This is a genomic window from Thiomicrospira sp., assembly GCF_014859555.1.
In the GTDB taxonomy this organism is placed as follows: Bacteria; Pseudomonadota; Gammaproteobacteria; order Thiomicrospirales; family Thiomicrospiraceae; genus Thiomicrospira.
Genome location: NZ_JACUTY010000004.1, coordinates 1 through 57,671, shown reverse-complemented (window position 1 = coordinate 57,671; position 57,671 = coordinate 1). Strand labels below are relative to the sequence as shown.

Below are 57,671 nucleotides of genomic sequence, written 5' to 3'. Positions count from 1 at the left end.
CAAGTCATCCGCCTGGAAACGTTTAAACTCATAATCCATTGAGGCATAACCGCGACTGGTCGACTTTAATCGATCAAAGAAATCCAACACCACTTCATTCAGCGGCATTTCAAAGCTGATCGAAACCTGATTACCCGCATAACTCATATTTTTTTGCACGCCACGTTTGTCAATACAAAGCTTCATTACCGCTCCGATATGTTCTTGCGGCACTAAAATATTGGCTTGAATAATGGGTTCACGAATCTCCTCTATCAAACTGACCTCTGGTAATTCGGACGGGTTATCAATTCTGAGAATTTCACCTTTTTTGGTCTTTAGCTCATAAATCACGGTAGGCGCGGTGCTAATCATATCCAAGTTATATTCACGCTCTAAGCGTTCTTGGACAATTTCCATATGCAGCATACCCAAGAAACCACAACGGAAACCAAAACCTAACGCCTCAGAGGTTTCGGGTTCAAAATGCAGTGCCGCATCATTCAAACGTAATTTACGCAGGGCTTCACGGAGGTTTTCGTAATCTTCTGAACTGATTGGAAACAAGCCGGCAAAAACACGAGGCTGTACTGGTTTAAAGCCTGGCATGCGATCTTTAGCTGGGTTTTTAGAATCAGTTAAGGTATCGCCCACTGGCGCACCGTCAATATCTTTAATACCGGCGACAACATAGCCTACTTCACCCGCACTCAGTGAGTCTCGTGATGTACGTTTTGGTGTGAAAATTCCGACATCACCTACTTCATGATCTTCCCCGGTCGACATCACACGCATTTTCATTTTTTTTGTTATTTTGCCATCTAACACACGCACTAACGAAACCACACCTAAATAACTGTCGAACCAGGAATCAATAATCAACGCTTTTAATGGGCCATCAAGATCACCAATTGGTGGGGGTACACGCGCCACAATTTGCTCTAAAGTTTCTTTAATACCGATACCGGCTTTGGCACTGGCGTTGATTGCATCGCCAGCTTCGATACCGATAATTTCTTCAATCTCGACTTTAACACGCTCAGGTTCGGCCGCCGGTAAATCGATTTTATTAAGCACCGGAATAACTTCCAGCCCTTGCTCAATCGCGGTATAACAGTTGGCCACGGTTTGAGCTTCAACGCCTTGTGAGGCGTCCACTACCAATAATGCACCTTCACATGCGGCCAACGAGCGCGATACTTCGTAAGAAAAGTCGACGTGCCCTGGCGTATCAATGAAATTTAGCTGATAGGTGTTGCCATCCTCTGACGGAAATTGCAAAGTTACACTCTGAGCTTTAATCGTAATGCCACGTTCACGTTCAATATCCATGGAATCTAAAACTTGCATTTCCATTTCACGGTCTGTCAACCCACCGCAAAGATGGATAAAACGATCAGCTATCGTCGATTTTCCGTGATCAATATGCGCAATAATTGAGAAATTACGAATATGTTTTATTGGTTGTGACATGCATACTCCAAAAACAGCCAGGTGTCGGATCAATTAATTTAAAAAAATTAACAAGAAAAAAGGGTGCATCCGCACCCTTTTAAAGATTGTATCGTGTTCTGAGTTAGTCCACTGAGTGACACTCGTGCCGCTCGACTTTAAAATTGCGTGTATTTTACGCTAATTCTAAAGCTCGTACCAGATAGATGCAGACTAATACAGCGGCAATTAACCCCAGATTGAATATGCTGGACTTAGCCAAATTAAGCTGGGGTTATTCGAGCGCCCCTATTCCATAACCAAAGCTAAAAAGATTGAACGCCCGCCTCGCACAACTCTGACAGGCAGTGATTGGCCTTTTTTAGCTTTAGACAAGACATCGTCCACATCTTTAACACTACGAATGGGCTGGAAGTTAATGCTGACCAATACATCCCCTTCTAAAATACCGTTTTTCTTAGCCAGACCATCGCCTACTTCAGCCACGCCTACACCGAAAGGTAAGTTCAAGCTTTTGAGATCTTCTGCGCTGATTTCTTCTAGCTGGGCATTTAAATGTGTACTGCGTGTCATGCTCGATTTCTGAGGTGCGCCCGCCGGACTCGATTCATCCAATACCGCCAAGGTGGTCTTTAATGCCATGCGTTTGCCTTGACGTAAAACCACGATCTCAACGGTTTTTCCAAGCGGCGTAATGCCAACCGCAGGCGGCAAATCGGTCGACTTTTCAATCACCGTGCCATTAAAGCTCAAAATAATATCACCTGATTCCAAGCCGGCTTTTTCAGCGGGTGTATCAGGATAAGCTTGGGCTACCAAGGCGCCCTGTGGCTTTTCCATGTTAAAAGAACGCGCTAAATCGCTGGTGACTTCTTGCACTTGCACGCCCAAGAACCCACGTTCCACTTTGCCAGTATTTCTTAACTGATCCACCACATTCATCGCGATTTCAATCGGAATCGCGAAGGATAAGCCCATAAAGCCACCGCTTCGGGTAAAGATTTGGGCATTAATTCCGACCACATCACCATTAAGGTTAATCAGTGGGCCACCCGAGTTACCCGGGTTAATCGCGACATCAGTTTGAATAAATGGCACGTAAGTATCATCCGGTAAACTACGACCTTTAGCACTCACGATACCCGCCGTTACGGTGTAATCCAGTCCGAAAGGCGCACCAATCGCCAACACCCATTCACCGACTTTTAAATCATCACTGCTACCGGTTCTTACCACAGGTAAGTTGTTGGCCGCCACCTTAAGCAAGGCAACATCGGTGCGCGGGTCGCTACCCACAATCTCAGCTTTATATTCCTGCCGATCATTTAATCTGACGGTTACCTGGTCGGCCTCCGCAATCACATGGTGATTGGTTAAAATATAACCGTCTTCACTGATGATAAAGCCCGAACCGACGGATTGAGAACGACGCTCGGGTGCGCGCTTACCCTGTTGCGGATCGATACCAAAAAAATGTCGTAAAAAATCATCTGGCAATCCTCTAAACTGAGGCGGCAAAGATTCACGGCCTCCTGAGGCTACTTCTGTTCGTGTTGTGCTGATATTGACCACAGCCTGATAATTCTGCTCCACCAGTTGAGTAAAATCGGGTAAGCCTGCTGGGGTAGCCACGCTTAATACTGGAATCGCTAATGCCATCCAAGCAAACCAACTAAGTGTTTGTTTTTTCATAACTTGCTCTCTTCTCCGTTAAACATTTTTGTTTAAAACAACACGAACCAATTTAGGCTGCAACGGTTGATGATAACGCTTTACCCACCACCAAGCGATGAATAAACCAAGTAAACTGCCGATAATGGTTGCTACATCACCGCCCGCCGGCCATAACCACAAGCCTAATAAAGCACCTATAAACAAGCCCACCAGTGGCAAACCATAAGCCATAAAGGCTTGACTAACCAAACCATGACCTTCAAGCGACAATTCAACCTGATCACCAGGCCTGGCTTTAATGTCATTAGGGAGCCTTAATAAGGGCTGGGTTCCCATTGAAAACAACCGAGCCAATGTACTGGTGCCACAGGTTTGTTCCGATTGACAGCCTCCGCAACCGGATTCTCGTTGGGTTCGGATATAAGCAAACGCCCCGGACACCTCTTCAACCTGACCATAAGCCAATAAGGTTTCACTCGAACTCATCCCATTCCTTTTCGCTTTTAAAGCGCTGTTATCAAGCCTAAATGTTAAAACAATATGCTACTATTAGTCGAATTATTCAAGGGTAGAGCGAGTTTTTTGTGTCAAACCATAATCTGAAGACCGATGTTTTAATCATCGGCAGCGGTATCGCCGGTTTATCCCTGGCCTTAAAGCTTGCACGCCATCTTAACGTCGTTGTATTAGCGAAATCTTCTCTATCTGAAGGCAGCACCATGTACGCCCAAGGTGGGATTGCGGCGGTACTGGACCCGTTTGATTCGGTTGAAGCACATATTAATGACACACTCAACGCGGGCGCAGGTTTGTGCGACCCTGAAGCGGTACGTTATGTAGCCGAAAACGCCTCTAAATCCATCGAAGAATTAATTGAATTTGGTGTGCCTTTTAGTCCCGCGGAAAACAATCTAGCCGACTATCCGTTTCATTTAACTCAAGAAGGCGGCCACAGCCATCGACGTGTAATTCATGCTGCGGATCATACTGGGCAGTCAGTTTTATCAACCTTGATCAAACAGGTTAAGCAACACCCCAACATCAAACTTTTACCCAATCACATGACCGTTAACCTAGTTACCAACGACGACAAAACCCGTTGTGTAGGGGCGTATATTTTAAACAAAAAAAGCCGAAACATTTATAGCGTTCAAGCGCCCTTTACGGTTTTGGCCACCGGTGGCGCAAGTAAAGCCTATCTTTACACCAGCAATCCTGACACCTCTACTGGTGATGGCATTGCGATGGCTTGGCGCGCGGGTTGTCGGGTGGGTAATATGGAGTTTAATCAGTTTCACCCGACCTGTTTATTTCACCCGAAAGATCGTTCGTTTTTAATCAGCGAAGCCGTGCGTGGTGAAGGCGGAATTTTACGTTTGCCCAATGGTGACGCGTTTATGGCGAAATACGATGAACGCGCCGATTTAGCCCCTCGCGACATAGTGGCAAGGGCGATTGACCAAGAAATGAAAATTCACGGTATTGACTGCGTGTTTTTAGATATTACACATAAATCTAAAGACTTTTTAAAACAGCACTTTCCTACTATCTATGGCCGCTGTAAAAAGCTGGGCATTGATATCACACAGGAACCGATTCCGGTAGTGCCGGCGGCTCATTACACTTGCGGCGGCATCGTCACTAATTTAAAAGGCGAAACGGATCTCGCGGGTTTATATGCCATTGGTGAAACCGCTTTTACCGGTTTACACGGCGCTAACCGATTAGCGAGTAATTCGTTATTAGAAGGTTTGGTGTTTGCCGAAGCCGCGCGTCAAAGCATTGAAGCCAGCGATATTAATAGCATTCCAATGCCAGAACAGATTCCTGATTGGGACAGCAGTCGAGTCAGTGAAGCCAGTGAAAGAGTTCTAGTCGCCCACGATTGGGACGAATTAAGGCGTGTGATGTGGGATTATGTTGGCATAGTTCGCACAGATAAACGCCTAAAACGCGCCGCACAACGCATTCGTAATTTGCAAAAAGAAATTGATGAATTTTATTACCAACACACGTTAGACAGCGATCTGCTTGAGCTGCGTAATTTAGCGCTGGTTTCGCAATTAATGGTCACCAGCGCGCAAAAACGCAAAGAAAGCCGCGGCTTGCATTACAACCTGGATTACCCCAAAACTAAAAGTCGTTCTAAACCCACTATTTTAAAACCCAAAAAACAAAAAACCCAAGCTAAATAGCTTGGGTGTAGTGGTTTTAACTTCGAATATTTTTAATCTAACGATCTTAGCCATTGCCCCGAATGGTATGCGCATCCGCCGCTTCAATATCTTCAATTAAGCCTTCACTTGCCAATTTATCAATATCAATCACAATCACCATGCGGCCTTTTTTAGGCATGCCACCTTCTTGCTGATCTTTTTGAGACGCGCTAGAGTTAAACACGGTGGTTAAGCCTAAAATGAATTGACTATCAATGGAAGCTGAAATATCTGGCGCTGGTTGTAGATTAGCCAAGTCAAATTGCTGTACATCTGAAACCGAATCCACCACTAAGCCCATGATACGTTCGCCTTGGTTGGTCAAAACATGTACCACGACAACGACGGTGGTGACATCATAAGACACCTTTAGCTTAAACTTTTCACGTAAATCAATAATCGGCACAATTGTGCCACGTAAATCGACGACGCCCTTTACATAGCTAGGTACATTTGGCAAAGGATCTGGGTTTTCCCAGCCGCGAATTTCTTGCACACGCAAAATTTCTACCGCGTATTCTTCTTTACCTAACTCAAAGGTTAAAAACTCTTTCTTGTTCGTGGTCACCAGTTACTCCCAGTGTTTACTTATTTTAGAAGCTAATATAGTCGCTAATATACTGGGCTACCCGAAAAATTTCAATCAGATTCCAACATGGGGCATTTAACCCCGCAACATACTAGGGTATGATTTGAGGCCCAAACCATCAGGATTCGAAAGGAATAACCGTCATGAATAGTTTATGGCACGATTTTTTGACAGAACAAAAAGCCCAGTTTGATGACACAGGTGCCGTCAGTCAGTTTGAATTTCCCGAATTAGAACGTGTACTGATCAAACATGGCCCAGTGATGACCAGCTTAGCCCATCAAGCCTTAATACGTGTATCTGGCGAAGAAGCACAAGCTTTTTTACAAGGCCAGTTAAGTAATGACATTAGCCAGGTAAATGAAGAAGCCGCGCAGTTTTCATCTTATAACGATCCACAAGGCCAAGTGTTGGCTTTATTTTTAATTTTTATGCACGATGGTGACTATTTCTTAAGTTTTGACGGCTCATTACGTGAACCGATTCTAAAACGTTTACAAATGTTTGTGATGCGCTCGAAAGTGACGTTAGAAGAAATATCTGACACTTGGGTGCGTTTTGGTTTTGCCGGTCAGTTTGCCGACCTAGATATTCAGCGTCGTTTAGACACTAAAATCAAAAAAGAATTTGTCTCCATGGCGTCTAAAGAGCCCGGCTTAGAATCGGTTCGGATTATCAAAGTGCCTGGCCCTTTTCACCGTTACGAATTATTTGCACCGGCTGAACAAGCGATTGAAGCTTGGACAAAACTGAGCGCAAACGGTGATGTAACCAACAGTTACGACTGGCGTTTGCTCAACATTGCTTCCGGTTTAGCTGAAGTCACCGCCGCCAACAGCGGTAAGCATATTGCGCAATTTCTTAATTTAGACAAAACCCAAGTGATCAACTTTAAAAAAGGTTGTTTTCCAGGGCAAGAAGTCATTGCACGTTTACATTATCGTGGCAAAGCGGCCAAACGTATGTTGCGTTTACACTTAGATGAAGTGTTGGATTTGAAGACTGGTGAGGTGCTAGAAGTCATCGACTCGAACGAAAAAATTCACAAACTAGATGTCGTGTTATCCAACCCGGATATCTTTGAAGGCACTTTATGTCTGGTCATCGGCAGTGTGCGTGCGCTGGAAAAAGTAGAAGGCAACCTACATACTTTAAACGGTGGACTGGTTAAAGTTGAACCTTTACCCTATTTAATCACCGACGAAGATTAATTTATTGACCACCAGGCCTGGTGCTTTTAATACCAGGCTAGGTTATATTCAAGGCTTGCCGCAAACTCTTTGGCAAAACCAATACTCGCTTAGCGCGTGTAATCGCGACATAAATTACATTTAAACCTTCCCGAAAACTCGGTTGCTTTGGATCCGGCCATTCAAAATCCGAGGCCAATACCACTTGGTCAAACCCTAAACCTTTTGCTTTATGCACCGTACTGATAAAGACATGCGCTTGCGCCGCATAAGGAAACGCGTGTTTGCCTAGTTGTTGAATTTTATTGAGGGTTTTTTCTTTATGGGTTTCGACGAATTTAATAATGGTTTTCCATTCGGATTTGTTCAGCTCCTCAGCCACCTCATTAAATTCTTGCCACGAACTGAACAGACTTAACTCTGGCGATCTGGGCGCTTTTCGATCGCCCTGATACAAGCCATAAGCTGAGGCAATTAAACGTGTAATCTGCTCTAGTCCGCCGTTAATACTATAGGGAATGCCGCGAGTTAGGCAAAATTCTGCGACCTCAAACACTTTTGCATTGGTTCGGCACATTACCGCATAAGGTTGATGTTTATCAAACCCTTGGTTAATCTGTTGATCCTGACCTAAACCGACAATTTTGCGGGTTTCCGAAACCTTTTGCAGCAACCGATTTGCCAGCTCTGAAATATGTTCGCCAAACCGAAATGAATGGGTTAAAGCATATTCTTTTAACGCCAAACCTTCCATGGTATTCACCGCATTTCGCCAAGCGTAAATTTCTTGATGCCGATCGCCGACTAGGATTTTCTGACAGGCCTGGTTGCGCATAATCGCCTGCAAAACTGGATTGGTATCTTGGGCTTCATCCAGCAAAATTACATCATAAGCCAGCTTTGGCTGACGCAATTGAAACGCTTTAAGGTAGGCATCGTGCGTCATTGCACAATCACAAGCCGAATCCAGCATGTTATCGGCGAGCTGCTGGGTTATATCAATGAGTTGCGCCACAAACAATGCCAGTTCTTGAGGACGCGCCGATTTTCCCCAGTGCATCACCGCTTCTGGAATATGGGTTTCCATCACTCGCAGATCGGCCGAGTTGAAATACTGAGCAAGGGTTTCACCAATCGCAATATTCACTTGAAAACGCGATCGACGAAACGGTCGCCAATGTTCCGGTTTACCCGAATGGGTTTCTAAGTCTTGATAGGGTAAAAACGCCCCGCCGCGTTGGAGTTTATCTTTATAACTTGGCTGAGACGCCATCATAAAACGATAAGCCAAACTGTGCGCCGTGCGACATTCGACCCAATTAGGAAACAGTTGACGTGCCTCATCCGCAATCGCTTTGTTAAACGCCAAGTACAAAATGCGCTTATAGGTCAGCTGCTCCGCCACCCCTTTAAGTGTGGTGGTTTTTGATGCGCCTGCAAACGCCGGTACTTTAAAGCTTTCGCCGCGTAAAGCGGCTTCAATAATCAACACCTGTTCAGGCGTCGCTTCATGTGCGCCAATTTGATAACCAGAGTTCATCCCAACATCGCATTTTATATAAGGCTGCCCATTATGCGAACCACCTGTTATAAACGCAAGGCTTAAACAAGATTAAAAACGCCTCATAGCCAAAACCAGGCCTGGTGCTTAAGAAACCACCGAAGCTTGGGGCTCTAGCCCCTTGTTATTTGGCCAACGTAAAGAGCCAATAACCATGCCAATAATCGCAGCAAAAAACCCAATGAAGTGCGCTGGCAAACTGTCTTCTAATGACGGTACTAACACCTCCAGCGCTAACCATACCAGTACACCCAGCGAAATCCCTAGATAGGCACCTGCTGAACTCGCACGCTTCCAGTAAAGCCCAGCCACCAACGGCACAAACGCCACTACCAAGGTAATTTTATAGGCGTTCTCCACCATTTTATGAATCGACGTTTCTTGCTCTAAAGACCAAAGCGTATAAATCGCCACCAATAACGCAAACGCAACCACCACTGCGCGTGTCATCATCAATAAATAACGATCACTTAACCCAGTGACAAAGCCTTTTAAGATGTTTTCAGAAATAATCACCGAGGGCGCTAACATGGTCGCCGATGCAGTGGACATAATCACCGATAAAAGCGCGCCATAAAAAATCACCTGGGCAAATAAAGGCAAATGTTGTTTAACCAGTTGCGGCAAAACCTGCTGGCTATCAATTTGCATAAATTGACTGACCAGATCTGGGTTTATCAAATAAGCTGAATAACCTAAAAAGATCGGCACCGCCGCAAACAATAAATACAGCACACCGCCGCCTACAGTGGCCCAAACAGCCACGTTTTCATTTTTTGCCGTGTTGGCCCGCTGAAACACATCTTGCTGGGCTAGCGACCCCAACCCCATGGTTAATAAGGCCGACATAAACGCCAACATCGCAATCGCATTAAAATCCGGTAAAAAGTTAAACTTATCGGCTTGGGCGGCATGTTCGATAACCGGCATTACCCCGCCAGTCATGCCTGACAAATACCAAGCAATAAACAATAAACCAAACACAATCACAATCATCTGCACAAAGGTGGTGACCGCTACCGACCACATGCCACCAAATAAGGTATATACCAAGACTACTGAAGTGCCTAATAGGATGCCATTAAACTGGCTGATATAGCCATCTGACAAGACATTAAACACAATACCTAACGCCATGATTTGGGCGGAAACCCAACCTAAATAAGAGATCGCAATCGCAACGGACGCAACCAGCTCGGTACGGCGGTCAAAACGTACTCGGTAGAAGTCGCCTAGCGTGAGTAAGTTCATTCGATAAAGCTTGCGGGCTAAAAATAAGCCAAACAAAATCAAACATAACGCCGCACCAAAAGGATCGGCGATCAACGAACCTAGGTCGCCCTCCAAAAACTCCGCCGGAATACCCAGCACGGTTTCAGCACCAAACCAGGTAGCGAATACCATCGCCATAACCACCCAAATCGGTAGACTTCGGCCCGCCGATACATAGTCAGCCATATTTTTAACTTTAGTGGCGGCATACAGGCCCAAACCTATCGAAACCAGTAAATATAAAAATGTAAAACTAATTAACATTAAAGGCGTCCTTCTTTAAAAAGATGACCTTGCGATGACCGCGCGTTTGCTTGGTAATAAAAAATCGAAATATAGCAGACAAAGCCTAAAACGAATAGCGCTTTTTAAATTCCGGGCATAAAAAAACCCTGTTAAGTAAACTTAACAGGGTTTCCATATATGGTGGGTCGTGTGCGACTCGAACGCACGACCAATTGGTTAAAAGCCAACTGCTCTACCAACTGAGCTAACGACCCTCGTTGATATGCGGCGTATTATACAGAGCTGGAGCGGCTTGGCAAGCCCTTTGATGATTTTTTTTAGTTTTTTTTAGCCATCTAATCTGACTGGCCAAACACGCAAACAAGCAGGTCAACATAAACCTATGAAACTTAATCGTTTATTAGAAGCTGAATAGAAAAATTAAGGCAAAAGGAATTTACAAATTTAACAATAATGAGTCGGATCAATCACACCCGCCTCAGCAAAACCTTGTTGGCGTAGACGACAAGAATCACATTGACCACAAGCGCGACCTTCATTATCGGCCTGATAACAAGACACCGTAAGTGAGTAATCCACTCCCAAATTCAAACCCATATGAATAATCTCGGCTTTGCTAAGACTCATCAGCGGTGTTTCAATTTTGATTAAGTGACCTTCAACCGCGGTTTTGGTGGCGAGATTAGCCATCTTCTCATACGCCGCGATATATTCAGGACGACAATCCGGGTAACCCGAATAATCAACCGAATTAACACCAATAAAAATGTGCTGGGCTTCGAGTACTTCAGCCAAACCAAGCGCATAAGACAGGAAAATCGTATTACGTGCCGGTACATAGGTGACCGGAATATCCGATCCTACCCCACTAACTGGCACATCAATCCGATTATCGGTTAAGGCTGAGCCGCCTATCGCCGCCATATTCATTTGCATAACTCGATGCGTTTTAGCCCCGTATTGAGCCGCCAGCCGTTCGGCAGCTTGCAACTCAACCTGGTGGCGCTGACCATAGTCAAAACTCAGTGTATGGCACTCAAAGCCTTGCGCATGAGCATGCGCCAATACAGTAACCGAGTCCAAACCACCGGACAATAATATAACGGCTCGCAGCTGACTCATTCTAACTACCCGTATTAAAGCGCTCTAAACGGCGCACCGCACTTTTAGCCGCGCGTGATTCTGGCGCCTGCTTAACCAGTGCTTCATAAAGTTTTTTAGCCTCGTCTAAACGATTAAGCCCCACCAAACTATCCGCGCCACGCAACATAGAGTCTTCGATTTTATTGCTATTGGTGTGTTGTTTCAAAACCGTATCAAATGCGGCGTAAGCTTTCGCAAATTCTTGTTTGATTAAATAGGCCTCCCCTAACCAATAATATCCATTACTGGTTAAGCTTGTATTGGGATGATCTTTTACGAATTGGCTTAATGCTTGAATGGATTCATCATATTTGCCCTCTCTTAACAAACCAAAGGCTTTATCATAAGCGTCTTTGGGATCGGTCTGTGATGACTCAGTGGCCACCACCGCTGGACGGCTCGCCTGAACGGAGCCAACAGCGGTCGCATCCACTTGCGGGGTTAGTTGCGGTGAAACCGCTTGTTTTGGGCGTGTTTCAAGTTCATTTAAGCGCCCGTCCATGTCCTCGTAGGTTTGATTTAATTTCGCTTCCAGGTTTTGTACCTGGCGTACTAAACGATCTACCTGATCATAAAGTGTCTGAATTTCACGTTGTTGATCGTTCATCCGCTGTGAATGTTGTAGTAATACCGGATTACTCGAGATACGTTCTAAACGTTCAATACGTTGCTCTAAAGTCTGAGCAAAGCTTGCCGAACTAAACACGACCAATCCGACGAAGGTCACCATTGAAAACTTGATTTTATGTTTAATCGTTTGCATTGTGATCACTTTAAACCTTAATTAAAACGCAATTCTACACGGCGGTTTTTATCCCAGGCCGCTTCATTATGACCCAACTCCGCCGGTTGTTCTTCACCGAAGCTAATCACCGTAATACGGTCGGTACTTACGCCATACAGCATCATCACTTCCGCCGCTGCTTTCGCTCGTTTTTCGCCAAGTGCTAAGTTATAGGATGGGCTGCCACGCTCGTCCGTATGGCCTTCTAATTTCAGCATTAACCTTGGGTTTTCAAGCATTTGATCAGCATAATGCTTCAATATTTTCGTGGATTTTTCATCAACTGAAAATTGATCATAACCAAAGTAAATCACGGGCGAAAAATCACGAATGGCTTCATCGTCTAATAAACCACCAATTTCTCCCTGAATAAGGGTTTCACCTTGCAAACCTTGGGTGTCACTTAAGGACAAGACCTCTACACCCTGTTCGGCTGCCTGTTTATTTCGATCCAATAAACCAGCTTCAGCCGTACGACGATCTTCAGCTGTAGAACCGTCAACTCCAGGCATCGTACTACAAGCGGTTAACGAGCCCAGCAACAATCCTGTCAGCACAATCTTAGTTAAGCGCATTTTCTACATCCTTTTTAAATACAAGTTCATTGAGTTTGATTATTTATTTGGTTGCACACGATAAGGACCCCAAGCCGGCTCCCTAACTTGTCCATCTGCCACACTTAGAATCTGAGAAGCCCGACCATCAACCGAAACAACGGCGAGTTGGCCTTTATTATCGCGGTTCATGGCATACACAATCATATCGCTATTAGGTGCAAAACTGGGCGACTCACCTAAAAATGCATCGGTGACAATATTAAATTCATTTGTATATAAATCTAATAAACCAATATTAAATCCATTATTAGAATGCACCATGGCTAAATAACGACCATTTGGCGAAACCTCTGGATTGGCATTGTAATTACCTTGAAATGAAATGCGCGATACATTGCCGGAATCCAACTCCATTTTAAATATCTGCGGTTGACCGCGACGATCAGAGTTGAAATAAATCGACTTGCCATCCACCGACCAAGCCGCTTCGGTTTCTATCGCCCAATGACGAGTCACTTTACGCAAAGCCTTGGTTTGCAAATTCATGATATAAATATCCGCATTGCCGTCTTTTGACAAGGTCATGGCTAGGCTTTTACCATCCGGTGACCAAGATGGCGCACTATTAATTCCTGGAAAATCCGCCACAACTTCTCTATTTGTGCCATCTAAGTTCTGTACCACAACATTTGAACGCCCAGTTTCAAACGATACATATGCCAGTTTAGTCCCATCTGGTGACCAACTGGGCGACATGATCGGCATCTTCGAACGTAATAATGGCTGAGGATTATGTCCATCAGAATCAGACACTTCCAAAGTGTAATTACGTTCTCCATCACGTATTTTCATTGTCACATAAGCTAAACGTGTATTAAAAGCGCCGGGAACACCGGTTAACTCAAGATAAATTTCATCTGACATTTGGTGTGCTACTTGGCGTAATTGCTGTCGAGGCACATCACGCCAACGTTTGCCTATAACCTGCTGGCGACGCAGTACATCAACCAAGCGCATCTCAACATCATAACGATCATTCGGGCGTGGTGTAACACTGCCCATAATCAAATGATCAATATCTTGTGATCGCCACTGTTCAAACACGATATTCTCAAGTTGCGCGGGTCTAGAGGGTAACGCGTTGTTGGCTAAAGGCGCAAAACGACCACTTCGGCGTAGGTTGTGACTCACAATACCGGAAATATCCTCCGGAACCGCTACCACCCCCTCTACCTGAAAAGGAATCACCGCGATAGGTAGTGCGTTTTCATAACCCTCACTAATTTCAATAACTAAATTGGCCTGCGCGGTACTTAACATTAGCCCCGATGTAAAGAACAACAAGGTTAGGATTTTACTTTTGACTTGAAATACTGGTTTCATAATTAACCTGGCTTACGTTTAGGGTTTAAAAACAAAGCGTATATTACGCTCAAACAATTCTTCTACAGGTGGCCTTGGTAAAGGTTGAGCACGCAGTACCGCACTTTCAGCCGCCTGTTTAAACTGGGGTGTGGCCTGTTCATTACAATTTTCTGTTCGGACACTCGATACATTTCCACTTGGCGTTTGGGTGATGACTAATTCACACTGTGCTTGCGGCGAAATATTCGCTGGCGTACGCCAGTTTTCACGTACTTTTGCCGAAATAGACGAAATATAGGTTTCACGTAAACTTAACATTTCGCGTTGACGTGCGGCTTCGCGCTGCTTAGAGGCCTCTTCTTCGGCCAAGCGTTTAACTAAGGATTCTTGTTCCAATTGCTCGCGCATTAAGCGCGCGGCAAGTGCTTCGGCTTCCAATTGGCGCTTTTGAGCCTCTTGTTGCTTAACCTCTTCGGTAATCGTTTGTTGACGTGCACGTTCTTTTGCGGCTTGCTCTTGCGCTTGACGTTGCAAGGCTTCCAGTTCTTTTAAACGTTTCTCTTCTGATTCACGTTGTTTTGCAGCCGCTTGCGCGATTTCACGTGCTTGTTTTTCAGCTTGTTGACGACGCTGCTCCGCTTCTAAAGCCGTCTTGCGCGCTTGCTCGGCTTGGCGCTGCGCTTCCGCAGTACGCTGACGTTCGGCTTCTTGGCGCTGACGTTCAATATCGGCTTGACGACGCGCCTCTTCTGCACGACGTGTTTCTGTTTCCTGGTCACGACGTAACTGGGTTAAACGCTGTTCGTTACGCTGTGCTTCAGCCGCTAAACGTTCCTGTTCTTTTCGACGCGCCTCTTGTTCAGCTTTGATTCGCTCAACCTGTGCTTGAACAACTTGTTGATCGACCGCAAACGTTTGCAAAGGCTGACGCTGAACGACTTCATCAATTTGGGATGGCCCATCGGACGACATATTAACCTTTATGGCATCGGCTTGTTTAAACCAGTCATTGGTAATCAATACCCCCAATGTCAAATGCAGTACCACCGCTAACGAAACAGCAATAGGGTGACGTTTAATGAATAAAATCATTTGCGTTCCTCTGGCTGGGTTATCAATGAAACATTCGGCACACCATTATTTTTAAGCACCACAAACAAATGCACAACTCGGCCATAAGGTGCTTCACGATCACCCTGCAAATACACAGGTAAGTGTTCATCAATTTGAGCTCGTGCCACCACTTCGGCCACCAAATCCCCAACTTCTGATTGAGTTAGCACCACCTCTGGTGCTTCACTGGTTTTATACTGCCCCTCTTTGGTAATCGTAATTACAAAAGGTGTCACTGGCTGAACGCTTTCAGCCGATGTTGTTACTTCTGGCGCTTGCGGCAACTCAACCGTCACCGCCTGCTGCACAATCGGTGCGGTGACCATAAAAATAATCAACAAAACCAGGGTGACATCAATATAAGGCACAACATTAATTTCGGCCATTAAGCGCCGTTTATCTCGTGCGGTTCGAAATCCTTGCTGCATAAAACCTACCCTTGTCCTTGTTGAGCTTTGTGATTCAAGTCATTGCGCATTTTATTTAGTCGACACATGCGCTTGGCGCTGCAAAATCGTTAAAAACTCATCGGCAAAACTTTCATAACGACTCAATAGTCTATCGACTTTATTGGTTAAGTTATTATAAAAAATAACCGCTGGTATAGCCGCAAACAAACCGATGCCTGTCGCTAATAACGCTTCGGCAATACCCGGCGCAACAACCGACAAAGTGGCGTTCGGCGTATCACCTAAGCCCTGAAAAGCATGCATTACACCAATAACCGTACCAAATAAACCAATATAGGGTGCAGAAGAACCAACGGTGGCTAAATAAGCTAGTCGATTTTCTAATCTATCAACTTCTTTATTGAACGCGATGCGCATCGTACGCTGCGAAGCCGATACCAAATCCGATGCTTCTTTTACACCTTGGTTTTTCAATCGTGCAAACTCTTGAAACCCGGCATCAAAAATCGCATTTAAACCTCGTGAATTGTCATCCCCATAACGCCCCATGTCGTTATACATGCGGCTAAGGTCTTCCGACTCCCAAAAATCTTCTTGAAATTGTTTAACTAGGGCATTCGCCTTATGTATCTCATAAGATTTGGCGATCGCTACTGACCAAGCCAAGAGCGACATAAATACCAATATCGCCATCACGGCCTGCACAATAGGGCTTGCCATTAACACTAAATCAAGCATCGACTGATCGTACATCTTATTATTCCTTTTCTGTGTAATCCAAACCCAAATGTTCGTATGCACGTTTGGTGGCAATACGTCCTCTCGGGGTTCTCATTAAAAATCCTTGTTGAACCAAAAACGGTTCGATGACATCTTCGATTGTGCCACGCTCCTCACCCACCGAAGTGGCCATACTGTCTATTCCGACTGGCCCACCATCAAAATGGCTAATGATCGTTTCGAGTAAACGGCGATCCATTTTATCAAGCCCTAATAGGTCAACTTCAAGCAAATTCAGAGCCGCATTTGCAATCTTTTTGTCGATCACACCACGGCCTTCAACCTGAGCGAAATCACGTACTCGACGTAATAAACGATTGGCAATACGTGGTGTGCCTCTTGAACGTTGTGCAACTTCACGCGCACCTTGTTCATCTGAGGCAATGCCTAAAATATTAGCCGATCGACTGACGATTTGGGTCAACTCGTCCACTGAATAAAATTCCAAACGCTGCACTATACCAAAACGATCCCGCAAGGGGGATGTCAATAAACCTGCACGCGTGGTCGCCCCCACTAAAGTAAAGGGTGGCAAATCAATCTTTACACTATGTGCAGCCGGACCTTCACCGATTAAAATATCCAACTGGAAGTCTTCCATTGCTGGATATAGGATTTCTTCGACAATCGGACTTAAGCGATGAATTTCATCCACAAACAACACATCATTGGGCTCTAAGCGTGTCAAAATTGCGGCCAAATCACCGGGTTTATCTAACACAGGACCCGACGTTTGGCGCAAGGTCGCCCCCATTTCTTGAGCCACAATATTCGCCAAAGTGGTTTTACCCAGGCCTGGTGGCCCGTAAAGCAATACATGATCTAAATGTTCCTGACGCATTTTAGCGGCATTCATAAACATATTTAACTGTTCGCGCACCGCCACTTGACCAATGTAGTCCTGCATAACCTGTGGGCGAATTTTGGGCAGCACGTATAAGTCATCATCCTGCTCCTGATTGCCGATTATGCGATCGGTTTCGATCATATTTTCACCTGTTGTAATGCGCGTTTAATCAACACTTCTAGACTCAGGCCTTCTTCATAAACACTTTGAATTAAGGATTCGGCTTGTGATTCTTTGTAGCCTAAGGATACCAGAGCCGATACCGCAGAATGTGAATATGATGTGACCAGGCCTGGTGATGACTTGCTAGTTGAATTAGTTTGAGGATTCGCCATTTGCCAACTTTTTAAACGATCTCGCATTTCGATAACTAAACGTTCGGCGGTTTTTTTGCCGATCCCCGGTACTTTTGACAAGGCGGCGGTGTCGGCGGCATTTACATGTGCGCAAAATTCATCAACGGCTTGACTAGATAAAATCCCCAGTGCCATTTTAGCGCCAATTCCACTGACTTTAATCAGCTCACGGAATAAAGCCCGCTCTTGCTCGGTTACAAACCCAAACAACAACATCGCGTCTTCACGTACATGCATATGGGTTAAAATTTGCACTTCGGAACCAATTTCTTTTAGCGCATAAAAGCTCGACATCGGCGCTTCAACTTCATAGCCTACACCGTTCACATCAATAACTAATAAAGGCGGCTGTTTAACCACCAATTGGCCGCGTAAAAACCCGATCATGCCTTGTACCTCATTGTCATTGGTGATTTTCTCACGTTTGGACGATTAACTAAAGTGGGTGCCTTTTGACAGGCTTTGTGGGTCAATGCCCAAACTTAAATAACGGTCATGACACAAGGCACAAGCCAGCGCATCCGCCGCATCTTCTTGCGGCACTTCGGTTAAGCGTAATAATTGCTTGACCATAAATTGCACCGCTTCTTTTCCCGCATGGCCTTGTCCTACGACGGTACTTTTAATCTGGGTCGGCGTATATTCAATTATGGGTATATTTTTAATCGCCGCCGCACACAAAATCACGCCACGAGCTTGGCCTAATTTAATCGCCGAGCTAGGGTTTTTGTGTACAAAGACTTTTTCGATCGCCATCATAGAGGGCTGATATTGATCAATCAATTGGCCAACCGATTCAAATATATTCTTTAAGCGTTCTGCGCCACTGAATTTTTCAACCCGGATCACACCGCTAACAACATAGGTGGGATGATATCGCCCGGATTCAATTAAACCAAACCCAGTTTTACGTGAGCCCGGATCAATGCCTAATATGCGCTGGGTGACTTTCAAGCGTGGTGCCTCACGTTTAGTCGGCCGCCATTAATTGCGCCATGACTTCGTCCGACAATTCCATATTGCTATAGACTCGCTGCACATCGTCTAAATCTTCAAGCATATCAATTAGCTCCATCACCTTTTGGGCATCATCAAAGTCTAAACTAACTTTGATATCAGACTCCATATGCACATCGGCTTCACTGGGTTGGTAGCCGGCTTTAACCAACTCATCGGTCACAGTATGAAAGTCTTCTGGCGGCGTAACAACATCAATACTGCTGTCATCATTAACAACCACATCATCCGCACCCGCCTCAATCGCGGCTTCCATTACGGAATTTTCATCTAAACCTGGCTCAAAACTAATCACGCCTTGTTTATTAAACATATAAGAAACCGAACCGTCTGTGCCCAAGTTGCCGCCTTTTTTACTAAAGGCATGACGCACTTCTGATACGGTACGATTCCGATTATCGGTCAAACAATCCACCATCACGGCAACCCCAGCTGGCGCATAACCTTCATAGCGAATTTCTTCATAATCGTCACCTTCTTGATTGCCTGCGCCACGCGCAATGGCTTTATCAATGGTGTCACGCTTCATGTTTTCGCGTAAGGCCTTATCAACCGCCGCACGCAAACGTGGATTATCTTCCGGGTAAGGCCCGCCGGCTTTCGCCGCCACTACTAGCTCACGAATCAGTTTAGTAAACACCTTGCCTTTTTTGGCATCTTGGCGTGCTTTGCGGTGTTTAATGTTTGCCCATTTACTATGTCCTGCCATGCTTTCCTCTTAAATTTTCTATTTAACCAAACCAATCTGACGTGAGTAGGCTAACATCCGATCCAAAGAACTTAACGCTTTCTGGCGGATCGATTCTTCTATCTCGATGGTTTGGTCGAGTTTTTCTAAGCTATCCGCCAAATTCTGTAGGCCGTTCATGGCCATCCACGGACAATGTGCACAACTGATGCACTGCGTGGTTTTTGAATCAGTCGGCGCCACAATTAATTTTTTATGCGGGGCGAGTTGGCGCATCTTATAAAAGATGCCGTGATCTGTGGCCACAATAAAGCTTTCATCCGGCAGGGTTTGCACGGCATTAATTAAAACCTTCGTTGAACCGACCACATCCGCCAAGGCGACCACGGCTTCGGATGACTCTGGATGCACCAATAGTTTGGCTTCGGGATGTTCGCGTTTTAATTGCTCAAGTTCAAACGCTTTAAACTCGTCGTGAACAATACAATGCCCCATCCAACGCAGCATTTCTATACCGGTTTCTTTTTCAATCCAGTTACCCAAATGCTGGTCTGGCGCCCAGATAATTTTTTCACCCTTGGCTTTTAAGTGGTTGACTATCTGCAACGCATTACCGGATGTTACCACCCAATCGGCTATCGCTTTTACCGCCACACTGGTATTGGCATACACCACTACCGTGTAATCAGGGTGTTGCGCGCAAAACGCGGCAAATTCATCCGCCGGACAACCCACATCTAAAGAGCAGGTTGCATTAAGGTCCGGCATGATTACGGTCTTTTCTGGGCTTAGCAGCTTGGCGGTTTCGCCCATAAAACGCACACCACACACCACCAATACATCCGCATCGGACTGCGCACCAAAATTAGCCATTTCCAACGAATCCGCCACTATGCCACCGGTTTCTTCAGCCAAAGCTTGAAGATCGGCATCGACATAATAGTGCGCCACAATCTGCGCATTACGCTGTTTCAAGAGCTTTTTGATGCGTGTAATTAATGCGGCTTTATCTTCCGCATTCAATACTTTTGCTGGTTGCGCATCCGCCGCCAACTCGTTTATACGAGACACAAGTTGGAGCGGAATTTCGTTTTGTAAGTGGCTCATAGGCGACTACTTTGGCGCGTCTGCGACCTTTTTATTTAAACGCAGGTTTAACTCACGTAACTGAGCCATATCCACCAGGCCTGGTGCTTCGGTTAGCAAACAAGCGGCTGATTGTGTTTTCGGGAAGGCGATCACGTCACGAATTGAGTCACGTTCAGCCATCAACATAATTAGACGATCCAAACCAAACGCCATACCGGCATGGGGTGGGCAACCATATTTCAGGGCGTTTAGTAAGAAACCAAATTTATCTTGCGCATCTTCGTCTGAAATACCCAACAATTTGAATACCGCCGCTTGCATTTTGGTTTCGTGAATACGCACCGAACCACCCCCAACTTCAATACCGTTGATCACCAAGTCGTAAGCACGTGCAATCATTTGACCTGGTGCTTGGCTGCTAAGGATTTCTTCTGTCGTCGCTTTTGGTTGAGTAAACGGATGGTGCATGGCGGCCACACGCGCGGTTTTTTCATCGACTTCAAACATCGGGAAATCAACCACCCAGACTGGTTTCCAGGCCTCGGTAAAGAGTTTGCGATCTTCGCCAATTTTGACACGTAACGCGCCTAAGGCTTCGTTCACTATCTTGGCTTTATCCGCCCCAAAGAACACGATATCGCCATCTTTGGCACCGACACGTTCAAGAATCTGCATCACTTGATCGGGGAAGAACTTCACAATTGGCGATTGCAAGCCATCAATTCCGGCGGACATATCGTTAATCTTAATGTAAGCCAACCCTTTCGCACCGTAAATGCCGACAAACTTGGTGTAATCGTCAATTTCTTTACGCGACATATCGCCCGCACCTGGCACACATAAAGCGGCAACGCGACCATTTGGATCTTTTGCTGGGCCAGCAAACACTTTAAAATCAATATCTTGCAATAAGTCCGCCACATCCACTAATTCTAGCGGAATACGTAAGTCTGGGCGGTCAATGCCGTATTTTTTAACCGCGTCGGCATAAGTCATACGCGGAAAGTCATAATCAAAATCGACCCCAATTCCGTCTTTAAAGATGGTTTTGGTTAGCCCTTCCATCATGCCCATTACATCGGCCTCAGACATAAATGAAGTTTCAATATCGAGCTGGGTAAACTCAGGCTGGCGATCCGCACGCAAATCTTCGTCACGGAAACAACGTGTAATTTGGTAATAACGATCAAAGCCCGACATCATCAACAATTGTTTAAACAACTGCGGCGACTGAGGCAAAGCAAAAAACTTGTTTTCGTGGGTACGGCTTGGCACCAAATAATCACGCGCACCTTCTGGTGTCGACTTGGTCAAAATCGGTGTTTCGATATCAATAAAACCGTTATTATCCAAATAGTTACGCATTGATCGCGTGACTTTATAGCGCAGCATTAAGGTTTTTTGCATTTCATCACGACGTAGGTCGATATAACGATACTTTAAACGCACTTCTTCGCTAACTTGCTTGTCGTCTAACTGGAAAGGAATCGGCTCGGCCATGCTCAAAACGTCTAGGTCTTTCGCCAACATTTCAACCATACCGGTTGGTAAGTTAGGATTGGTTGTGCCTTCTGGGCGCTCACGGATACGGCCGGTAATAGTCAACACACATTCGGCACGCAAATGTTCCGCTTTAGCAAAAATTTCAGCCGTATCTGGATCAACCACCACTTGCAACATACCTTCACGATCACGCAAATCAATAAAGATTACACCACCGTGGTCACGACGACGGTGAACCCATCCCGCGACGCTAACCGTTTCACCAATTAAAGCTTCTGTAACTTGACCACAGTAGTGTGTACGCATTATTTTTCCTTTCTCATTCAACATAATGGGCATCAACGCTTGGCAAAATGCAGCGCCAACCCCCTTTTAAAATTATTCTTAATTGTTCGATTTATTTTCTAATAACCGGATCTATATTATTTGTTGTAGTGTATGGATCTTGAGCCATAATCGCCTTGATTGTTGGCTCGGTAGTTATCGGAGGCCAAGGCGGCACCACAACCCCACCGGAAATCACCATTTTTAACGCATCATCTACCGACATATCAAGCTCAACGACTTCATGTAAAGACGCGATTATAAAAAAACCAGAAGTCGGGTTAGGTGTCGTAGGCACAAACAAGTTTATAGTCGCAACCACACCAGTTTTAACCTGGGCTTCACCTCGACTTTTACTGGTCTGAAACGCCAAAGTCCATAAACCCGGGCGCGGATACTGAATCAAATACACTTTTTGAAAGGTTTGATCCCCCGAACCAAATAAGGCTTCGGCAATTTGTTTAACCGCACTATATATGGAACGAACCAATGGGATTTTGGATAAAAAGCGCTCCCACCAACTGACGATTCGATGGCCTAAAATATTCGCGACCAACATCCCTGTCAGTAAAATAATACTCACCGACACGACAATGCCAAACCCCGGGATATCAAAACCCAACAGCACATCCGGTTGGTATTTAGCAGGCAGCAATAACAGGCTACGATCAAATAGACCAATTAAGAAACGCAAGGCCTCAAAGGTGATCCATAAGGGAAGTAAAACTAAAAGGCCTGCAACAAAATAGCGCTTCAATAACCCCATAACCACCCCACAAAATTAAGCTCCACATTATACCTGAAACGAAACGCCATGCGACACCAATCCTTGTGAGATTATTCAAACAATTGCTAGCGATTAAAGCCGTTTTCATGTTAATTTGTTGCGAATTCAGCTGACCTTGAAAACGATTAGGACTTTAATCATGCCAACCCCAATCATGCCCCCGCAAACCATTTTAATAACCGGTTGCTCAAGCGGCATTGGTCACCACAGTGCTCATGCCCTACAAAACTTGGGTTATCGGATAATTGCTTGTGTGCGCCAAGCCCAAGATCTAGAGCGTTTACGCGAAGAAGGCCTACATGTAATTCAACTGGATCTAGCCGACCCAGCCTCTGTTGAACAGGCTTGGACTGAAGTGCTTGAGATCAGCAATGGCCAGATTGATGCTTTATTTAACAATGCGGCATTTGGCTTACCCGGTGCAGTTGAAGACTTAAGCCGTGCGGCACTCGAACATCAATTTGCTACCAATGTATTTGGCACTCAACAACTCACGAACCTGGCGATTAAGCACATGCGTCACCAAGGTCATGGTCGGATTATTTACAATAGCTCGGTACTGGGGTTTGCCGCCATGGCTTATCGAGGGGCTTATAACGCAAGCAAATATGCGATTGAGGGGTTAGCCGACACCTTAAGAGTGGAATTAAAGCACGACCCGATTCAAATCAGCTTAATTGAACCCGGGCCAATTCTGTCTCAATTTAGAGCCAACGCTTATCACGAATTTAATCACTGGGTCAAACCTCAAGCCCACGACTCGGTTCACCAAACAAACTATCAGTCCATGATTAAACGTTTGGCTAGCACCGAAGCTTCCGCGCCATTCACTTTAGGGCCAGAAGCAGTTTGCAAGGTGTTATTACACGCGCTGCAATCAAAACGCCCCAAGGCTCGCTATCGCGTTACCCTACCAACCAAAGTTTTCGCTTTTCTAAAACGTCTTTTACCGACGCACGCACTCGACTGGGTGCTAGCGAAAGCCGGTGGAGATGGGCGTCGTTAAAAACCAGGCCTGGTATAATCTGAATCCATTAAACGCTGTAAACCTTAAAGTAAAAAAAGAGCGCCTTGTGAACACCCAATTACTAGCCTATCAACAACATTTAGAAGCGGTATTAAACCAAACCCTAGATCAATACCTAAAAACCACACCCGAACCCTTAAATCAAGCGATCCGTTATGCCAGCTTAAGCCCGGGCAAACGCATTCGCCCTGCTTTAGTATTTGCGATTGGTGAAGGGCTCGGAATTGAACGCCAACAACTTGAACCAGCCGCCTGCGCGATTGAGTTGATTCACAGCTACTCGCTTGTCCACGACGACCTACCGGCGATGGATGATGATGATTTACGACGCGGCCAACCCACTTGCCACAAACAATTTGACGAGGCCACCGCGATCCTAGTGGGGGACGCTCAGCAAACCCTGGCTTTTGAAATCATCACCCGTGCACCAAAACTTTCGGCTGACGCAATTGTTAAAAGTTTAAATATTTTATGTCAGGCCAGCGGACCCAATGGCATGATTGGCGGACAGATATTAGACATCATCAGCGAAAATAAAAAACTCGATTTAGCTAAACTCACACAACTCCATCAAATGAAAACGGGTGCTCTAATTAAAGCTGCATTGTTACTCGGTGCCGTAACCCATGCGAATTTTGACCAGTACCAGCCGACTTTATCAAAACTCGGTGAAGCCCTCGGATTAGCCTTTCAAATTCAGGATGACATTATTGACATTGAAAGCAATACCGCCACGCTTGGCAAAACCCAAGGCCGAGATCAACAACTCAACAAATCCACCTTTCCAAGCCTAATGGGAATGCAAGCGGCCAAAACCTTACGTGATCAAACAATTGATCTGGCGCATAAACAGCATCAAAAATTACCCTTTCAAAGCGCATTTCTGCATGATTTAATTAACTTTATTGCCCAGCGCCAACACTAATTTCGTTATAATTATTTCTTTATGGATGCATTTGGCATCCCGTGCTTAATCCGCGCAGAGCAACACGTTGATTTCACGCAACTTATTAGCAAAAGACTGAATTTTATGGCACAACAATTTACCCTTAAAACCCTACTCGACTTTGCCGCCGCTCACAGCTTACGCGGCTATGATGGCGATTGTGCAAAATTGCATGGCCACAACTGGAAGGTCGAAGTAGAGGTAAGCGGCAACAGACTTAATGATATTGGTATGTTAATTGACTTTAAAAAAATTAAACAACACGCCAAACAAGCGGTAAAAGAACTGGATCACACCTTTTTAAATGATCACCCACACTTTCAACGCCTCAACCCGACGGCTGAACACATTGCACAATACCTTTACACTGAAATTGCTAAACGCATTGAAACTGATGATGTCAAAATGCACAGCCTCACGGTTTGGGAAAATGATCGAAACTGCGTTACCTATTCTGAATAAATTGGAAGAGCCTTATGAGCATAAGTAGTCACGTAGAAAACAAAACCCTTCATTTACAAGTAATTGGTGCGTTAACCGTTGATATATTTAAAGAATTTGAAAGTGCTTATGTTCAAAAACAACTCGACCATATTATTATCGACCTATTGCAATGCAAACATATCGACAGTGGCGGATTGGGCATGTTGTTGCAAATGCGCGATCGCATGGGGCAAGATGCCAGCAACATCACCATCAAAAACATGTCTCAAGAGATTCAGAAAACATTTGAAGTGGTGCGATTCAAACAGCTTTTCAACATGGCTTAATGCATGATTGACTTATTTATTACCGCCCTTTTAGGCCTAGTATTTGGTAGTTTTATCTCGATGCTAAGCTGGCGTTTACCGCGTGTGATGCTTAACCCCGCAGACGAACAACTTAAAGCTATCAGCCTGGGTGGTTCACAATGCCCCAAGTGCGAAACACCGCTTGCCTGGTATCAACTCATTCCCTTGTTGAGCTGGCTGTTTAGTTTAGGCCGCTGCCAAACTTGTAATCAATCCATTTCTTGGCGTTACCCGCTTATCGAAATCAGCGCGACCGCCTTAGCTCTTCTGGCGGTTTGGCAATTTGGCTTTAATTGGAATGGGCTAATTGGTGCACTGTTTTTGTTATGGCTGTTAACCATCAGCGTGATTGATTTAGAGCACCACTTAATTCTCGACAACCTCAGTCTTCCGCTGCTTTGGCTCGGGCTATTACTTAATGCATTTGGTCAGTTTACCGATCCACAACAAGCGATTTTAGGGGCGGTATTGGGTTATGGGGTTCTTTGGCTAATCTATCAAATACACTTTCGTTTGACGGGCAAACACGGTATGGGTTACGGCGATTTTAAATTAGCCGCCGCGCTGGGCGCTTGGTTTGGCGTTAGTGCGTTACCGCAAATTATTGTGATTGCGGCTATCAGCAGCCTTGTGATTGCTATTTTCTTAATTATCTCGCGTAAACAAGCTTGGCAAAGCCAAATGGCCTTCGGCCCATTTCTCGCCGTTGGTGGCGCGGTTCAGTTATTTGTGGGTGAGCAAGCTTTAGTTGAATGGTTGCTTTAGAGCCACTATGCGGGGTTGTCTAATCGTAACACAATAACCCGAAACCACCAGGCCTGGTGGTTTCGGGAAAAGCATTTAACCTTCTAGATAAAGGCTGCTCTAGCCGTTAAGCACCGAGCTTTGCCTCTTCCAAGTCACACACCTTAGACGTTTTGAGATTATTACTTTTTGCAAAGTGCATCACATACTCAAACATACTGGGATTTTTTATCTCAAGCTCAGTATCAATAATTAAGCATTTAGCACCATTATAGAGCTCTGGGTGTAAGAGTTCCGAGTAAACTAAACGATGGGATTTGCCATAGGATGCCATCATCGATGAAATGCGGTCAATCCAGTCACTCGGACGGAATTTACGACCATCTTCGGTCATACCTTCAATAATGTATTTGCAGTGTTGGGCCAAGACTTTACCACTTCTTTTTGAATCAATTTAATTGGAGCAAATTTTAGCATAGTAATTTTTTTTTAATACCGTTGAAGCCATTTAATTTATTAAAAACCCCATTGTTCTAGGCTATCGAAGTTCAAAAATGGCGATAAATTATGCGAATCCATTAAATTCAACCTGTTTTTGGTAGGAGTCAGATGGCGATTTGGCTTATAATAAACCGATTTTTATGCCGCCCAAAAACGCAGGATACTGAATAACGATGACGCAATATCAAACTGACGACCTTCGCATTAACCACATTACAGAAGTGCGCCCGCCAATTGATCTTCACGAGAAGTTTCCATTATCCGAAACCGCTTCAAAAACCGTGCATGAAACGCGCCAACAAATTCACAAGATTCTGCTGGGTGAAGATGATCGTTTATTAGTCGTGATAGGGCCTTGCTCAATCCACGACACAAAAGCCGGCATGGAATACGCCCAGCGCCTAAAACAGCAAATCGATTTTTTTGAAAAAGACCTGTTAATTGTGATGCGGGTGTATTTTGAAAAACCACGCACCACCGTAGGCTGGAAAGGCTTAATTAACGATCCGGACTTAAATGAAACCTTTCAAATCAACAAGGGCTTGGAATGGGCACGCGGCTTTTTAGTCGACGTGAATAACTTAGGTGTGCCCGCCGCGACCGAGTTTTTAGATTTAATCTCACCACAATATGTGTCAGATTTGATTAGTTGGGGCGCGATTGGCGCACGCACAACCGAAAGCCAAGGTCATCGTGAACTGGCTTCTGGCTTATCTTGCCCTGTCGGTTTTAAAAATGGCACAGACGGTGGTTTTAAAGTCGCAGTGGATGCAATTCGTGCCGCAAACAAACCCCACATTTTTTTATCTCTAACCAAAACCGGTCATTCGGCGATCTTCTCCACCACCGGCAATCAAGATTGCCACGTTATTTTACGTGGTGGTAATTCTGGCCCAAATTATGAGCCAGAATTTGTCGCTGATGCGGTCAATCAACTTAAAGCGGCCGAAGTTCAATCTCGTTTAATGATTGATTGCAGCCATGCCAATAGCAGTAAAAATCACGAACGCCAAATGATTGTTGCTCAGTCGATTGCCGACCAATTAGCACGTGGCTCTCAGCACATTATGGGCGCGATGGTAGAAAGTCATTTAGTAGGTGGTCGCCAGGATGTGATCCCTGATCAAGACTTAATTTACGGACAAAGTATCACCGATGCCTGTATTGACTGGAATAGCAGTGTGAAACTGCTCGAAACCTTGGCACAAGGTGTTCAAGCACGCCGTAAAAAATAAGGTTTAGCGGCTTTTAAAGCCTAGCTAAACCTAGCACTGCTCGAATCTCCGTGCGGTGCGAATCTTAAAAGTGCTCATACCCGCGCACATCCTTATCGCCGACTAAACCTTCGACCACCAGGCCTGGTGCTTGACGGATCTTACCAATTCGATGAATCGGCAAACCCAATAAACCTGACAAATCCTTTATCACCTGACGTTGGTTTGGATTCGCAGTAAAACATAACTCATAGTCGTCCCCCGCATTTAAAGCCTGAATCGGATTCGCTTGCGCCCAGTTTTTTACCGCGTCGCTGAGTGGAATATCGGCCAAGTATAATTGCGCGCCTAAATTAGATGCCTGTAAAATATGATTTAAATCCGCTAACAAACCATCCGACACATCAATCGCACTGCTCGCTAGGTTACGCAACGCCAAGCCGAGCGATACTCTGGCTTGTGGACGATTGAGTCGTGTTAATGCATAATCTTCTTGCGTGCTACTGGTTAAACCGCCCGCCTTCGCCAACATCAAACCCAAACCCGCCTCACCAATTGCACCGCTGACATAAATGTCATCGCCCAACTTAGCGCGGCTTCTTAACAAAGCTTCACCCTTTGGCACCCAAGCTTGCGCGGTAACGCTAATACATAAAGGACCCCGTGTAGTATCCCCGCCTATCAGTGGCATGGCATAAGGTTTGGCACAATCATGCAAACCTCGACTAAATGCTTCTAACCATGGCGGATCAGCGCTGGGTAAGGTCAGCGCAAGCGAATAAAACGCGGGCTGTGCGCCCATTGCGGCCAAATCACTTAAATTAACGGCTAAGGATTTCCAACCAATATCGTAAGGGTTGGCCTGCGCTAAAAAATGCACACCGCTCACTAAGGTATCCGTCACCACTACCAGTTGCGAATTTTCTGGCGGCGTAATGAGTGCACCGTCATCCCCTATCGCCAAGTCACCAGGCCTGGTGGTTTGGCTTAGAGGTTTAAAATATTGCTCTATTAAATCAAATTCCATGCAAGGCCTGCCAAAAGCAACAAGCCCACGCCAATTAGCAGAATGATTTATAAACTTAATCATCCAGTCAGTTGGCGTGGGCTTGTGGGTTAAAAATGCTTAAACTGAAAATTCGACCGGGCGCAGTTTTTTCGCAACCTTGTCTAATACACCATTGATATATTTATGTGCATCTTCGGCACCAAATCGCTTGGTTAACTCCACGGCTTCATTAATCACAACCTTATAAGGAATTTGCATTTGGGTTTGCAATTCATAAGTCGCCATACGCAAAATTGTGCGTTCAACTGGGTTAATCAACTTAGCGGAACGGTCTATAAATTGCACATAGGCCTCGTCCAACTGCTCGGATTCAGCTGAAACCTGCGCCAACAATTCTCTAAACCACTCGCGGTCTAAATTAGACAGTAGGCCATCTTCAAAAAACTGTTTCTCAATTAGATAAACCTCTTCTTGATTCACCTGCCACTGATACAACGCCTGCAGCGCAACACGACGCGCCTGTGTGCGCGGGCTAGCCTGAGCTTCTTGCTCTTCGACTTCTTGTGAAGGTTGCTTTATTAAGTCCGCTAGTTCTTTTGGATCGTTCATTATATCTGCTTCAATACATTAACCATTTCAATTGCAGATAGTGCCGCTTCTGCTCCTTTGTTGCCTGCCTTGGTGCCAGCACGTTCAATTGCTTGCTCAATTGAGTCAACCGTTAACACACCAAAGGCCACTGGAATGTTATGGTTCAACATCACCTGGCTTAAGCCTTTGGTGCATTCACCTGCCACATATTCAAAGTGTGGCGTGCCGCCACGAATCACCGCACCCAATGCAATAATCGCATCGTACTTGCCGGACGCGGCCATTTTTTGTGCCGCAATCGGCATTTCAAACGCCCCTGGCACATACACTTGCTCAATCGCATCCGCACTGCCACCGTGACGCACAATGGCATCCACCGCACCTTGCACTAAATGTTCTACTACAAAGCTGTTAAAACGCCCCACTAATAGGCCAACTTTCATATTTTGGGCGGTTACATTTCCGGCAATTACTTTCATGTTTTTATCCTTGTTTTTCAATATATTCGGTCACTTCTAAACCAAAGCCACTTAAGGCGTTTAGTTTCCAGGCGGAACCAATCACACGCAATTGTTTGAGCTCTAGGTCGGCTAAAATCTGCGCGCCCAAGCCGAAAGTTTTGGCATCGTCTTCGGCCGCCGCTTCTGGCACATTAATCCCGCGATCCGACAGCTGATAGTGCGCAATTCTGTCTAGTAACTCGCTGGCTTCTTCGTGTTTACGTAATAGCACAATGACACCTGATCCTGCCTTCGCAACTTGCGCCATCGCCGAGCGTAAAGGCCAACCGCATTCTTGGCGTTGTGCACCTAATAAATCACACAGCGTGTCCTGCATATGAACTCGCACTAAGGTGGGTTGAGTTGGATCGATTTTGCCATAGACCAACGCAAAATGCGCTTTGTGATCTAACGCGTCTTCATAAGCAATCAGTTTAAATTCACCAAAATCGGTCGGTAAGGCGCATTCCGACACACGTTCAACGGTTTTTTCGTTCTTTAGGCGATATTCAATTAAATCCGCAATCGTACCCAATTTTAAACCATGCTGTTCTGCAAAGGCTTCCAGATCATCACGACGCGCCATGGTGCCATCTTCATTCATGATTTCAACGATCACGGACGCGGGTTCAAACCCAGCTAATCGCGCCATATCGCAACCGGCTTCGGTATGGCCGGCTCGAGTTAACACGCCACCTGGTTGCGCCATCAGTGGGAAAATATGGCCGGGCGTAATGATATCAGCCGGGGTGGCATCGGCTTTCACCGCCGCTTGAATCGTAACCGCGCGATCAGAAGCCGAGATGCCAGTTGAAACGCCTTTCGCGGCTTCAATTGAAACCGTAAAGTTGGTGCCATGTGGATCTTGATTATCACGCACCATTAAAGGCAAATGCAGCTGCTGGCAACGTTCTTTAGTTAAAGTCAGACAAATCAAACCACGCCCATAACGCGCCATAAAATTAATATCGCTTGCGGTTACAGCCGATGCTGGAATCAGCAGATCGCCTTCATTTTCGCGATCTTCATCGTCCATAATAATCACCATTTTGCCTTGGCGATAATCTTCTAAAATTTCTTCTATCGAACTTAACTGCATGTTTATCCTTTTTTGCTCACACCTTCCGTGCGAGTGTTTGCGTGTGTAAAATAACGCATGGCTTAATCCAATTTAACTAAAGGGCACCTAAATTATGACATAAAGCCATGGCTTGCTAAAAATTCAGGTGTTAAAGATTTAGCCGACTCTGCTTGTGGGCCAGTTAATAGGCGCTCTAAATAACGCGCTAACAAATCTACTTCCAAGTTAACTTGGCTACCAACTTGCCATTCGATAATATTGGTTTCGGATCGAGTATGCGGAACAATATTGACATCAAATACACAATCTTCAACGCCATTCACCGTCAAACTTATGCCATTAATACACACCGAGCCTTTTTGGGCAATATAACGCGCAATCGCGCGCGGCGATTCAATTTTATAGCGCCATGAACGCGCATCAGCTTCTATCGATTTGACCGTGCCGACGCCATCAACATGACCACTGACTAAATGACCACCAAGTCGGTCTTGCAAACGCAGCGCTTTTTCAAGGTTAACTTTTGAGCCGGTTTTTAAGTGGCCTAAGGTCGTTACCTTTAAGCTTTCGGCGGACACATCCGCCACAAACGAGGTATGATCAAACTCAATCGCGGTCAAACAAACACCGTTGGTGGCGATGCTGTCACCCAGTTGAACATCAGACATATCTAAATCGCCCACATCCACACTTAAACGCCAATCACCCTGGCGGGTTTCAATACGGCGAATTTGGCCTTGCGCTTGAATAATCCCTGTAAACATGTCGTGCCTTCTGTTGTTTGAGTGGGGTTAGCTAGTCGAATTATTGAGCCGCGAATCCAAACACAAAATGCCAATCATCACCGACCGCTTCAACCGATTTGGCTTTTAAACTTATGCGATCTTGCATCGTCACCAGGCCTGGTAACATTAGCAGCGGTTTGCCTTGATGTCCCATTAAATGCGGCGCAACAAACCAATGCAGTTCGTCCACTAATCCGGCCTCGATAAATGCACCGGCGACAATCGCACCGGATTCGACCATCACATCGCTGACCTGCTCTTCTTGCGCCAAGTAATCCAACACGCTATCTAAATCTAGACGATCATCCTGTGCCTGTACCGCGACAATTTCGGCACCTTGCGCCAATAAAGTTTCAACCACCGATTTATTGTTTTGTGCCGTCGCTTGACTGGTCATCACTAAAGTGCGACCCGGCAAACTCAACATTTTGGCTTCTAACGGCATGCTTAAATTAGGATCCAACACCACCCGAATCGGATGACATAACACGTCATCCAAGCCAAGCTTGGCTTGAGTTTCAGGCGCCAACCGCACGTTTAAACTCGGATCGTCGGCCAATACGGTACCAATACCGGTAATGATTGCGCCATGACGTGCGCGTAATTTATGCACGGACTCACGCGCGGCTTCGCCGGTAATCCACACACTTTCACCGGATGCCATCGCTGTACGACCATCCACACTGCTGGCCAATTTTAGGCGCACAAAAGGACGTTTTGCTTGCATACGTTTAATAAACCCTTGATTTAATTGTGCCGCTTGCGCAGCTTGAATACCTACTTCAACCTTAATCCCTGCCGCTTGCAGACGCGCTAAACCTTGCCCCGCCACTAGCGGATTCGGGTCTTGCATTGCCACCACCACTTGCTTAACGCCGGCGGCTATTAAAGCATCAGCGCAAGGCGGCGTTTTACCAAAATGCGAACACGGCTCTAAAGTCACATAAACCGTTGCGCCTTTTGCTTGATCACCTGCCGCTTGTAACGCCACCACTTCGGCATGCGGTTGACCGGCTTTTACATGCCAACCTTCGGCAATCAGCTTTCCGTGTTTTACAATCACACAACCTACCGCCGGATTAGGGCGTGTGCTAAACAAGCCTTGCTTAGCCAGTTCTATCGCACGCGTCATCCAGGCCTGGTGGTTATGAGTCATACCAACACCCTGCTCAAATCCTTAACACCATATTGGAAGCAAGCCAATCCGAACAAATCTAACCCCGGTCCGTTTTGGCGGCGGTAGCTTGCACCAGTTTTTCGATTTCTTCACGGAATGCGTTCACATCCTGGAAAGACCGATAGACCGATGCAAACCGAACATAAGCCACTTGATCTAGTTCACGCAAAGCCTGCATGACCCATTCACCGATTTGTGAAGATGGAATCTCACGCGAGCCTTCCGCCATCATCAACTTACTAATATGGTTAACCATTTCATCTATGCGTTCGCTTGCCACCGGGCGTTTTTCGAGTGCTTTTATCAAACCCCGACGAACTTTTTCTTCCTCAAACCGCTCACGATTACCATCTGACTTAACCACTCGTGGCAAAGATAGCTCGGCACTTTCGTAGGTGGTAAAACGTTCGCCACACTCCAGACATTCTCGACGACGACGTACTTGAACCCCTTCGGTTGCCAAGCGTGAATCGACAACTTTTGTATCTGGGGCATTACAGAAAGGACAATGCATAGAAGCTCCAACAAACAAGCACCAGGCCTGGTGCTTGTTGTTTTAAGGAAAAATTAGATTACTTATAAACAGGGTATGCGGCACATAAGGCTTTAACCTTCTCGCGCACACCGGCAATCACGTTCGCATCCCAAGTTTCGTTGGTTTGATCACATGCATCAATGACATCACACATCCAGCCAGCTAGCTCACGACAGTCTTGCTCATTAAAGCCACGAGTGGTTGCGGCGGCGGTTCCAACACGAATACCGCTGGTTACAAATGGCGACATTGGATCATTGGGTACGGAGTTTTTGTTAATGGTAATGTGTGCGTCACCCAATGCGGCATCCACCAACTTACCGGTTAGCTTTTTATCAATTAAACTCACTAAAAATAAATGATTCTTGGTGCCACCAGACACTACATCCAAGCCGCGCTGCATAAATACTTCGGCCATGGCCTGAGCATTTTTAATCACGTTTTGTGCATAGACTTTAAACTCCGGTTCCATCGCTTCTTTGAACGCGATCGCTTTGGCCGCAATCACGTGCATTAATGGCCCGCCCTGAGTACCCGGGAAGACGAGCGAATTCAGTTTCTTTTCGATTTCTGGGTTGGCTTTTGCCAAAATCAGCCCACCACGTGGGCCACGCAAGGTTTTATGTGTGGTGGTAGTGGTCACGTCTGCAATTTGCACCGGGTTAGGATAAAGGCCCGCCGCCACCAAACCAGCTACGTGCGCCATATCCACTAACAAATACGCACCCACACTGTCGGCGATGTCACGGAAACGTTGCCAATCCACTATTTGCGAATAAGCCGAGAAGCCGGCTATGATCAACTTAGGTTTATGTTCTTTCGCTAAGGCCGCGACTTCTTCATAATCAATTTCGCCGGTTTCCGCGTTTAAACCATACTGCACCGCATTGTAAATTTTGCCTGAAAAGTTCACTTTTGAACCATGCGTTAAATGCCCACCGTGTGCCAAACTCATGCCCAAAACGGTATCACCCGGCTCTAACAACGCCATAAAAACCGGTGCATTGGCCTGCGAGCCTGAGTGAGGTTGCACGTTGGCATAGTCAGCACCAAACAATTTTTTAGCCCGCTCAATCGCCAAAGCCTCAATCACATCAACGTGTTCACAGCCGCCGTAATAACGTTTGTATGGGTAACCTTCTGCATATTTATTGGTTAAAACAGACCCCTGAGCTTCTAAAATGCGCGGGCTGGTGTAGTTTTCAGATGCGATCAATTCAATGTGATCTTCTTGACGTTTCGCTTCTGCAGCGATCGCATTAGCAATATCATCGTCATAGCCAGCAATGGTCATGGTTTTATTAAACATGCAAGGACTCCAAATCGGTAAAAAATAGGGATAGTTTTAGGTAAGAGGTGATTTTAACAGCTGTCAAAAAAAATCACCATGCTAAATACCGTTAACATCTTTATAAAAGCCGCAAATTTCGGTAAAGTGTTGAGTAACTTTATTTCTATTGAATGGATACTGAAAACCCTATGGCACAATTTGTTTACACCATGAACCGCGTTGGAAAAGTGGTTCCACCGTCAAAACACATTTTAAAAGACATCTCTTTGTCGTTTTTCCCGGGCGCTAAAATTGGCGTATTGGGTTTAAATGGTTCGGGTAAATCCACCTTATTAAAAATCATGGCGGGTTTAGATACCGACATTATTGGTGAAGCCCGCCCGCAGCCTGGTATTAAAATCGGTTATCTTCCGCAAGAACCGCAGCTTGATCCAACTAAGGATGTGCGTGGTAATGTTGAAGAAGCGGTCGCCGAAGTCAAACAAGCAATGGCTAAATTAGACCAAATTTATGCCGCTTATGCCGAACCCGATGCTGACTTTGATAAGCTCGCGCAAAAGCAAGCTGAAATTGAAGACATTATCCAGGCCATGGATGGCCATAACCTAGATCGCACGCTGGAAATAGCGGCGGATGCCTTACGTTTACCGGCCTGGGATGCGGATGTGACCAAATTATCCGGTGGTGAACGTCGCCGTGTGGCTTTATGCCGTTTGTTATTATCAAAACCCGACATGTTATTGCTTGACGAACCGACCAACCATTTGGATGCCGAATCGATTGCTTGGTTAGAACGTTTCCTACTCGAATTCCCCGGCACGGTAGTCGCGATTACCCACGACCGTTACTTCCTCGACAATGCGGCCCAGTGGATTTTGGAGCTGGATCGTGGCCAAGGTATTCCTTATGAAGGTAACTATTCTTCTTGGTTAGAGCAAAAAGAAAAGCGTCTGGAGCAAGAATCCAAGCAGGAGGTCGCCCGTTTACGCACGATTAAACACGAACTTGAATGGGTTCGCTCCAATGCGAAAGGCCGTCACGCTAAATCAAAAGCCCGTATGGCTCGATTTGACGAACTCAGCAGTATCGAAACCCAAAAACGTAACGAAACCAATGAAATATTTATTCCGGTGGCGGAACGTTTAGGCGAAAAGGTGATTGAAGTTAACCATATCTCCAAAGGGTTTGGTGATCGTTTATTAATTGACGACTTAAACTTCAAACTTCCACAAGGTGGCATAGTGGGCATTATCGGGCCCAATGGCGCGGGTAAATCCACCCTGTTTAAAATGCTCACAGGCCAGGAAAAAGCCGATTCAGGTGACATCGTATTTGGTGAAACCGTCCAACTATCTTATGTCGATCAAAGCCGCGACGCATTGGATGACAGCAAAACCATTTGGGAAGAAATTTCCGGTGGCGACGAAGTCTTTATGGTAGGTAACTTTGAAGTGAACTCGCGCGCTTATTGCTCACGCTTTAACTTTAAAGGCGGCGACCAACAAAAACGCATTGGCGAATTATCCGGTGGCGAACGCAACCGTGTGCATTTAGCCAAAACCCTACGTAAGGGCGGCAATGTATTGCTGCTTGATGAACCCACTAACGATTTGGACGTTGAAACTTTACGTGCGCTTGAAGATGCCCTGCTCGAGTTTGCTGGCTGTGCGGTGGTGATCTCGCACGACCGTTGGTTCCTTGACCGTATCGCGACGCACATGCTCGCGTTTGAAGGTGACTCGCATGTGGAATGGTTTGAAGGCAACTTCTCTGACTACGAAGCCGACTACAAACGACGCAAAGGCGCCGATGCGGCTCAACCGCATCGCATCAAGTACAAGCCAATTATTAAGAATTAACGAATTTGGAGCATCCTGCAATGCCGCAAACAGATCAAACGTTACACTCACACATTGAAGCGATTGCCAACGCGATGCCTGACCCAATTTTCATTATGGGCGAAGACGGTACTTACTTAGACATGATCGGTGGTCAAGAACGCTCACTTTATGCAGACGGCCACACCCTAATCGGCAAAACCTATGCTGAAGTCTTGCCGGAAAAAATGGCGATGCGGTTTTTAAATCTGGTGCAAAAAGCCATTAAAACGCAGCGTTTGCAAGAAATTGAATACCAACTGGCTAACGATGAAGTCCAAGGCATTGACCCAACTGGCCCACAAGGCGGCCAGTGGTATGAAGCTCGTGTTTACCCACTGAAAACTGATGTGTATGGTCAGCCAGCGGTAATTTGGCTGGCAATCAATATTAGCTCGCGCAAACACATGGAAGAGCAAATTGAGCACTTATCGAAAAACGATGCACTCACCAACTTTTATAACCGTGACTTCTTTTTGGACTTAGCAGACGAGTTAATTAACACGGCTAAGCTAAATAAGCAGCCATTATCCTTAATCAAAATTGATTTAGATTGTTTTAAAAATATAACCGATGGGTATGGTCATGAACTGGGTGACAAGGCAATTTTAAATGCCGCCCATGCCATCCAGCAAACTGTCGGAAACCTAGGTCATGTTGGCCGTTTAAGCTGCGACCAATTTATGATTGTATTGCCGGAAGTCAAAGCCGTGGATGCATTCCGCATCGCCAAACTGACGCAGGAGAAAATTTCCAGCTACAAAATCCGTTTGGATGAAAACACGGTTACCTGCTTAACCAGCCAAGCCGGTGTGACTGAACTACGTCAACCCGACGAAGACAGCCGCACTTTATTTAACCGAGTAAACGACGCGATTCGCGAACTGCGCACCAGTCGCGAAATAACTAAAACCCTCTAACAATAGATCTTAAGATCAAAGGATACAGCATGAAAAAACTTAACCTATTCAGCCTAGTCGCTTTAATGTTCGTTATGTTCAGCGCCCCTCTTCAAGCGGCAGATGATGGCGCAAAAGTGGTCTACCACGTTGACTTTAGTGATGTCACACGTTATTCAGCCACGCTTACCTCAATCAATAACATTATGAATGCTTACGAAAACCAACTAATGAATGCCGATGTACAATTGGTATTTGTTGGTCACGGCCTGCGTTTTACAACCGATGACGCACTTAAAGGTACGCCTTATGAGCATGATGCCGCTATGCTTGAGCGTCGCGATGAACTTAAAGGCCGTTTAGATGCGCTTATGAACTCACGCGGGGTTACGGTCAAACTTTGCGACCACACACGTAATGAAATCAATCTAGATCCAGCCAAAATTTACGATGGTATTGAGCTGGTAGAGTCCGGCGTATTTGATATCGCGATCTTACAAAGCGAAGGTTATGCTTACCTGAAAATTCAATAAGTTAATATTTACTTTAGATACAAAAAAGCCGCGAATTAATCGCGGCTTTTTTTATTGAAGCTTAGTCAACCTCTAGGCTCGATAAATCACTCAATTTCAAGCAATTTAACCTTGGTTAAACCGGTATCATTTGCATAATGTGTGATTTCAGCCGGTGAAGTGGCACCTAGCTTAGTCATTAAGTTTTCACGATGCTTAGATACGGTACGATCACTGATTTCCAACATTTCAGCGATATCTTTGGTCTTGTAACCTTCCGCAATCAGCTTAGTAACCTGCTTCTCACGAACCGACAGCTTACGCATACCACGTTTTTTCTTCATCGACATATCGTCGTCTAAGAAATTCACCACACTCGGCTGTATCTTAGTATCAACAAAACGTTCGCCATCCATCACTTTACGCAAACCATCCAACAGTTCTTTTTTGCTGATTGATTTAGTCGCAATACCATGAATGCCCAGCTCTAACGCTTCCTGCCAAACACTTGGCGTTTCAGCCGCCGTTAACACTACAATCTTCGTTTCTTGATGGCGACGCTTCAATTGCGAAATAGTGTTTAAACCATTTAACTTTGGCATCGCCAAATCTAAAATAACGATATCCGGTGACTTAGCACGCACTTGCTCCAAGCAAGTAATGCCGTCTTCGGCTTCAGCCACTACTTTAAAACCGTCATCCGATTCAATCAGTGACTTTAATGCGGCACGAACCAAGTCATGGTCTTCCGCTAATAATAAATTGATTTTCTTAGCCATGATAAAACACCCCTAATAATAATTTTTTAAAGTTCACAAGTGGCCTGTAATTTAAGAACTTGTGAACGAATTTTATGTAACCTTTCTAAAGAGTCTTGTACCGATTCATGCTGAATCGCGGTTTCCAACCCTTCCAAATCAACCAGCCAAGTATCTTGTTGAAACAGCATAAAACTGCCTTTTAAGCGATGCATCCAATCGCGACAATTTTGATACTGAGATGCTTTTACACACTGCTCTACTTCACCTAGTAGGTAATCGACTTCCTTAATGAATTTAGGAAGCATTTCGGTTAAATCACTAGGTATTTTATCATGTATAAAATTTTTACAGTCGTCTTTTTTCGGATTATTTAATTGGGAATGGTTTGATAATCCGAATCGTTTGATTAATTGCAAAGGATCAACTGGCTTAATAAAACAACAATCAAAACAAGGATTTAACTGATCCACCAAGGAGGGTTCGGCGCTAATTAAATATACACCTTTTAAATTTACCTGCTGACCAGCCATTTGTAGCTGCCTAATTTTTTGACACAGCTGCTCGCCGTCCAGCTTAGGCATAAATCTATCCAGAACCACGTAATCAAATTCACTATTTTCTAGCCACTGTAGCGCTTGCTCACCATCTTGCGTCTCTACCCACTCAAGTTCAGGCTGAGTTAATTGACTGACTAACAAAGCTCGGCTTAACTCTGAATCATCGGCTAATAACACTCGAAGTTTGGATGGCCTCACCTCAGGCTTTTGATGTTTTTTAGGCCGATCATCAAACACGTCTGGCTGCGCTAACGGATTCGTTAAAACGGGTAGCCACACAATAAAACTCGTGCCTTGACCGAGTTCGGACTCAACCCGGATTTTTCCCTGCATCGCGGCCACCAATGACTGGACAATAAACAAACCCAAGCCTGAACCGATGGTTTCACCGGCCTGGGTTTGCACCAACTGATTAAAGGGTTGAAACAATTTACCCAATTCAGATGCCGCCAAACCTGGCCCGCTATCCTTTATGCGAAATTCGATACCGCTATCATAAGCTTGCCAATCCAGCCTAACCTGACCTTGCTGAGTAAACTTAAGTGCATTAGCTAACAAGTTGAGCAACACCTGTTTTAAGCGAAACGCATCGCCTTTCAACCAAACCGACTCTTGAGGCAAACTAACGTCCAATTCAATCGGTTTTTTTCCTACCAACCTAACCGACATGGCCTCTAGTTCACGCAGCAGGGTTTGCAAATCGAAAGATTGTGATTGAATGGTTAATCGCTGATGCGACACTTGCGCCAAACCCAATAAGTCATTCACCGACATCGACATGTGTTGCACCGCCGTTTCCAACAACCACCAGGCCTGGTGGTCGGCGGCCTCCTTGTTCAGTTGCAGGGATTGCGCTTTTAATTGAGCTAGCGTGGATTCGACCACACTTAAAGGTGAACGCAATTCGTGTGTCCACATGGCATAAAACTGGTTTAAAGCTTGCGATTCGGCTAACTGTTTAGCTAACCGCTGACTTTTTTTGGTTTGTTTTTCGCATTTTTTTAACAGTTTTTTGCGCTTCACGGTGCAACCTATGGGTTTTTGAATGAAAGATGCGTAAAATGATACCAATATTTTAAATCGCCTAGGACGAGATCAACAAAGGCTCGCTCAAAAGCTTGATTCAACTTAAACTTAATTAATTCAAAAAGAACGTTTACATGTCAAATACACGCATTGAACAAGACAGCATGGGAAAACTTGAAGTTCCCGTCAACGCACTTTATGGCGCACAAACTCAGCGCGCAATCAATAACTTTCCTATTAGTGGGCGTGGGCTTTCACCGGCTTTTATTCACGCCCTTGCCTATATCAAACTTGCCTGCGCACAAGCCAATCTAGCGTTAAAGCAACTTGATAAAACTAAAGTAGATGCGATTGAACAAGCCGTCAAGCAAATTTTAAGCGGCCAGCATGACCAGCAGTTTCCGGTCGATGTGTTTCAAACCGGTTCAGGTACTAGTACCAATATGAACATAAATGAGGTGATTGCGAATTTAGCCTATCAACTCACCCAGGTTAAGATTCACCCGAATGATGATGTCAATATGAGCCAAAGCTCGAACGATGTTATTCCAAGCAGCATTCACGTTAGCGCAGCGTTAGTTTTAAACCAACAATTGATTCCGAGTTTAAAGCATTTGGTTGGCACGATTAAAACACGTGAAGATCAACTTCAAGACGTAGTGAAGACCGGCCGCACCCATTTAATGGATGCGATGCCGATTCGCTTTAGCCAAGAATTATCCGCTTGGCGAGCCCAAATAACCGACAATATTGCACGTCTTGAAAGCACGCAAGTACGTTTATTGGCCTTGCCACAAGGTGGCACGGCGGTAGGCACAGGCATTAACGCTCACCCTGAATTTTCAAAACTTTTTTGTGAAAAACTGTCGTTTTTAACCCAGCAAACCTTTTCACCTATGGCCAACTTATTTGTTGGTTTAAGCTCTCAAGATACGGCACTTGAGCTGAGTGGACAGCTGAATGTACTCGCCGCGAGCCTGATGAAAATTGCAAACGATTTACGCTGGATGAACTCAGGCCCCTTAGCTGGTTTAGGTGAAATTCAATTACCAGCGTTACAGCCGGGCAGTTCGATTATGCCAGGCAAAGTCAACCCGGTCATTCCGGAGGCCGTGGCGATGGTGGCCGCCCAAATGACCGGCAACCATACCGCGATCACGATTGGGGCGCAGTCGGGCAACTTCCAACTTAATGTGATGTTACCCATGATCGCGGATAATTTACTCAGCAGTTTAAACTTGGCCAGCAATGCCGCTAGACAACTGGCCGATCAAGCCATCGCCGGATTTGAGGTCAATCAAGCCCAACTTAAAAAAGCCTTAGACGTTAATCCAATCCTAGTCACCGCTTTAAATACTGTGGTAGGCTATGAAAAAGGGGCCGCGATTGCCAAGGAAGCTTACCGTAGCGCACGCCCTGTGCTTGAAGTGGCCTTAGAAATGACGGATTTGGATGAAGCCACGTTATTAGGTTATTTAGATCCAGCCAAGCTCACGCAAGGCGGCACCCCTTTGGTGTAAAAACCGACTCAAAATTTATAAACGAAAGAAAGGAAACCCCATGGCCGTAATCAATCTTACCTTAGCCCAATTTGACGAAACCATTAATAATAACGACATGGTTATTTTAGACTTTTGGGCGGAATGGTGTGGTCCATGCAAACAGTTTGGTCCGGTTTTTGAAGAAGTTTCTGAAAAACACCCTGATATTGTGTTTGCTAAAATTAATGTAGAAGAAGAACAAGAGTTAGCGGGCATGTTTCAGGTTCGTTCGATTCCGACTATCGCCTTAATGCGTGAAAAAGTCGTGGTTTATGCCAATCCGGGTGCGATTCCTGCCAGCAACCTTGAAGAAGCCATTGAACAGTTGCGCGGTTTAGACATGCAAAAAGTTCACGAAGACGTGGCTAAATCCCAACAAGCCGACAGCGCTGAATAATTAATTCAACACCTACTTAAGCGTATATTTCAAGCGGTGGCAGTTTAGCCAGCCGCTTGATTAAATCTGTACGCGTAATGATACCAATCATTTTATATCCATCTTCCGACATCACGGGTAAAGAACCTATCCGATACTGGCTCATAATAAACGCCACTCGTCGTACATCCACATTTGCTAAGGTCGTCACCACTTCTGGATTAGCAATTTCCATAATTGCTCGATCCGCCGGCGTTTCAATTTGGTTCGACTGATTCACAATCACATGACGTAACAGCTCCTGTGATGAACAGATACCCACCAGTCTCTCGCCATCCACTACGGGAATATGTTGAATTTTTCGTTGCTGCATAATATTCCAGACCTCCGTTAAGGTCGCCGTTGGCGGCAAACTGATCACCGAACTGGACATGATCTCGGATACCGTCACCACAACATGCCGATCCGTCATGGTTTCAAGCTGTTTTTGATATTGACCTAACGCATAATTGGCGCGTTGATGACGCTGCGCTTCTCCCGGATAATCCTTATCCAACTCCAGCATGGTTTCATTAAATTCCACTGGTGTAACCGGATTAACCTTGGCGGCCTTATTGGTAGGCTCCGCGCCTATAAAATTGCGCCCTTCTGGACTATAAACCACAAACATAGCGACCGCCTTTTCTTAGTAATTTTTATCAAGTGTTTGCTAGAATAACGGCCAATCTGCGCAAAACCCAAGGAAACAATTATGTCACCCATTGTTATTCAATCACAACCCAGTCAAATTGAACTTGATAAACTGGGCGTTCAGCACTGGCCAACCTGGCAAAAACAGCCATCCGAATTTGATTGGCATTATGACGCCACCGAAGTGTGTTATTTAATTAAAGGCGAAGTGTTAGTCACCCCTGAACAAGGCAAAGCTGTACTGATTAAAGCGGGTGATCTAGTGACTTTTCCGGCGGATTTGAATTGCCAGTGGCAGGTCAAACAAGCGGTGCTAAAACATTATCAATTTTATTGATTTTTAAACTGCAAACCTAAAGCACCAAGCCTGGTGCTTTAGGTTATTCTGAAATATTGAACAATAACTCATATGGGCGTTGAATTTCATCCAGTAAAGCCGCTAAGCTAAAGCTGCGCGCCTTTTCAATAAAACGCTGACGATCAAAATACACCTGCACCACCGGCAAGCTAAATACCGACTTTTGCGCACACAAGGTTTGACTCTGCTGACAATCAATATACACCACTTGCAACAAAGGATAACGCTCTGCTAACATCGTTTCAAGCTTGGGTTTAATCACCTGACAAACGCTGCAATGCTCGCCACCAAACAACACCACCAGGCCTGGTTGTTGGTTAATCAACTGTTCCAACTCTTCTAACTCAACCAATGTTTTCATGTTTTTATTCCTCCCCTTGTCCCCATAACCAAGCGGCGCCCATCACACCACTTGAATCCCCGAACATCGGGGGTTTTAATTCGGTCACAACCTGATCGCTAAATACCCATTGTGCCCAGCGTTTGGGTACTTCGGCGTAAAGTTCATTGACCTGGCTTAATCCGCCGCCCAGCACAATCACTTCAGGGTCAAACACATTTATCACTGAGGCTAAACCTTTCGCCATCCAATTATAATAGCGATCCATCATCTGCACCGCAGGTGAATAACCTTCTCGCATTAAACCGACAATTTGCTGCGCCGTGCATTGTTCGCCCGTATAACCTGCATAACGCTGGGCTAAGCCTGTTCCTGATAAAAAGGTTTCGATGCAATTTTGTTGACCACAATAACACGCCACATTCACGTCTTGTTCTGTAGACCAAGGCAAAGGATTATGCCCCCACTCACCGGCTATCGCATTCGCACCCGCCAAGATCTGTCCATTTACCACCAGGCCACCGCCACAGCCAGTTCCGACTATCACACCAAATACGCTTTGCGCTTGCTGGGCGGCGCCTTGCGAAGCCTCTGAAAGTGCAAAGCAATTGGCATCGTTGGCAATCCGTACTTCACGCCCTAAGCGAGTTTGCAAATCGCCCCGCAAGTCTTCGCCAATTAACCAGGTTGAGTTAGCATTTTTAACCCGACCGGTTTTAGCCGAAATCGCACCGGGAATACCCACTCCAACACTTCCGGTTTGACCAAGCGCATGTTCAGCTTGATGCACTAGAGTAACCATGGCCTCTAAAGTATCGACATAACAACCTTTTGGTGCCATCACTCGTTCGCGTAGACAAATTTCGTTATGCGCATCTAATGCCACAATTTCAATTTTTGTGCCGCCTAAATCGATCCCTAAACGCATGATTTAACGTCCACTTTTTTTCTTAAAAACACACTAAAGTCATTGGCTAAGTAGTCTGAACGCCAATCCACTTTATACGCAAATCGCTCACAAAAAGCCGCAATCGACGCGGGATAAAAACTTTGTAAATCCGCTCGTGATTGAATCCAAGAATTGTGTTTATTTAACAAATTAAACCCCACACCCAAACGCGCAATTCGGTATAAATCTCGAATTACCGATTTGGCATAAGCACCGGTTTCGTCCACCACTTCATTTAAAGCGCCCGACAAGAATACGAAATCGAATGAATTCTTTTCAAACCCTTGATCCGCCAGCTCACCTTCAAATAACTGGATGTCTGGATGCAAACAACCGGCACTGTAAATCATGTCCGGTGATACATCCACACCCGTGTAATTTATGCGATAACCGGCTTGATTTAAATAGGCGTAAAAGTCTGCAAATCCGCAGCCAACATCCAGTATAGACCAGGCCTGGTGGTTGGATTTTTCAACCGATGGTATTAAATTTGCCAACACCTCAAAGCGCATTTTTTGCACGTCTTGATCTGACCAAAACAGGGCTTGAGGATGATAACCAAAACGTTCAATTGAGGCTTTATGGCGCAATTGAATACGTGTGCGCTGTGCTTCCGACAGCCGAATAGGAGGTAACTCAGCCATCGACTTTCTCAAAGGTTTGCGCTTCCATGGATTTTAGCCAAGCAATCTCTTGTTCTGAAAAACCGGCTTGCTGTCGTGCCTCGTAGTTAAATGGCCCACGAATATCTCCATGAAAAAAAGTCGTTAAAATTGTCTGAAATTCGTCAAATGGGTTTAAGCCACGCTGGTCACACACATAACGATACCAACGTGTACCGACCGCTACGTGGCCGATTTCATCGCGTAATAAAATTTTTAAAATTTCCACCCCTCGATGGTCGCCAATCGCACGCAAGCGTTTAATCATATCGGGCGTTACATCCAAACCCCGCGCTTCTAGCGTACGTGGCACCATCGCCATACGTACCAACACATCATGATCGGTTTCGTAAGTGGTTAGCCAAAGTCCGTTATGAGCGCTCAAATCGCCATATTCACAGCCTAAATTAAACAAATGTTCTCGGATCATTTGAAAGTGATAAGCCTCCTCTCCCGCCACACCAAGCCAGTCGGCATAATAATCACGTGGCATATCCTGAAAACGATAGACCGCATCCAAGGCTAAGTTAATGGCATTAAACTCGATATGAGCAATCGCATGCATCAAGGCCGCATGGCCTTCTGGCGAACCTATTCGACGGCGCAATAATTGCTTGGGCGCGACTAACTTGGGCTTGGGCGGACGCCCTGGATCCTTAATCCGTTCGACTTTATCGTGTGGCTCAAAATTAAAACGCTGTTCGGTCCAGTCAACTAACAGTCCATCCAACAAACGTACTTTGTGATCCAGTTCGGAACACATTAAACATTCATAGACTTGTGCGAAGAGGTTTTTAGTAGTCACAACACATCCATATTTTAGGATTATTTTTGGCATAAAAAAAGCCGGTTATTAAACCGGCTTTTCGAGATAGCATCACCTATTGTCAATAGAAGGGATTTTATTGACGATAGTAAACAGCCATCAGGTAACGAACGCCCATGAAATTTTTGGTGTCGATCGCGTTGAAAAGGGTTGCCCACTTTTCACGATCAGCTGCCGTCATGACTGAATAAGGAGCACGTACGTACTGCTTACCGTCTTTTTCATATTTATACTGGCTTTCATACTTAGCTTCGATCTCAGTTAATGCGGCTTTGCACTGATCAATAGTAGTAGACTGCTGCACTTCACGTGCCGCTGTGTTACCACCCTCGATACCCGCTGCAATTAGCTTTTGTGCATCACCAACACACTGATCATAGACAGAAGCAGCATGAACATTCATTGAGAATGCCGCAACACCTGACAGAAACAAAGCTTTAAGAGTTAATTGTTTCATTGAATACTCCAAATAGGTTTTGCCTCTCTAGCGTTGGTAATTCTGACGTGTTTGCTCGCAAATTGCAAGCCGATTTTAATAGAATATAACCAAACACTTATAAGAAGTTTTTATCTCAAACCCAAGACTCCTCTAGATATATTCATCTCGCTGGTTAGACGGACTCAGCGTCGGGTTTTAATTTTGCTCTCTGGCGGGTTCGGCCAATCATTTAAATCATATAACACACCAATTTTGGCTCGACCCCACTTGCCATTTGTTGTTAGGGTAACGCTTTGATCGTCAATCCGATGGACCTGAACACCCAATTTAGACTCGGGGGCTTTATAAATCACGCCGTTGATTTGGACACGTTTATGGCCATTCTGTTGCAAAATAGCGCTGACAAAAAGCGTTCCCCCTTCCATCACCAGGCCTGGTGCTTCAATTTTTTCGGGTGTTTTATCATCTTTTTTTACGATGGGTTTGGTTAAATAGGCTTGGCGTTCAAAATCTATCAATTGACGCTGCTCAGGCGTCATTAACAAACTGGCAATTTGAGCTTGAATCGGCGCCGACACACACAAACTCATGAGAACAATCAGTCGAACCATATGGATTTTAAATGTTTGTTTTTTTAAGTTGAAACTGGCTTTCTTTTGATCAACCCACATAATTAACGCCATTCCTTAGGATCAAAACTAGCCGGTTCAGCTCGCAACAGTTGTAAACCACAACGCATTACCACATTACCCTGCTCCGGTTTTAAGCTCATTTCAACCCCAACGCCGGTACGCTGAAGCTGAATATCACAATGCTCAACTAAAAAAAATGGGCTTACATTTTGACGTAACCAATCCATTAATTTTAAATAGTCCGCATCGGTTTGCAATCTCAAATTAAGCATCATTTTATGGCTATAAAAAATCGGCCGAGATACTGGAAGCTGCTTAACATCTGAAGCATTCAAACGCTTTTCGGCTTCAAACTGTACACTCAAACCGCTTAACAACCAGGCCTGGCTGACCTGATTTAAGCTATCGGTCCAAAGCACGCGATCAATAGGTTGGTCAAAGCCCTGCTGTTTAATGGCCTCAAAACGCAGCTGGTGTGCTTGCTTAACACTCACCTCTTGTTTTAACTGCCCAACCTGTCGCATCAACTGATTAACCTGCTGCTCTTGAAGATAGACCTGCTGAGTTTGTAAACTGACTCGCTTAAGAAACTGGTCATACACAACCCAACTTAAAATCAAGGAAAAAACCAACCCTAAAAACGGCCAGAGTATTAAGCGCTGAAAATATTGAGTACTAAAACCCAGGTCTAGCTTCTTCATGGCGTATCCTTCAGCGTTTGTCGCGCGTGCATAACCCACTCTAAGCTAAACGGCAAAGCACGCGTATCTCGCCCAACCTGTAGACTCTGGCCTTGCGACTGATCTTCACTAAATGGCTTTTGTAAAAACACGATTTGATCAATACTGGGGTGGTCAGTCAAATCAGATTCTAGTGCATTTAAAGCTTGTGTAATGGGCTTATATTGACCGTCAAATGGGTGCACCTGGCCTCGGACCGTGACTTTAAGTTGATTATCATCAAATTGATTAAGCGGCTGCCAGCGAATCTGTTCAATTTTAATTTTTGGATGGCGACTCAATAATTCAGCCAATGCAACCAAGTCGAGTCCGTAAGGCTGTGCCGTCGTCATTTTATTCAACTGATCTGAAAACTGAACCGCGGCTTGCATATCTTGCGATTTCACCTGACCTTCGAGCTCAGCAATTAGATGTTTTTTTTGAATCTGTAGTGACTGCTCGACCTGCTGAAATAAGTCCTGCTGGCGATCCAAAAAACGGTCCTCTAAACTGGACTTTACTACCCCAAATCCGATCGCAATCACGACTAAACCGGCCAATATCTTAAGTGCAAAGCCAGCGTATCGAAATCGATTCACCTTCTTTATCGCCGGGTTTGAAAAGAAAGATGGCACCCAACCTGCTTGCAATGATTGCGCCAACACCGCATTGCCATAACATAAATCATCCGTGGGCATGCTAACTCGGTTAACTAGGTTGACGACATCAAAGAAATGCAACGCTTTATCCCAGCGTGGTGAGATGACACCGGCCTTTTCAAAAATTGACCAAAAGTTTTCCACCAAACTTTCATCAACATGATCAACTATAATGTAATTAAAAGGCGCACCTTGCGGCAGAATTTTTTGACTGTAAATAAATCGGGTTGCCAACTTAGACTCTTGTGCCAAAAATTCAACTTTCGACAAATCGGTTTCCTGATCTTTTTTGATCTCCACAATCCGCGTTAAACGCAGATGGCCATTTAGAAAAAAGCATTGACGATAATGGCGCTCTGACATTCTAACCACTAATAAAATAGGTGCCTTGGTTTGGTTAGCGGTTAGCTTAAGCTGACCTTTCATATAAGATCGCAACAAGCGTTTTAGCAAGAAAGCGGAGGAATGCAAACTCGTCCAAATATAATTTGATTCGCTTAATTGACTCATCAGATTTGAAACGGCATTAGAAGAATAAAGTGCGACTGTCAACAACATTTCCTCTGCACGGTTATCTTCATTGGTTTGACGTTGTCCAGTCCAAATAAAGCGTTGCACGCTGGCGCCTTTTTGACGTGACTTAGTAGCTAAACGCGTTTGTAACGCCCACTTTTCCCAAGGCAAAAGTCTAGGCATGAACTCAACCTGAAGATCCTCATCAACTACATCCAGAATGACACTAATTTGTGCGTTTAGCGCTAAACTGGATACAAACTCCGACACGTCTGGCCAGTTAAACGACTTATGACCAACGATGCGTTTTCCTCGAAATTGAAACGCTTCTAAGTGATGATCCATTGCATAAAGTACATAACGCATAAGCTGACCTTAAAATTGAACCTGAGTAATCGTATCGTAAACTGGCCCAAGCACGGCCATCATAACCCAGCCTACTATCACCGCCATAATTATGGTTAATAACGGCTCTATCGCGGGTTCTATCTTCTCAATACTTTCTTTGGCTTCGCGATCATAAAAATAACTCACATTTTTTAACGACTCGTCCATTTGACCACTGCGTTCGCCTACCTTAACCATGCGTACCCCAAGTGGTGGAAATACGTTGGCCGTCGCAAAGGCTTGATGAATCGGTTCGCCTTCTTTAATCAAACGAATCGCCATCAGTACATTTTTTTCCATATAAGTGTTATCCACGACTTTTGAGGCCAACTTCATGCTTTCAGTAAAACTCATGCCCGCGCTGTACATAACCGCCAATGAATTGGCTAAACGCGCAATTTTCAATTTATAAAGTACCGGGCCAATAATCTTAATTTTAAACTTGGCTTTATCAAACTGAATCCGAAACATTTCAGAACGTTTCAACCAAGCTTTAAATATAAAAACCAATACAAAGGGGGCCGCTAACAAAAATAAAATGTTATTTTGAATAAAGCTCGATGTCGCAATTAATGCGCGCGTTGAGGCGCCTAATTCACCACCCATTTGACTGATAAAACCCAGCAACTCGGGCACCACAAACACCATCATCAATAACACCACACCCAGCACAACAAGACTCACAATGGCGGGGTAGATCATGACTTTTTTGGCTTTAGCCAACAGCTCATCTTCCCACTTCAACATATTGGCCAAGTCGGCTAAAATGACTTCCAATTGGCCGGTTTGTTCGCCGACTGATACCAAAGAAATATACACATCGCCAAACACATCACGATAACTTTGCAAGGCATGTGAAAAGGTTTCACCACCTTCCATGGATTGATAAATAAAATCGAGCATTTCTTTTACTGCATGATTCTCGAATGAATCGCGTAAATCGGCCAGAATCTCCATTAAGGGTACACCTGCGCGTAAAAGCTGTTCAAACTGAAAGGTAATCGCAATGATTTCTTTACGTGTTATTTTCGTCTGTTTAAACAGTTTTAGCCCTCGACCCTTGGGTTTAAGACTCAAAATATCAATTTTAGAGGCTTGAAGTTTTTGCTCAACTTCGGCTTGATTCTTACCTTCGATTTGGCCGCGAACCCTTTCACCATAGCGATTAATGCCGGAAAATTGATATATTTGCATACTCAGCCCTTATATCAACTCGGTTAAGTTAACCACGCGGCTGATTTCATCTAGTGTGGTTTCACCTCGCCGCACCCAACTCACCGCACTCTCAGTCAAGGTTCTGAAGCCCTGTTTTTTGGCTTGTTTCAGCAAGACATGGGTGGGCGCTTCATCCAACAATAAATCATCAATTTCATTGGTAAAGCGTAAGGTTTCCAAAATCGCAAGCCGCCCTTTATAACCTATGTCATTACACTTGTCGCAACCCACGGCTTTGTATAACACGGCATGCTCATTGTCCTCTAAGCCGACCAGCTGGGCTTCAAATGCATCGGGGGTATAAGGTTGTTTACAATGAGGGCAAAGTTTTCGCGCCAAACGTTGAGCCACAATACCAATAATATTGCCAGCCAACACGGTCGAAGGTACGCCAATATCCAACAAACGCGGAATCGTTCCAAGTGCCGAGTTTGTATGCAGGGTCGCAAAAACCTGGTGACCGGTCATCGCTGCACGAAAAGCCATTTCAGCGGTTTCGGTATCACGTATTTCACCAATTAAAATAATATCCGGATCTTGACGTAATAAAGCTCGAATACCGCGCGCAAACGTCAAACCGATATCGTCATTCACGGCCGTTTGACGAATTAACGACATGGGGTATTCCACTGGGTCTTCCAGGGTCATAATATTAACCCCGACATCATTCACTTCATTTAAAATCGAATATAAGGTGGTGGTTTTACCTGAACCAGTCGGCCCCGTAACCAAGAAAATGCCATTTGGTCGACTCATCATTATTTTTACTTCTTGATACGCATCCGGATCTAAACCCAAAGCATCCAAAGGCACGATACCTTTTTCGCGATCCAAAATACGCAACACAAAGTTTTCACCTTGTGTACCGGGTAAGGATGAAACCCTAAAATCGATGCGGCGCCCCATGACTACTAAATCCATGTGACCATCTTGAGGCAAACGTTGATCGGTCAAATCTAGGCTTGATATAACTTTTAATCGCACCACCAGGCCCGACCAAAGTGACTTATGAAGCAGGCGAACTTCTTGCAGCACCCCATCAATTCGATAACGAACACGCACATAGTATTCTTCGGGTTCAAAATGAATGTCAGAGGCCTCGCGCTTAACCGCGTCGGTCAATAAACTATCGACCAAACGCACCATGGGCTGCGAATATTCGTCGGTTTCCGACAAGGCATGAATATCGACTTGACCCGTTTCCAGTTCGTTTAGAATGCCATCAATTGATAACTCGTAACCATAATAATGATCAATCGCGAATTGAATTTCTGACTCAGCCACCAGCACCGGCTGCAATCGTAAATCGGAGCGTTTTAAATTTCGACGAACTTTATCCAGCAACAAAATGTCTTCTGGGTTACTCATCGCCAGTTTAAGTAGATCATCGCGTAAACTAATTGGTAATATCTGGTTAGCGCGCGCAAACGTTTCGGTTAGAGTGGCTAATGCACTTAAATCTGGTACGATGCCTTTAATGCTCATAGAGTCATAACCGGTTGACTCACCCACCGCTTCACGCGACTGCTCTTCGGTCATAAACCCAAGGTAAACAAAAATCTCGCCGAGTTTTTTACCGGTTCGGCGTTGTTCGGTTAAAGCAATTCTTAGCTGATCGGCATTGATATAACCTTCGTGAATCAGTTTGTCACCTAAGCGCATTGGTTGAGCCATGTTTAATCCTGTTCCATAAAAGTTTGCAGCAGCTTAACCCGCTGGTAAACAGCTACGCTATTAAACTGGGCAGACGAGTCATTTCCCGCTAACGCCAAGCTGTGCTTATAGTGTTCTAACGCCTGCTCTAGCTGCCCAAGATGATCCAAACTAACGGCTAAATTTAATCGGTAATCCGGATTATTTTGCTCTAAACGTACGCTATCAAAATAATGTTGCTGTGCTTTAAACCAATCTTGGCGCTGCGCATACTGATTACCCAAGGCAAACTGCAAAGTAGCCGAGTCAGGATAACGTCTGGCCAAACCAATCAAATCATTAAGTGTGGCTTCCTGGTTTCCAAGTTCGGCCGCGATAGACGCAATGCCTTGCAGGGCGTCTACATCCTCTGGATGTTGTTGCAGAACTCTATAATAAAAAGACATCGCTTGCTCATAGTCCTGTCGCTGAGCCGCTACCGCGGCCAAACCAATTTGGCTGTTCTTACTATTAGGGTTATCCGCCAGGCCTCTTCGATAATGGATTTCCGCCTTGTCAAAATCCGACCTTAAATAAGCCTGATAGGCCAATTCATTTTCAGCCAGCTTTTCTATTCGATTCAGTTCTATATTTGCACCAGGCCTGGTGGTTTGCTGCGGACTAAGCCTTTCTTTAGGCGCCGCTGTCGATCTAGTTCTGTTGGGTTGGGTCGTTTGAGGTTCCGCATTCAAATCGTCAACCTGCTTGGATTGCTTATCATCCAGCCGATTATAAATATCTACTTCGGATTTTGGTGAAGCACTGACATTTTCAAATACGTTTTGTGTCTTGTCTTGTGTGGGTATAATCGGTTTTTCTATGCTTGATGTAAACTGAACCAACTGTTGGTCATATTTACGTTCCAAGTCTTGAAAAATAAACAGCGCGAAATATATTAGTACCGCTACAAAGGCGCTAATCACCATAAAATAAATATAAATCTTGCGCGTTATTGAGGATTTAAGCGGTTTTAATGTTGTGGTTAAAGCTGGTGAAAATAGTTTTTTTACCTGCTTGGACTGCAATGCCCGCTGCGCAGATGAGACCTGGTTGCCCGGTTTAAACAAGGCTTCCAGCTCCGACTGTTTGCTACTGGCGTTTTGCCCTTGGTTGGTTTTCGGTTGATCCGCCATCTTTGGCACCGATGGTTCAGAATCGGAATTAAGCGTTTTAACGGATTGGCCATGTTTTTCAGCGACTCCAGGCAAATCTGGGATATCACTTAATACATCCATAATTTTTGAGGAAGCAGACGGATAGGATGGAGCCGATGCCACCTCTGACTCAGCCAATTTAAATTTAGACGCTGTTGAAATCGGTTTTGACGCCTTAGTGACGGGTTCGGGGCTTGGCACAGCAGAAACCGAGCTAGAATCGGCCTGAAACGAACCTTGACCTCCCGTTCGACTTTCTGGATTAGGATCCGTTTTAGTTGGTTCGGCAAGCGCTTGGCTTGTTGAAGCCTCAGCGAAAGCTAACACTCTTGCCTCTAATTCCGCTTTCGCTTTCGCTTCGGAACAAAAACCCTCAGAATCTGCCAAGATTGCAGCATTACTGATGTCCACATCTTTTTCAACTTGACTCTTACCTTCTTGCTTGGCTTTCTTTTCGGCCGCGGCTTTTTTAAGTGCGTCTAATAAGACACTCATTCAGACGCTCCCGTGCGTTTTTCAAGCAAGCTACGGAACGACTTTAAATCACCCGATTCAATGTCAGGGCGATCCACAATAATAGGGCGAATAAAAATAACCAATTCGGTCTTCGATGTTTTACGCTCAGAATAACCAAATAATAAATTGCCAAAAATAGGAATGCGAGATAACCACGGTAAACCTGACTCCAAATTATCTTGGCGATCTTCAATTAATCCACCAATTACCGCCGTCTGCATATCACGCAACTTTAGCACCGTTTCCATCTCACGCTCTTGCACAATCGGTATCGAACTTACCGCGCCCACTTCAAATAAATCAGGATTGGGATCATTAACCCGGCCTATAATTCTTGAAATAGTGGGTCTAATATTTAAAGACACTTCGCGCTGATCACTCACAAACGGTGTCATACTCATCATAAAGCCAACCGGCACAGTATGAACACTGGTTGAATAGGTCACGTCCGTACCGGCCGTGCTTGTAGATCGAGAAACATCAATAGTGAAATAAACTTGGTTGTCCACCACCTTCAATAAGGCGGTTTGGTTATTCACCGCCATTATCTTTGGACTCGATAACACTTGAACATCGCCATATTCTTCGAGTGCTTTTAAGCCGACATTTAAATCTAAACCCACATCATTCCCCAGGGTGGCCGTAAAAACATTGTCAGCCATTGGCTCAGCCCCCGGTAACGCCATTAAAGCCTCACGGTTTGACAAGTTTCTAAATCCAGACGTGGACCAGTCAATTCCAGATTGATGGTTTTCAGATAACACCACCTCAACCACCGAAGCTTCTATCATCACCTGACGTTCAGAACGCTGAGTTATAGAGTCAATATAATGCTGAACTTGGTGATGACGTTTATTAGTGGCATACACCAATACCAGGCCAGCTTCTGGATTAATTACGACCGTACTGCTGTTATTTTGTATAGAACGATTTGGATTAACATTAGAACCTGAGTCGAATGAGCCCGTTAAATCTGGAGATTGAGCCACATTTAATACATTGGCTTGACCAGCTGTAATACTGGAACCACCAGGCCTGGTGGTTCGATCATAAGTCATACTTAATAAACTTGAACGTAGCGTTGACCAAAAGTCATGTACAGACGCCACTTCAACACTTGATCGACTGCCTGTAGACTGCCCGCCTTGGGTTGGATTAACCGAACCACCCACCGTCATATTCATCACGATAGAATCACGACTTGAACGTTTGATGTTTACATAATCAATACGATAATGTTTCCAATACGCTTTATCCGGCTTAACCTGAATCAAATCTTTATCGACATCCACGATCAAATCCAACTGATCCGATATTCTTTTTAAGATCGACTTTAATGGCTGATTAATCGCATTAATGGTTAATTTCCCCTCAACACCCGGCCAGATATCGACTTCATAACCAGACATCTCAGAGAGCCGATAAATAATTTCATGCACTGGCGCATCAAAGGCCGTTAGGCTATAGCTAGGTAATGAAACTTCTGGTTTCGGTGGAATGTTATAAGCTCTTGCACTAACAATACTAGGAACGCTTGAGTCCGAAATGGACTCTATTGGGCGTGACTGAGCTGTTAAATGCCCATCCGTGACCGATGGCTTATTAGCCGTTTCCAAACCCCGATCATTGTTGTTTACAGGCTGACCAGAGCATGCAACTAAACCAAACAACAAACTTAACAGAATGACTAGATGTACTCGGAAGTTTTTCACACTCACCTCTTAAAGTTGGTTATTTGGTTTTTGATCGGTTTGTATTGATTCTGATAAATAACTTAATACCTGAGATTTTGACACGATAAATGGTTGGCTTGACAAAATATAATTTGGCAAAGACTCAATAAACTTTATAGCCAAGCTATAACCGCTGTAAAAACCATAGTATAGAGTGAACTGACCGCGTTTAGGATTGATTGAATAAAATAGTTGGTCAGGATCAATCCAATCATAAGTTTGCATTGTTTTAAGCGTACCATCTAAACTAGCCAGTTCTGCTGTCATCAACTGCACACTATAAAGCATGGTCGAATTAGACTGTATTAAGCTAATATTTGACTCAATAACAGCGTTATATTTAGATATAGAACTCAAGTTTTTCACATCTAAGTTGACCACCGTAGTTGATTGAAACTCTTCTAGTTTCAATGTTAGTGCGTTAGTCTCAGGAACATTAATAACATCTTCGTGATTAAGCGGGGAAGCCTTAAAATAAAACACCATCCAAGCGACTATAAAAATACTAACTACGAATACTAGCCCTGCCCAAATTGGTTTTATTAAAAAACCTGTTTTAGATATATGACTAGGCTTTATAAACTTCGTTCCTTCAGAATAGGCCGCCAATAAAGCACGATCCGCTAAAACATGAATATCCCTAGGTAAACCTTTAGATAACTTAGAAATAAGTTTAGCAACTTTTACACTAAATAAATCCTGCCCCTGATAACCGGCTTTACGCATACGAAAATTTAAATAAGACTTAACATCCGAAACACCAAATGCAGGTAAATATATGGCATGCGAAATTCGACTTTGAAATTGTCGAATTTCGGGCCTAGATAAAACCGTATCCAACTCTGGCTGACCAAACAACACAATCTGTACAAGTTTGTGTTGTTCGGTTTCCAAGTTGAGCAATAGCCTAACTTCCTCCAAGGTTTCAATCGGCATAGCTTGAGCTTCATCAATTAAAATCAAAGGTTGACGCCCCAAGGCATGCTGTTGGATAAAAAAATCGCGTAACTTGGAAATCAAAAAAAATTTTTGCTCATTTTCATGAACGTTAATACCAAATTCATGGCAGATAAAAAATAAAATATCATGCGGTAACAGGTTAGGAGAGTTGATATAAACAATCTGATAATCAACCGACAATTTCTGGCTTAGCCTGCGTAAAATAGTCGTTTTACCGCTACCAACCTCACCGACTACTTTTATAATGCCATCGCCCCTGTCTAACGAATACAAAATAGCCGACACTACTTCTTCACGATCAGCATCTTTGTAAAAATAATCTAAATCAGGGGTAGATCGAAATGGCAAATCAGACAAATCAAAAAAAGCTCTATACATCTCTTTTATCCAAATAATTCTTTTTACATTTTAAAGAAGTTAAAGCTTAAAAGCCAGAGAAGTCTAATGATAAGCCACTAGTTAATGACAAGATATAAAAATGGAAAATTAAGGCAAAAAAAAACCCCTCATGCGAGGGGTTTTTAGATGTATGGAGCTTGGCGAT

The 57,671-nt window shown here is 44.8% G+C and carries 59 protein-coding genes and 1 tRNA gene (1 of these 60 running past the window's edge); 14 read left to right on the top strand and 46 right to left on the bottom strand.

Going from position 1 to position 57,671, the window contains the following annotated elements:
• From lepA to IBX48_RS01535, 3 genes are all read right to left on the bottom strand, one after another.
• Positions 1–1,452, bottom strand: the 5' portion of a protein-coding gene (gene lepA, locus IBX48_RS01545) for a translation elongation factor 4 (protein ID WP_296829974.1). 360 nt of this gene lie to the left of the window's left edge; only the first 1,452 of its 1,812 coding nucleotides appear in the window; it begins with the start codon at positions 1,450–1,452; its stop codon lies beyond the left edge, outside the window.
• Positions 1,453–1,719: 267 nt separating this feature from the next.
• Positions 1,720–3,123 carry a DegQ family serine endoprotease gene (locus IBX48_RS01540; protein ID WP_296829972.1) on the bottom strand — a complete coding sequence of 468 codons (1,404 nt, stop codon included), beginning with the start codon at positions 3,121–3,123 and terminating at the stop codon, positions 1,720–1,722.
• 18 nt (positions 3,124–3,141) lie between these two features.
• Positions 3,142–3,591: a SoxR reducing system RseC family protein gene (locus IBX48_RS01535; RefSeq protein WP_296829970.1), complete on the bottom strand. Its 450-nt coding sequence runs from the start codon at positions 3,589–3,591 to the stop codon at positions 3,142–3,144.
• Positions 3,592–3,689: 98 nt separating this feature from the next.
• Here IBX48_RS01535 and nadB point away from each other — a divergent pair, with 98 nt between their 5' ends.
• Entirely contained in the window at positions 3,690–5,300 is a 1,611-nt protein-coding gene (nadB, locus tag IBX48_RS01530) for an L-aspartate oxidase (RefSeq protein WP_296829968.1), read from the top strand.
• Positions 5,301–5,346: 46 nt separating this feature from the next.
• Here the strand turns inward: nadB and IBX48_RS01525 are convergent, their stop codons facing one another.
• Positions 5,347–5,889 (bottom strand): chemotaxis protein CheW, encoded by a 543-nt coding sequence (locus tag IBX48_RS01525; RefSeq protein ID WP_296829966.1) that lies wholly within the window; start codon positions 5,887–5,889, stop codon positions 5,347–5,349.
• Between the two features lie 164 nt (positions 5,890–6,053).
• Here IBX48_RS01525 and IBX48_RS01520 point away from each other — a divergent pair, with 164 nt between their 5' ends.
• The gene (locus IBX48_RS01520) at positions 6,054–7,121 is read left to right on the top strand and encodes a folate-binding protein (RefSeq protein ID WP_296829964.1); all 1,068 of its coding nucleotides are present in this window, start codon (positions 6,054–6,056) and stop codon (positions 7,119–7,121) included.
• 37 nt (positions 7,122–7,158) lie between these two features.
• Here the strand turns inward: IBX48_RS01520 and IBX48_RS01515 are convergent, their stop codons facing one another.
• The 17 genes from IBX48_RS01515 to IBX48_RS01435 form a co-directional block, all read right to left on the bottom strand.
• Positions 7,159–8,640, bottom strand: a complete 1,482-nt coding sequence (locus tag IBX48_RS01515) for a 3'-5' exonuclease (protein WP_296829962.1) — start codon at positions 8,638–8,640, stop codon at positions 7,159–7,161.
• A gap of 108 nt (positions 8,641–8,748) precedes the next feature.
• Positions 8,749–10,197, bottom strand: a complete 1,449-nt coding sequence (locus IBX48_RS01510) for a sodium:solute symporter family protein (RefSeq protein WP_296829960.1) — start codon at positions 10,195–10,197, stop codon at positions 8,749–8,751.
• Between the two features lie 160 nt (positions 10,198–10,357).
• Positions 10,358–10,433 (bottom strand) — tRNA-Lys (locus IBX48_RS01505).
• A 190-nt stretch (positions 10,434–10,623) separates the two neighbouring features.
• Entirely contained in the window at positions 10,624–11,301 is a 678-nt protein-coding gene (gene queC / locus IBX48_RS01500) for a 7-cyano-7-deazaguanine synthase QueC (protein ID WP_296829958.1), read from the bottom strand.
• Between the two features lies 1 nt (position 11,302).
• A complete protein-coding gene (ybgF, locus tag IBX48_RS01495) occupies positions 11,303–12,085 on the bottom strand; it encodes a tol-pal system protein YbgF (RefSeq protein ID WP_296829956.1) in 783 nt (260 codons plus the stop codon).
• Between the two features lie 17 nt (positions 12,086–12,102).
• Positions 12,103–12,681 (bottom strand): OmpA family protein, encoded by a 579-nt coding sequence (locus IBX48_RS01490; protein ID WP_296829954.1) that lies wholly within the window; start codon positions 12,679–12,681, stop codon positions 12,103–12,105.
• Positions 12,682–12,720: 39 nt separating this feature from the next.
• On the bottom strand, positions 12,721–14,046 hold the full coding sequence (gene tolB, locus IBX48_RS01485) for a Tol-Pal system beta propeller repeat protein TolB (RefSeq protein ID WP_296829952.1): 1,326 nt from the start codon (positions 14,044–14,046) through the stop codon (positions 12,721–12,723).
• An 18-nt stretch (positions 14,047–14,064) separates the two neighbouring features.
• On the bottom strand, positions 14,065–15,120 hold the full coding sequence (gene tolA / locus IBX48_RS01480; RefSeq protein ID WP_296829950.1) for a cell envelope integrity protein TolA: 1,056 nt from the start codon (positions 15,118–15,120) through the stop codon (positions 14,065–14,067).
• Positions 15,117–15,569: a biopolymer transporter ExbD gene (locus IBX48_RS01475; protein WP_296829948.1), complete on the bottom strand. Its 453-nt coding sequence runs from the start codon at positions 15,567–15,569 to the stop codon at positions 15,117–15,119. Before IBX48_RS01475 ends, tolA begins: the two co-directional genes overlap by 4 nt.
• A gap of 51 nt (positions 15,570–15,620) precedes the next feature.
• Positions 15,621–16,304, bottom strand: a complete 684-nt coding sequence (gene tolQ / locus IBX48_RS01470; RefSeq protein ID WP_296829946.1) for a protein TolQ — start codon at positions 16,302–16,304, stop codon at positions 15,621–15,623.
• Between the two features lie 4 nt (positions 16,305–16,308).
• A complete protein-coding gene (gene ruvB, locus IBX48_RS01465; protein ID WP_296829945.1) occupies positions 16,309–17,319 on the bottom strand; it encodes a Holliday junction branch migration DNA helicase RuvB in 1,011 nt (336 codons plus the stop codon).
• Complete coding sequence (ruvA, locus tag IBX48_RS01460; protein ID WP_296829943.1) at positions 17,316–17,921, bottom strand: Holliday junction branch migration protein RuvA; 606 nt, start codon at positions 17,919–17,921, stop codon at positions 17,316–17,318. The genes ruvB and ruvA overlap by 4 nt, the downstream gene beginning before the upstream one ends.
• 45 nt (positions 17,922–17,966) lie before the next feature.
• Positions 17,967–18,488, bottom strand: coding sequence for a crossover junction endodeoxyribonuclease RuvC (ruvC, locus tag IBX48_RS01455; protein WP_296829941.1), 522 nt, complete (start codon positions 18,486–18,488; stop codon positions 17,967–17,969).
• Between the two features lie 16 nt (positions 18,489–18,504).
• Positions 18,505–19,260 carry a YebC/PmpR family DNA-binding transcriptional regulator gene (locus IBX48_RS01450; protein WP_296829939.1) on the bottom strand — a complete coding sequence of 252 codons (756 nt, stop codon included), beginning with the start codon at positions 19,258–19,260 and terminating at the stop codon, positions 18,505–18,507.
• Between the two features lie 18 nt (positions 19,261–19,278).
• Positions 19,279–20,346 carry a quinolinate synthase NadA gene (gene nadA / locus IBX48_RS01445; protein ID WP_296829938.1) on the bottom strand — a complete coding sequence of 356 codons (1,068 nt, stop codon included), beginning with the start codon at positions 20,344–20,346 and terminating at the stop codon, positions 19,279–19,281.
• Between the two features lie 6 nt (positions 20,347–20,352).
• Complete coding sequence (gene aspS, locus IBX48_RS01440) at positions 20,353–22,137, bottom strand: aspartate--tRNA ligase (RefSeq protein WP_296829937.1); 1,785 nt, start codon at positions 22,135–22,137, stop codon at positions 20,353–20,355.
• Between the two features lie 91 nt (positions 22,138–22,228).
• Positions 22,229–22,921, bottom strand: a complete 693-nt coding sequence (locus tag IBX48_RS01435) for a DUF502 domain-containing protein (protein WP_296829936.1) — start codon at positions 22,919–22,921, stop codon at positions 22,229–22,231.
• A gap of 160 nt (positions 22,922–23,081) precedes the next feature.
• Between IBX48_RS01435 and IBX48_RS01430 the strand changes: the two genes are divergently transcribed.
• From IBX48_RS01430 to IBX48_RS01410, 5 genes are all read left to right on the top strand, one after another.
• The gene (locus tag IBX48_RS01430; RefSeq protein WP_296829935.1) at positions 23,082–23,948 is read left to right on the top strand and encodes an SDR family NAD(P)-dependent oxidoreductase; all 867 of its coding nucleotides are present in this window, start codon (positions 23,082–23,084) and stop codon (positions 23,946–23,948) included.
• Positions 23,935–24,894 (top strand): polyprenyl synthetase family protein, encoded by a 960-nt coding sequence (locus tag IBX48_RS01425; RefSeq protein WP_296829934.1) that lies wholly within the window; start codon positions 23,935–23,937, stop codon positions 24,892–24,894. Before IBX48_RS01430 ends, IBX48_RS01425 begins: the two co-directional genes overlap by 14 nt.
• 105 nt (positions 24,895–24,999) lie before the next feature.
• Positions 25,000–25,377, top strand: coding sequence for a 6-carboxytetrahydropterin synthase QueD (gene queD / locus IBX48_RS01420; protein WP_296829933.1), 378 nt, complete (start codon positions 25,000–25,002; stop codon positions 25,375–25,377).
• 14 nt (positions 25,378–25,391) lie between these two features.
• Positions 25,392–25,685 carry an STAS domain-containing protein gene (locus IBX48_RS01415; RefSeq protein WP_296829932.1) on the top strand — a complete coding sequence of 98 codons (294 nt, stop codon included), beginning with the start codon at positions 25,392–25,394 and terminating at the stop codon, positions 25,683–25,685.
• Positions 25,686–25,688: 3 nt separating this feature from the next.
• A complete protein-coding gene (locus IBX48_RS01410) occupies positions 25,689–26,471 on the top strand; it encodes an A24 family peptidase (RefSeq protein WP_296829931.1) in 783 nt (260 codons plus the stop codon).
• A gap of 106 nt (positions 26,472–26,577) precedes the next feature.
• On the opposite strand, the gene IBX48_RS01405 is transcribed toward IBX48_RS01410, so the two are convergent.
• Complete coding sequence (locus tag IBX48_RS01405; RefSeq protein WP_296829930.1) at positions 26,578–26,877, bottom strand: DUF3579 domain-containing protein; 300 nt, start codon at positions 26,875–26,877, stop codon at positions 26,578–26,580.
• A 247-nt stretch (positions 26,878–27,124) separates the two neighbouring features.
• Here IBX48_RS01405 and IBX48_RS01400 point away from each other — a divergent pair, with 247 nt between their 5' ends.
• Positions 27,125–28,186 carry a 3-deoxy-7-phosphoheptulonate synthase gene (locus IBX48_RS01400; protein WP_296829929.1) on the top strand — a complete coding sequence of 354 codons (1,062 nt, stop codon included), beginning with the start codon at positions 27,125–27,127 and terminating at the stop codon, positions 28,184–28,186.
• A gap of 64 nt (positions 28,187–28,250) precedes the next feature.
• Here IBX48_RS01400 and thiL read toward each other — a convergent pair whose 3' ends face one another.
• The 8 genes from thiL to glyA all read right to left on the bottom strand — a co-directional run bounded on the left by thiL (position 28,251) and on the right by glyA (position 35,152).
• The gene (gene thiL / locus IBX48_RS01395; protein ID WP_296829928.1) at positions 28,251–29,192 is read right to left on the bottom strand and encodes a thiamine-phosphate kinase; all 942 of its coding nucleotides are present in this window, start codon (positions 29,190–29,192) and stop codon (positions 28,251–28,253) included.
• Positions 29,193–29,291: 99 nt separating this feature from the next.
• The gene (gene nusB, locus IBX48_RS01390) at positions 29,292–29,783 is read right to left on the bottom strand and encodes a transcription antitermination factor NusB (RefSeq protein WP_296829926.1); all 492 of its coding nucleotides are present in this window, start codon (positions 29,781–29,783) and stop codon (positions 29,292–29,294) included.
• Complete coding sequence (ribE, locus tag IBX48_RS01385; RefSeq protein ID WP_296829923.1) at positions 29,783–30,244, bottom strand: 6,7-dimethyl-8-ribityllumazine synthase; 462 nt, start codon at positions 30,242–30,244, stop codon at positions 29,783–29,785. The genes nusB and ribE overlap by 1 nt, the downstream gene beginning before the upstream one ends.
• Positions 30,245–30,248: 4 nt before the next feature.
• Positions 30,249–31,364, bottom strand: a complete 1,116-nt coding sequence (ribBA, locus tag IBX48_RS01380) for a bifunctional 3,4-dihydroxy-2-butanone-4-phosphate synthase/GTP cyclohydrolase II (protein ID WP_296829921.1) — start codon at positions 31,362–31,364, stop codon at positions 30,249–30,251.
• Positions 31,365–31,456: 92 nt separating this feature from the next.
• Positions 31,457–32,110, bottom strand: a complete 654-nt coding sequence (locus IBX48_RS01375; RefSeq protein ID WP_296829919.1) for a riboflavin synthase — start codon at positions 32,108–32,110, stop codon at positions 31,457–31,459.
• Between the two features lie 40 nt (positions 32,111–32,150).
• On the bottom strand, positions 32,151–33,287 hold the full coding sequence (gene ribD / locus IBX48_RS01370) for a bifunctional diaminohydroxyphosphoribosylaminopyrimidine deaminase/5-amino-6-(5-phosphoribosylamino)uracil reductase RibD (protein WP_296829917.1): 1,137 nt from the start codon (positions 33,285–33,287) through the stop codon (positions 32,151–32,153).
• A 58-nt stretch (positions 33,288–33,345) separates the two neighbouring features.
• Positions 33,346–33,822, bottom strand: coding sequence for a transcriptional regulator NrdR (gene nrdR / locus IBX48_RS01365; protein WP_296829915.1), 477 nt, complete (start codon positions 33,820–33,822; stop codon positions 33,346–33,348).
• A gap of 58 nt (positions 33,823–33,880) precedes the next feature.
• A complete protein-coding gene (glyA, locus tag IBX48_RS01360; RefSeq protein ID WP_296829912.1) occupies positions 33,881–35,152 on the bottom strand; it encodes a serine hydroxymethyltransferase in 1,272 nt (423 codons plus the stop codon).
• 170 nt (positions 35,153–35,322) lie between these two features.
• Between glyA and ettA the strand changes: the two genes are divergently transcribed.
• From ettA to IBX48_RS01345, 3 genes are read left to right on the top strand one after another with little or no spacing between them, the layout of a single operon-like run.
• The gene (ettA, locus tag IBX48_RS01355; protein ID WP_296829910.1) at positions 35,323–36,993 is read left to right on the top strand and encodes an energy-dependent translational throttle protein EttA; all 1,671 of its coding nucleotides are present in this window, start codon (positions 35,323–35,325) and stop codon (positions 36,991–36,993) included.
• Between the two features lie 20 nt (positions 36,994–37,013).
• Positions 37,014–37,931 (top strand): GGDEF domain-containing protein, encoded by a 918-nt coding sequence (locus IBX48_RS01350; protein WP_296829908.1) that lies wholly within the window; start codon positions 37,014–37,016, stop codon positions 37,929–37,931.
• Between the two features lie 29 nt (positions 37,932–37,960).
• A complete protein-coding gene (locus IBX48_RS01345) occupies positions 37,961–38,443 on the top strand; it encodes a DsrE family protein (protein ID WP_296829906.1) in 483 nt (160 codons plus the stop codon).
• An 86-nt stretch (positions 38,444–38,529) separates the two neighbouring features.
• Here the strand turns inward: IBX48_RS01345 and IBX48_RS01340 are convergent, their stop codons facing one another.
• Complete coding sequence (locus IBX48_RS01340; protein WP_296829904.1) at positions 38,530–39,201, bottom strand: response regulator transcription factor; 672 nt, start codon at positions 39,199–39,201, stop codon at positions 38,530–38,532.
• A gap of 26 nt (positions 39,202–39,227) precedes the next feature.
• Positions 39,228–40,763 (bottom strand): hybrid sensor histidine kinase/response regulator, encoded by a 1,536-nt coding sequence (locus IBX48_RS01335; protein WP_296829902.1) that lies wholly within the window; start codon positions 40,761–40,763, stop codon positions 39,228–39,230.
• A gap of 137 nt (positions 40,764–40,900) precedes the next feature.
• On the opposite strand from IBX48_RS01335, the gene IBX48_RS01330 reads away from it, so the two are divergent.
• Entirely contained in the window at positions 40,901–42,286 is a 1,386-nt protein-coding gene (locus tag IBX48_RS01330; protein WP_296829900.1) for a class II fumarate hydratase, read from the top strand.
• A 40-nt stretch (positions 42,287–42,326) separates the two neighbouring features.
• Positions 42,327–42,704: a thioredoxin gene (gene trxA, locus IBX48_RS01325; RefSeq protein WP_296829897.1), complete on the top strand. Its 378-nt coding sequence runs from the start codon at positions 42,327–42,329 to the stop codon at positions 42,702–42,704.
• 16 nt (positions 42,705–42,720) lie between these two features.
• Here trxA and IBX48_RS01320 read toward each other — a convergent pair whose 3' ends face one another.
• On the bottom strand, positions 42,721–43,353 hold the full coding sequence (locus IBX48_RS01320) for a CBS domain-containing protein (RefSeq protein WP_296829895.1): 633 nt from the start codon (positions 43,351–43,353) through the stop codon (positions 42,721–42,723).
• Positions 43,354–43,434: 81 nt separating this feature from the next.
• On the opposite strand from IBX48_RS01320, the gene IBX48_RS01315 reads away from it, so the two are divergent.
• The gene (locus IBX48_RS01315; protein ID WP_296829893.1) at positions 43,435–43,710 is read left to right on the top strand and encodes a cupin domain-containing protein; all 276 of its coding nucleotides are present in this window, start codon (positions 43,435–43,437) and stop codon (positions 43,708–43,710) included.
• Between the two features lie 43 nt (positions 43,711–43,753).
• Here the strand turns inward: IBX48_RS01315 and IBX48_RS01310 are convergent, their stop codons facing one another.
• The 13 genes from IBX48_RS01310 to IBX48_RS01250 form a co-directional block, all read right to left on the bottom strand.
• Complete coding sequence (locus tag IBX48_RS01310; RefSeq protein WP_296829891.1) at positions 43,754–44,092, bottom strand: thioredoxin family protein; 339 nt, start codon at positions 44,090–44,092, stop codon at positions 43,754–43,756.
• Positions 44,093–44,096: 4 nt separating this feature from the next.
• Entirely contained in the window at positions 44,097–44,999 is a 903-nt protein-coding gene (locus tag IBX48_RS01305; RefSeq protein ID WP_296829889.1) for an ROK family protein, read from the bottom strand.
• Positions 44,990–45,664 carry a class I SAM-dependent methyltransferase gene (locus tag IBX48_RS01300; protein WP_296829887.1) on the bottom strand — a complete coding sequence of 225 codons (675 nt, stop codon included), beginning with the start codon at positions 45,662–45,664 and terminating at the stop codon, positions 44,990–44,992. Before IBX48_RS01300 ends, IBX48_RS01305 begins: the two co-directional genes overlap by 10 nt.
• Entirely contained in the window at positions 45,657–46,445 is a 789-nt protein-coding gene (locus IBX48_RS01295) for a ferritin-like domain-containing protein (RefSeq protein ID WP_296829994.1), read from the bottom strand. Before IBX48_RS01295 ends, IBX48_RS01300 begins: the two co-directional genes overlap by 8 nt.
• Before the next feature lie 139 nt (positions 46,446–46,584).
• Positions 46,585–46,965, bottom strand: a complete 381-nt coding sequence (locus IBX48_RS01290) for a hypothetical protein (RefSeq protein WP_296829885.1) — start codon at positions 46,963–46,965, stop codon at positions 46,585–46,587.
• Positions 46,966–47,129: 164 nt separating this feature from the next.
• Positions 47,130–47,618, bottom strand: a complete 489-nt coding sequence (locus IBX48_RS01285) for a hypothetical protein (RefSeq protein ID WP_296829883.1) — start codon at positions 47,616–47,618, stop codon at positions 47,130–47,132.
• A 2-nt stretch (positions 47,619–47,620) separates the two neighbouring features.
• On the bottom strand, positions 47,621–48,280 hold the full coding sequence (locus tag IBX48_RS01280; RefSeq protein WP_296829881.1) for a hypothetical protein: 660 nt from the start codon (positions 48,278–48,280) through the stop codon (positions 47,621–47,623).
• Positions 48,277–49,836, bottom strand: a complete 1,560-nt coding sequence (locus IBX48_RS01275) for a hypothetical protein (protein ID WP_296829878.1) — start codon at positions 49,834–49,836, stop codon at positions 48,277–48,279. The genes IBX48_RS01280 and IBX48_RS01275 overlap by 4 nt, the downstream gene beginning before the upstream one ends.
• Before the next feature lie 9 nt (positions 49,837–49,845).
• On the bottom strand, positions 49,846–51,051 hold the full coding sequence (locus IBX48_RS01270) for a type II secretion system F family protein (protein WP_296829876.1): 1,206 nt from the start codon (positions 51,049–51,051) through the stop codon (positions 49,846–49,848).
• A 9-nt stretch (positions 51,052–51,060) separates the two neighbouring features.
• Positions 51,061–52,746: an ATPase, T2SS/T4P/T4SS family gene (locus IBX48_RS01265; protein WP_296829873.1), complete on the bottom strand. Its 1,686-nt coding sequence runs from the start codon at positions 52,744–52,746 to the stop codon at positions 51,061–51,063.
• 2 nt (positions 52,747–52,748) lie between these two features.
• Positions 52,749–54,413, bottom strand: a complete 1,665-nt coding sequence (locus IBX48_RS01260) for a hypothetical protein (protein WP_296829871.1) — start codon at positions 54,411–54,413, stop codon at positions 52,749–52,751.
• Positions 54,410–56,146: a type II and III secretion system protein gene (locus IBX48_RS01255; protein WP_296829869.1), complete on the bottom strand. Its 1,737-nt coding sequence runs from the start codon at positions 56,144–56,146 to the stop codon at positions 54,410–54,412. Before IBX48_RS01255 ends, IBX48_RS01260 begins: the two co-directional genes overlap by 4 nt.
• Before the next feature lie 9 nt (positions 56,147–56,155).
• Positions 56,156–57,505: an AAA family ATPase gene (locus tag IBX48_RS01250; protein ID WP_296829867.1), complete on the bottom strand. Its 1,350-nt coding sequence runs from the start codon at positions 57,503–57,505 to the stop codon at positions 56,156–56,158.
• Positions 57,506–57,671: the final 166 nt, after the last annotated feature.

Bases quoted from the DNA above. Each gene is read 5' to 3' on its own strand.
- IBX48_RS01540 (WP_296829972.1), bottom strand. From the start codon at position 3,123: ATGAAAAAACAAACACTTAGTTGGTTTGCTTGGATGGCATTAGCGATT.
- IBX48_RS01535 (WP_296829970.1), bottom strand. From the start codon at position 3,591: ATGAGTTCGAGTGAAACCTTATTGGCTTATGGTCAGGTTGAAGAGGTG.
- IBX48_RS01520 (WP_296829964.1), top strand. From the start codon at position 6,054: ATGAATAGTTTATGGCACGATTTTTTGACAGAACAAAAAGCCCAGTTT.
- IBX48_RS01515 (WP_296829962.1), bottom strand. From the start codon at position 8,640: ATGAACTCTGGTTATCAAATTGGCGCACATGAAGCGACGCCTGAACAG.
- IBX48_RS01510 (WP_296829960.1), bottom strand. From the start codon at position 10,197: ATGTTAATTAGTTTTACATTTTTATATTTACTGGTTTCGATAGGTTTG.
- queC (WP_296829958.1), bottom strand. From the start codon at position 11,301: ATGAGTCAGCTGCGAGCCGTTATATTATTGTCCGGTGGTTTGGACTCG.
- ybgF (WP_296829956.1), bottom strand. From the start codon at position 12,085: ATGCAAACGATTAAACATAAAATCAAGTTTTCAATGGTGACCTTCGTC.
- IBX48_RS01490 (WP_296829954.1), bottom strand. From the start codon at position 12,681: ATGCGCTTAACTAAGATTGTGCTGACAGGATTGTTGCTGGGCTCGTTA.
- tolB (WP_296829952.1), bottom strand. From the start codon at position 14,046: ATGAAACCAGTATTTCAAGTCAAAAGTAAAATCCTAACCTTGTTGTTC.
- tolA (WP_296829950.1), bottom strand. From the start codon at position 15,120: ATGATTTTATTCATTAAACGTCACCCTATTGCTGTTTCGTTAGCGGTG.
- IBX48_RS01475 (WP_296829948.1), bottom strand. From the start codon at position 15,569: ATGCAGCAAGGATTTCGAACCGCACGAGATAAACGGCGCTTAATGGCC.
- tolQ (WP_296829946.1), bottom strand. From the start codon at position 16,304: ATGTACGATCAGTCGATGCTTGATTTAGTGTTAATGGCAAGCCCTATT.
- ruvB (WP_296829945.1), bottom strand. From the start codon at position 17,319: ATGATCGAAACCGATCGCATAATCGGCAATCAGGAGCAGGATGATGAC.
- ruvA (WP_296829943.1), bottom strand. From the start codon at position 17,921: ATGATCGGGTTTTTACGCGGCCAATTGGTGGTTAAACAGCCGCCTTTA.
- IBX48_RS01450 (WP_296829939.1), bottom strand. From the start codon at position 19,260: ATGGCAGGACATAGTAAATGGGCAAACATTAAACACCGCAAAGCACGC.
- nadA (WP_296829938.1), bottom strand. From the start codon at position 20,346: ATGAGCCACTTACAAAACGAAATTCCGCTCCAACTTGTGTCTCGTATA.
- aspS (WP_296829937.1), bottom strand. From the start codon at position 22,137: ATGCGTACACACTACTGTGGTCAAGTTACAGAAGCTTTAATTGGTGAA.
- IBX48_RS01435 (WP_296829936.1), bottom strand. From the start codon at position 22,921: ATGGGGTTATTGAAGCGCTATTTTGTTGCAGGCCTTTTAGTTTTACTT.
- IBX48_RS01430 (WP_296829935.1), top strand. From the start codon at position 23,082: ATGCCAACCCCAATCATGCCCCCGCAAACCATTTTAATAACCGGTTGC.
- IBX48_RS01425 (WP_296829934.1), top strand. From the start codon at position 23,935: ATGGGCGTCGTTAAAAACCAGGCCTGGTATAATCTGAATCCATTAAAC.
- queD (WP_296829933.1), top strand. From the start codon at position 25,000: ATGGCACAACAATTTACCCTTAAAACCCTACTCGACTTTGCCGCCGCT.
- IBX48_RS01415 (WP_296829932.1), top strand. From the start codon at position 25,392: ATGAGCATAAGTAGTCACGTAGAAAACAAAACCCTTCATTTACAAGTA.
- IBX48_RS01410 (WP_296829931.1), top strand. From the start codon at position 25,689: ATGATTGACTTATTTATTACCGCCCTTTTAGGCCTAGTATTTGGTAGT.
- IBX48_RS01400 (WP_296829929.1), top strand. From the start codon at position 27,125: ATGACGCAATATCAAACTGACGACCTTCGCATTAACCACATTACAGAA.
- thiL (WP_296829928.1), bottom strand. From the start codon at position 29,192: ATGGAATTTGATTTAATAGAGCAATATTTTAAACCTCTAAGCCAAACC.
- nusB (WP_296829926.1), bottom strand. From the start codon at position 29,783: ATGAACGATCCAAAAGAACTAGCGGACTTAATAAAGCAACCTTCACAA.
- ribE (WP_296829923.1), bottom strand. From the start codon at position 30,244: ATGAAAGTAATTGCCGGAAATGTAACCGCCCAAAATATGAAAGTTGGC.
- ribBA (WP_296829921.1), bottom strand. From the start codon at position 31,364: ATGCAGTTAAGTTCGATAGAAGAAATTTTAGAAGATTATCGCCAAGGC.
- IBX48_RS01375 (WP_296829919.1), bottom strand. From the start codon at position 32,110: ATGTTTACAGGGATTATTCAAGCGCAAGGCCAAATTCGCCGTATTGAA.
- ribD (WP_296829917.1), bottom strand. From the start codon at position 33,287: ATGACTCATAACCACCAGGCCTGGATGACGCGTGCGATAGAACTGGCT.
- nrdR (WP_296829915.1), bottom strand. From the start codon at position 33,822: ATGCATTGTCCTTTCTGTAATGCCCCAGATACAAAAGTTGTCGATTCA.
- glyA (WP_296829912.1), bottom strand. From the start codon at position 35,152: ATGTTTAATAAAACCATGACCATTGCTGGCTATGACGATGATATTGCT.
- ettA (WP_296829910.1), top strand. From the start codon at position 35,323: ATGGCACAATTTGTTTACACCATGAACCGCGTTGGAAAAGTGGTTCCA.
- IBX48_RS01350 (WP_296829908.1), top strand. From the start codon at position 37,014: ATGCCGCAAACAGATCAAACGTTACACTCACACATTGAAGCGATTGCC.
- IBX48_RS01345 (WP_296829906.1), top strand. From the start codon at position 37,961: ATGAAAAAACTTAACCTATTCAGCCTAGTCGCTTTAATGTTCGTTATG.
- IBX48_RS01340 (WP_296829904.1), bottom strand. From the start codon at position 39,201: ATGGCTAAGAAAATCAATTTATTATTAGCGGAAGACCATGACTTGGTT.
- IBX48_RS01330 (WP_296829900.1), top strand. From the start codon at position 40,901: ATGTCAAATACACGCATTGAACAAGACAGCATGGGAAAACTTGAAGTT.
- trxA (WP_296829897.1), top strand. From the start codon at position 42,327: ATGGCCGTAATCAATCTTACCTTAGCCCAATTTGACGAAACCATTAAT.
- IBX48_RS01320 (WP_296829895.1), bottom strand. From the start codon at position 43,353: ATGTTTGTGGTTTATAGTCCAGAAGGGCGCAATTTTATAGGCGCGGAG.
- IBX48_RS01315 (WP_296829893.1), top strand. From the start codon at position 43,435: ATGTCACCCATTGTTATTCAATCACAACCCAGTCAAATTGAACTTGAT.
- IBX48_RS01310 (WP_296829891.1), bottom strand. From the start codon at position 44,092: ATGAAAACATTGGTTGAGTTAGAAGAGTTGGAACAGTTGATTAACCAA.
- IBX48_RS01305 (WP_296829889.1), bottom strand. From the start codon at position 44,999: ATGCGTTTAGGGATCGATTTAGGCGGCACAAAAATTGAAATTGTGGCA.
- IBX48_RS01300 (WP_296829887.1), bottom strand. From the start codon at position 45,664: ATGGCTGAGTTACCTCCTATTCGGCTGTCGGAAGCACAGCGCACACGT.
- IBX48_RS01295 (WP_296829994.1), bottom strand. From the start codon at position 46,445: ATGTGTTCCGAACTGGATCACAAAGTACGTTTGTTGGATGGACTGTTA.
- IBX48_RS01290 (WP_296829885.1), bottom strand. From the start codon at position 46,965: ATGAAACAATTAACTCTTAAAGCTTTGTTTCTGTCAGGTGTTGCGGCA.
- IBX48_RS01285 (WP_296829883.1), bottom strand. From the start codon at position 47,618: ATGTGGGTTGATCAAAAGAAAGCCAGTTTCAACTTAAAAAAACAAACA.
- IBX48_RS01280 (WP_296829881.1), bottom strand. From the start codon at position 48,280: ATGAAGAAGCTAGACCTGGGTTTTAGTACTCAATATTTTCAGCGCTTA.
- IBX48_RS01275 (WP_296829878.1), bottom strand. From the start codon at position 49,836: ATGCGTTATGTACTTTATGCAATGGATCATCACTTAGAAGCGTTTCAA.
- IBX48_RS01270 (WP_296829876.1), bottom strand. From the start codon at position 51,051: ATGCAAATATATCAATTTTCCGGCATTAATCGCTATGGTGAAAGGGTT.
- IBX48_RS01265 (WP_296829873.1), bottom strand. From the start codon at position 52,746: ATGGCTCAACCAATGCGCTTAGGTGACAAACTGATTCACGAAGGTTAT.
- IBX48_RS01260 (WP_296829871.1), bottom strand. From the start codon at position 54,413: ATGAGTGTCTTATTAGACGCACTTAAAAAAGCCGCGGCCGAAAAGAAA.
- IBX48_RS01250 (WP_296829867.1), bottom strand. From the start codon at position 57,505: ATGTATAGAGCTTTTTTTGATTTGTCTGATTTGCCATTTCGATCTACC.